Below are 57,671 nucleotides of genomic sequence, written 5' to 3' on the forward strand. Positions count from 1 at the left end.
TAATAACACCAGAGCAAGCGGCTTTTCTAACAATAAATTCAGGTTATTAAACGAAAGATAAGGAATACCTTGAGTTTTTAGTGCGTTGGAAGTCGCCCAACTAAAAGCCCCACCCACCAATAATAATAAGACATTTAAAGTAAAAAATAACCATAAGTACTGCAAGATGTCTTTAAAAAATTGCCTTGTTCCATTTTTAAATGTTTGCCAAGCAGACATACAAACTCCTCCATTCTAAAAGTATCTGATTAAAGTTCTTCCATACGAATCCTAAATTAAAACAACGGCAATCCAAATTGAAATAAATGATGGCAAAATAACAATAATGATTGCGACTGGCTCATCAATAGTTCCTTGTAACGTATTTTTTACTTCTGAAGAAACAATAAACTGATCAAAAATCACTTGATAAATAGTAACATAAATCAATACCCATTGAATATAATATTCAATTATTTTCATTAAAGCGATGGGTAAAACAATTTTTTTCGTCGTTAAATTCAATAAAAAATATAACAAAAGACTCGTACCGATGATAACGACTATCCCTAAAAGAAATAACGACTCTAACCGCTGGCCTATTACGTTTGAAACGCCTATTGTTAATAATAAATACATAGCTACCGAAATTAAGATGCTCACACTTAGCATAACAGAAAACAAAAGTAATGCCTTAAGAAAAAGCCACTTATCAACTCTTTTATTTCCAATCAATAAACCTAAAAGAATCACCGACAAAAGTAAAATCAATTCAATCATTCGTTCCTCCTCTCAAAACAAATGAAAATAAATTCATATGTTCATGTTTATTTTATCAAACCAAAATGAATTTGTTAAACATTTCACATGTTATTTAATAAACGACTATCACTATAAAAAAGACAAGTTTCCTAATAAAGGAAACTTGTCTTGTCTTTTTATTCTTTTTACTTCGTTATTTTTTGATAGTTTGCGAATAATTGATTCGCATCTCCTTCTCCATCAATTTTCTTGAGATGGCCGTTATCTATTTTAAACATAGATGGCACATGTAAAACTTTATTTTCTCGGATAAATGTTGACCATTCCTTCATGGTCTCTTTGTTGGTTAATTCTACATAGTAAACCTGTTTAGGTGCTTGTAATAGTTTCTCGAAATCCTGACAATCTGAACAGTTTTTCTTTTTTAAAACAACATAAAATGTTTCGCCAGAGTGTTTTTTTTCTTGATACTCATTGAAACTTAATTCCTTTTTATGCGGAATAAATGTAAAACCTACCAACAAACTAAGTAACAAAATTAACAGACTGAACGAAATTTTTTTATTCATGTTTTTTCTTCCTTTTTAGTTTGTCTAATTTTTTCTTTTTTTATTTTTTGTTATGCCAAAGCTAATAGCCACTATAAGGACAATTAAACCTGCGATTATGTAAAGTGGATTTACTGTTGTATTAGTCATTGGTAAATGAATTCCTTTACTTGCTGATTTTCCAAAATTGACTGGGTTCGTTGGCGCTTGATGATTTGTAGGCGTCAATGGTTTCTTCGGTTTTAGCGGTTGTTTAGGTTCAGGTTTTTTTGGATCTTCTGGTGTTGGCGCAGGTGGTGTTACGGTTGGCTTGTTGGAATGCAACACGTCACCTTCGTTGCCAAAGTTTAAGTCAGCTTGATTAGGAATGCCACCTTGTTCAATATAAGGTGCTAATTCTTCATCGGTTGCGCCGGCTTTAATTTTAGTGGTAATAGTCATTGTGTATGTATGACCACTCAAATAGGCATAACTATCGTCTTTTTTGTTCATTTCAAAAGTTACTCTGTTATTTTCTTGTGTTACTGTGCCATTGGCTGTAACATCTTTGCCATTTTCATCAGTGACTTTCACATCAATGATGTCTAACACTTTATTAATGTCATCTACCATGCTGGCTTGGGTCCAAGTGCTTGTTTCATTACCGAAAGCTGTTTTGACGTTCCATTTAAATTCTTGGTCGCGGTTGGTTAGATCTAAATGTTCTTGACCTTCGACGTCTTTAGTAATATTTGGATCAACTGGCGGTGGTGTTACGGTTGGTTTGTTGGAGTGTAACACGTCCCCTTCGTTGCCAAAGTTTAAGTCGGCTTGATTAGGAATGCCACCTTGTTCAATATAAGGTGCTAATTCTTCATCGGTTGCGCCGGCTTTAATTTTAGTGGTAATAGTCATTGTGTATGTATGACCACTCAAATAGGCATAACTATCGTCTTTTTTGTTCATTTCAAAAGTTACTCTGTTATTTTCTTGTGTTACTGTGCCATTGGCTGTAACATCTTTGCCATTTTCATCAGTGACTTTCACATCAATGATGTCTAACACTTTATTAATGTCATCTACCATGCTGGCTTGGGTCCAAGTGCTTGTTTCATTACCGAAAGCTGTTTTGACGTTCCATTTAAATTCTTGGTCGCGGTTGGTTAGATCTAAATGTTCTTGACCTTCGACGTCTTTAGTAATATTTGGATCAACTGGCGGTGGTGTTACGGTTGGTTTGTTGGAGTGTAACACGTCCCCTTCGTTGCCAAAGTTTAAGTCGGCTTGATTAGGAATGCCACCTTGTTCAATATAAGGTGCTAATTCTTCATCGGTTGCGCCGGCTTTAATTTTAGTGGTAATAGTCATTGTGTATGTATGACCACTCAAATAGGCATAACTATCGTCTTTTTTGTTCATTTCAAAAGTTACTCTGTTATTTTCTTGCGCTACTTTGCCATTGGCTGTAACATCTTTACCATTTTCATCAGTAACTTTCACGTCTGTAATGTCTAACACTTTATTAATGTCATCCACCATGCTAGCTTGGGTCCAAGTGCTTGTTTCGTTGCCAAAGGCTGTTTTGACATTCCATTTAAATGCTTGGTCACGATTAGTTAAGTCTAAATGTTCTTGGCCTTCGACGTCTTTAGTAATATTTGGATCTACTGGCGGCGGTGTTACGGTTGGTTTGTTGGAGTGTAACACGTCTCCTTCATTGCCAAAGTTCAAGTCGGCTTGGTTGGGAATCCCACCTTGTTGGATATAAGGGGCTAATTCTTCGTCCGTTGCGTCAGCTTTAATTTTGGTTGTAATGGTCATGGTATAGGTATGTCCAGCTAAGTATGAGTAGCTGTCATCTTTTTTGTTCATAGTAAATGTTACTTTGTTATTTTCTTGCGCTACTTTGCCATTGGCTGTAACATCTTTACCATTTTCATCAGTGACTTTCACGTCTGTAATGTCTAACACTTTATTAATTTCATCTACCATGCTGGCTTGGGTCCATGTGCTTGTTTCGTTGCCGAAAGCTGCTTTGACGTTCCATTTGAATGCTTGGTCGCGGTTGGTTAAGTCTAAATGATCTTGACCTTCGACGTCTTTAGTAATATTTGGATCTACTGGCGGTGGTGTTACGGTTGGTTTGTTGGAATGTAACACGTCCCCTTCATTGCCAAAGTTCAAGTCGGCTTGGTTGGGAACCCCACCTTGTTGGATATAAGGGGCTAATTCTTCGTCCGTTGTGCCGGCTTTAATTTTAGTTGTAATGGTCATTGTGTATGTGTGACCAGCTAGGTAGGCATAACTGTCGTCTTGCTTATTTATTTTAAAAACAATGTTGTTGTTATCAGTAGTTAATGTTCCTTCAGCTGTTACATCTGTTCCATTTTCATCGGTGACAACGACTTTTTGAATATCTAACAATGAATTAATGTCATCTGTAATACTTGCTTGGGTCCAATCGTTTGTTTGATTACCAAAATCAGCTTTTACATGCCAATCAAAGGAATCATCCCGATTCGTTAAATCTAAATGTTCTTGATTTTCAATATCCTTAGTAATTTCTGGATCTTCTGGCGTCACATCACAGTCATGGGCATGGTCATTTTTAGGAATGGTTGCTTCAGGAAAGTCTTTAGCTACCTCACCTTGAGTCATTGATCCTGAGCTAACTACTGTATCGGCATCAATTGCTGTATTTTCTTTAACAGTATAATGAATGGTAATATTCCCCACATAGCCTGCTACACTGACAGCTGAAATGGTTTGTCCGTTAATTTGAACAGGCACATCATTTCCGGCATCATCCGTAGCCGTTGCTGATTGAATGTCAAATTGATCAGCAACTGTTAGCGAGGCATTAGCTGGCGCTGATTGTCCCACGCGATCTTGGACAATTTGTTTTAATTGTGCTGTAAAATCATCAATAGATTGGCTAGTAATAAAATCTTCTGGTGTGCTGGCACCTTTTTGTAGCTCTTGTTTTACAAAAGGACCAACTTCTGATTGGTATTTATCATAATAAGAATTAACTGAACTTAAAGAATCGACACTTTCCCAAAAGGCATTAATCATTTCATACCCTTCATTTGTAACTTCTTGATTCAACGCTAAAACTTCTTCTGCTGCACCTTGATAGTCATTACTATATTCCACAGATATATAATTGCTAGCTCCCCAAATACCTAATTGATGATTTGGATCTGGATATTCATTAATTTTATCATTTGTATTGGTTTTGTGTAAGTAACCATCTAAGCGAGTATTAGCAACTCCATCCGTTACTAACAAAAAATAAGTTTTTCGATTCGTTAAGTCACCATGTGTCGCATTATATTCATCTAAGGCTAATTTCATGCCTTGTGCAGTCGGTGTTCCACCATAAGTTCGAACATCTCCAAAATTTGACACAAATTGACTTTTATCAAATGTTAATGGTGTATTTACGCGAACATTTAACTCTTTGTCTCCGTCATTGATTTTTGTCGTTCCATCAGGAAACATAAATTGGCGTCCACCACGATAAGAAGTAAGCATGACACGATCTTTGTCTGTTAAGCCTTGAACCACTTCATCAATCGCTGAGCGAACCATTGGAAAATTGTCTGAAAAGCTTCCGCTAGCATCTTCAACGACGACTAAATCGACTGGTTCCGTTTCCCCTGCAACGACTGGAAATGCAGCTTCCCCTTCTAATATTCGTTTACAATCGGCTAAGCTTTCATCTTGAACTTTCACCGTATTGGTCATTCCTTCTGTATCTCCTGCTTTAACCACTCCTTCAGCTAAAGCCAATGTGGGACTGAAATTTCCCACAACTGTTCCAGCGACAATCACCATTGTCGATAATAATTTCGTTGCTTTCTTAAACATTTTAATCCTCCCTATTTTCTTTCGCTAGTGTTTGGGACACTTGCTTCTCTTTACTTCAACTACAGCTCCTTAAATCTTTCATCAAGTCGATGTGTCTCCTTATTTTTGTGACACATCTCTTACTCAATTTCTGATTCTATCACCTTTATATGCTAAAAATTGGCAGTATTCGGCTCTTGAAAACGTAAAATTTGTCTTTTAAAAATTAATGAAAAGACTATCTACTAACAAAGTTGGCTTTCACTTACTTTTTTACACCTGATTCCTTTTAAAAGTCTTTTTTTACACAAAAAAAGTAAAAGAACCTTTACAATCCTTTTACTTAATTGTTAGATGCTATTCATAATTTTCTTAGTTTTTTTCTATAAGCTGAATAGTTTAGCCCGTTTATTTCAACAATATTTGACGTTAGTCAGCCGTTTCGTTATAGTTAAAGAAAAGGCTTTTTGGTAGGAGTGAATACGATGAATGAGTGGCCCCATCAGTTAATGATGCTTTTAACCCCACTTTTTGAGCTATGTATTTTAGGTCTGAATGTTTTTTCGATTATTGTTTTAGTTTGGGGTGTTTGTTTAGCAGGAAAAGATTTCATTAAAAGTGAACGACAAAATCAAAGCCGCTTTACCTTAACCAAAATGAATACGTTCATCAAAAACTTCCTTGGTAGCTACATTCTGTTAAGTTTAGAAATTTTAATTGCTGCTGATATTATTGAATCTATTGTCAAACCAACTTTTCAAGATATTTTGAAATTGGCAACCTTGGTGATCATCCGTACAGTTATTTCTTATTTCTTACATAAAGAAATTGAAGACACTATGACCGATATGGAACAACAAGAAAAAGAACCAGCTACCCCAAAAAATTAGCGGGTACGCTGGTTCTTTTTTTATTTAATCGCTTTAAAATAATGAAGTGGTTCGTTAGACAAACGCTGCATTTTACGTTTTTTATCTTCAATAATTGCTAAAATCTCGTCTGAAAAATTTTCTAAAATAACACGGCCACCTTTATAGGTGTGTCCACCCATTTCAGCAACTTCGCTGGCCGTCAAAATGACTTTACGATGCGCAATTTTTTTGAAAAATTCTTCAATTAAGTACGTCGGTAAGTAAAAATTATTTTGAGCAGAAAATGATTCCAAATAAATAAAATCATCGATGCTGATGAAACAATCATCCATCGATAAGTATTCAATTGATCTGTCTATATATAATTCACGCTTTTGTAAAATTTCTTTGACTTTTTTATTTAATAAATTCAATGATTCAATTTCTTTAACCAAATGTTCTAGTTCACGATAACGTACTTCTTTTCGCTCTTTGTAAGATGAATGTAAGGCGGCACTTGCTGTGACTATTAGCGCACCGACGATTACACCGACCATTCCGGCGATAAAAACAAACATATTTTTCCCCTCGCTCTTTTCTAATTTTCCATTTTAGTATAACATAATCCAAAAGTTTCGGATAAAAAATGACACAAAATTTTTCAAGCGACTTCGTTGACCTTTATTGACCAAAGAGGTATACTTTTCATAGGCATTCAAAGTGCTTTGTGATAGAATGACTTTAAAAGTTTCTTTATATAGGAGGATTTACTTATGAATTTAATTCCAACAGTTATTGAACAATCATCTCGCGGTGAACGTGCTTATGACATTTACTCTCGTTTATTAAAAGACCGCATCATTATGCTAAGCGGCCCTATCGATGATAACGTGGCAAACTCAGTGATTGCACAGTTATTATTCTTAGATGCTCAAGATTCAGAAAAAGACATTTACTTGTACATTAACTCTCCTGGTGGCAGCGTTTCTGCAGGTTTAGCGATTTTCGATACCATGAATTTCGTTAAAGCGGATGTCCAAACTATCGTATTAGGAATGGCGGCTTCTATGGGTAGCTTCTTATTAACAGCTGGTCAAAAAGGCAAACGTTTCGCTTTACCAAATGCGGAAATCATGATTCACCAACCACTTGGTGGCGCTCAAGGGCAAGCAACAGAAATTGAAATTGCTGCTCGTCACATTTTAGACACTCGTCAACGTTTAAATTCAATTTTAGCTGAACGAACTGGCCAACCTATTGAAGTGATTGAACGTGATACCGATCGTGATAACTATATGACTGCCGAACAAGCAAAAGAATATGGTTTAATCGATGAAGTAATGGAAAATAGTAGCGCCTTAAATTAAAAATAAAAAATGGAAACAGCGACTGTCGCTGTTTCCATTTTTTTATTTTTCAATGTATCCTCGTAATTCTTCTTCAGTAACACTTTCGTCAAAGATATGCTCACCAATGACGATCGTTGGCACAAATTGAATGTGCGCCGCATTGGCTTCAGCAATCACTGCGGAAACAAGCGTTGCATCTGTTTGTTCTTTTAAGCCAAGATTTTTTTCAGCATACGTCGCTACTTCTTCTAAGGTTAAGTTTCCCCATTCATCTTGCGTAGCAAACATTTTATGCAATGCTGACAGTGCTTGTTCAGGCGCTGAATAGTCAATGTAGTGATGCATCACATTGCCGCGTTGTAAACTTTCTTTTTCTTTATCAAACAACTTAATGATACGTTCAACTTTACCACTTTTGACAGATTGTGCTAACAGTTCCTCAGACTCTTCAAACCATTTTCTGCAATAAGGACAGCGAACATTGATAAATTCTATCATTTTGACAGGGGCATTGCGCTCACCAATGTGAAGCCCTGTTTCTGTGTTAACTTTTGTTGCATCAATTACTGAAATATCCATAAAAAACCTCATCCTTTCAAACCTTTATTTCTCTTTTAGTATACCGTTTTTCAATAAAAAAATCATAAGACACGAATTCAAATTTTCTGAATTCGTGCCTCTGTTCACTTTTTTAACGATTAATCGAACGAGCCATTCTAGCAACAGTATGTCTTTTCCCGCGTATCGCATCAGAAAGCTCTTTAATATTTTCAATACCAACTAAGCCCATATTGGCATCGCCAATATGTTGAATATCTACGCCTAAAATTTTATTTCTAATGCCGATTGCTTGGATAACTTCAGGTTGAGCACTTTCTTGTGAAGTTCCAATGGCACTCATAACTAATTTTCCTTTTGAATGTGCAAAATCCACAACTTCTTTGACTTGTTGATCATCGATGCCCCAAACCGTGCCGACTGCTGGGACTAAGACAATATCAGCGCCCGCTTCAATAAATTGTTCAGCTGATTTTAAACTGACCACTGGTTCATCTACGCCTGAACTGTGCATTTTTCCGGCAATAATGATGCCGTCAAAATGTTTTTTGGCTAAGGCCACGTTCTTAGCAATCAAGTCGTTGGTCACGCCAGTTCCTGGATTACCTGTCAATAAGATAAAATCCAAACCCAGTTCATTGGCTTTTTTGAAAGTAGCTGCTGATGCTTTTCTACCTGGTTCAATCGAAACTCTCGTTGAAGCTAAGTCTAAATTTTCATCAACAGGTTCGACATTCATGCCAATCGGTAAACCGACTAGTTCTTTCAAACGATGAATAACCTCATCATTAGGGACACATGTTTCCGCAGTATATTGCCCTTCATAAGCGGCTACTACAATGGGTTGATTAACATCGAAAACATTCAATAAAATCATGTCTGCGCCATATGCTTTTGACATTTCCGCACAAGTGATATCACCTGCTACGGATGGATGAACTACCACATTTTCCGATAAAATTACGCGCCCTTCGCTCGCTTTAATACTCTGAAACAGCTCTTCTTTTGACATCCGTTTGATTTCTGATGCATTTGCACTAATTAATCGTTGAACCATTTTGACCCCTCCAATAGTTTTTAATGTTTTAGTTAAAAACAGCAATAAGTAATCGCTTGCATTTTATTACATGCAACATTCGTGCCAACGTCGTTTCTTTAAACCACAGGTCAACACTACATTTCAGCGCTACACACTTTTTGCACACTTTATTTTTTTTACACGCTTAAAGAAAAAGTGAAGGATAGCACTTCAAACGGAAATGTTATTCTTCACTTCTGGAGCAGAAAAGTTACGCACTTTTTTCTCGTAATTTTTCTGCAAATTCATTAATTTTTCGAATACGATGATTAATACCTGACTTAGAAATAGCTCCTGAAGGAATCATTTCCCCTAGTTCTTTGAGACTAACTTCCGGATACTCTAACCGTAATTCTGCGATTTCCTGAAGTTTCTCTGGTAATGACGTCAGCCCTACTGTACTTTCAATAAATTGAATATTTTCAATTTGTTTTGAAGCCGCATCAATAGTTTTATTTAAATTCGCTGTTTCGCAATTCACTAAACGATTTACTGAATTCCGCATATCACGGACAATCCGGACATCTTCAAATTTCAACATAGAGTTCGTGGCACCAATTAACGTTAAAAAGTCGGCAATTTTTTCAGCACCTTTTAAATAACAAATATACCCATTTCGGCGTCCCAATGTTCGAGCGTTTAAGTCATAGTAATTCAACATCTTACAAATATCATTATTGTGTTCTTCATAAATTGAAAAAATTTCTAAATGATAGCGACTTGTTTCCGGATTATTAACTGAGCCAGAAGCCATGAAGGCCCCACGTAAATAGGAACGCATTTTTTGCGCGTTACCCATGATTTCATTTGACACATTGCCATTAAAAACGACCCCATCCATAATATCCAAATCAGCTAGAATTTTTTGTGTATCTTGTTTTAGACGCACAATGTAAACATTATTTTTCTTTAGTTTCATTTTTTTACGAACTAATAATTCTGCTTGTGCATGGTAATGATCTTTCAGCAATGAATACATTCGACGAGCAATTGCAGCATTTTCCGTTTGTACATTCAAGACAAACTGTTGATTAACTAAGCTAAGTGAGCCATTCATCCGAATTAATGCTGCTAATTCTGCTTTCGCGTGTTCTCGATGGACTTCTAAACCAGTTAACTCTTTTTTGACATCCGAGGCAAAAGACATCTAAGCTCCTCCTCTCTTGATTCTTTTGATTAATTAATATTTCGTTCCAAATACGATACGGAAAAGTTCTTCAACAACTTTTTCCCCATCATGAAAAACTCCGCCATCTCTTAATTCTAAAAAGTCTGTCGAAATGACTCGGCAACCTTCTTCACGTAATCCTTGAAAATCATGCTTTACTTGAACTAAATATTCATCATAAATTTCAGGATCCATGTAATTTTCTGGTACTTTTTCTGTGTTAACCAGCACTGTATCAACAAACTGCGCTTGTAGATGCTCGTTTAAGACACGAACATGATCGGCATCCGTAAAATGTTCCGTTTCCCCTTTTTGGGTCATGATGTTACAAATATAGACTACTTCCGCAGCTGTTTGTTTGATGGCTTCACCAATTTCTGTAATAACTAAATTAGGCAAAATACTTGTAAAAAGGCTCCCTGGTCCTAACACGACCATGTCTGCTTCTTCAATTGCTTTGACGACTTTGCGCGCAGCTCTTGGCTGTTCTTCTCCGTGTGTATTTGTCACAAACACATGGTCAATCGTCTTGCGATCCAGTGCAATTTTTGATTCTCCCACCGCCACTGAGCCATCTTTAAATACGGCATGTAACGTTAATGGCCGTTCTGATGATGGATAAATCCGTCCATCAACATGCATCATTTTTGAAAGCAATTGAATGGCTTCATACGTACTTCCTCTCATTTCTGAGACAGCAGCAATGATTAAATTACCGATTGCATGATTGGCAAAATGACTATCTGATTTATCAAAACGATATTGAAAAATATCTTCATATAATTGTGGCATATCTGACAATGCCACTAAGACATTTCTTAAATCTCCCGGAGGTGTCATGTTATTAATAGAGGAACGAAGCTCACCACTACTACCGCCGTCATCAGCGACCGTTACGACGGCAGTAATATCAACACTTTGATTTCTTAAACTTTTCAAAATTACTGGCAAGCCTGTTCCACCACCAACAACCACGATCTTCGGTTTACGAATTCGATAGGTTTTCATTAAGAGCGATTAACCGTTTCTTTTCTTTTTAAGCGGTCGCGGTGGGTAATATTTACATGGTAATCTTCCTCTTTTAATTCAGCGCCAACACGTTCTGTCAATGCAACAGAGCGATGTTGTCCGCCAGTACAGCCAATTGCAATTGTGACGCTACTTTTACCTTCTTTTTTATATCCAGGTAAGACTGTTCGCAGTAAATCGATAAATTTTGTATAAAATTCATCTGTTTCTGGGAAGCCCATCACATAATCATAAACAGGTTGATCCATTCCAGTTAACGGTCGTAGTTCATCAATATAATGGGGGTTAGGTAAAAAGCGAACATCCATAACGATATCTGCATCAATCGGCAACCCATATTTAAAGCCAAAGGACACCATTTCCACTCGAAATTCGTGTGTCTCTCTCGTTGCTAGTTCTTTATTCAAACGTTCTCGCAATTGACGAGGGGACAAGTCCGTAGTGTCAATAACCAACTGAGCATCCGCCTTGATTTCTTCCAGCATTGCACGTTCTTTACGAATACCTTCTGTCACTAAACCATCCATCGCCATTGGATGCGCACGCCGTGTCTCTTTATAACGAGAAACTAACTCTTCATCGGTGGCATCTAAAAATAAAATCGTTGTATCAATAAAATTAGTATTTTCAAGTTCGACTAACATATCCTGAATTTCTCTAAAGAAGGTCCGTGAACGTAAATCGATCACTAACGCAATCTTGGTAACTTTTCCAGATTCTTTAATTAATTCCCAAAATTTTGGGATTAAGCTTGGTGGTAAATTGTCGATACAGAAATAGCCCATGTCTTCAAAGCTTTGAACAGCGACTGTTTTTCCAGCGCCACTCATTCCTGTAATAATAACCAGTTGTAAATTTTCTGGCATATTCAACACTCCCTTCACTTGCATTACTATATTATAACACCCCGGGCGTATCAAAGAAAGCTTTTCAATCATTCTTATAAAGATTTCTATTCTTTCATAGAAAAACAGCATTGACATTTTTGTCAATGCTGTTTTAATTGCTGAATTATACTATATAACTCTGTGTTATTTTAATACAAACTCAATTTCTGTTTTATCAGTAAAATTAGCTTCAAACTCAAATTGTTTTACTTGTTCATTCACGGCTAACTTTTTCGTAATGTGTTCTTTAATTTGTTCATTTGTAGCTGTTTTGATTGACAATCCATCTAAAAGAGTCATGATTTTGTCTTGTGCTGCCTTACCTTCTAATTCTAAATCAGCAGATTCATCTTCATACGTTGCTTCAATTGTTCCGTTCGATTTTATTTCATAGGTGAACTCAATTTCATTTTCGTCGTATTCGATTTCTACGTCAATCTCTTGAAGACTGGCAACAGTCGGTGTCGGTGTGGTTAGTTCATTGTCTGCTGTTTCATGGTCCCCACCAACTTCAGGAGTTACAGTTTCCCACTTAAAGGTACCAATTTTAGCTGTTGCTAGATAGGGATTATTAATGGTAATGACTTTCAATTGAAGGTCTGAATGGTTGGCGATATCTGTTAAAATCCCCAGAGCCTGATATGTATTTTGTGTAAAACGTGTCGCAATATTTTGCGCATCAATTGTGGAATAGCCTAATGTTTCCCAGGTGATTTGTTGCTTTAATTCCTGATGAACGGCTTGTACTGTCGCCGGCTCCAATTGAATGCCCGTTGCTTCTTTTAAGTCTTTCTTGGTAAAACTCATTACTTTTTCATGGTCTGATTGTGAAATTAAAGTAGCTGCTTCCATTGTGTTACTATGTACAAAAGGTGTGATTCCGATAGCTAAGACCATTCCTGCTGTTAATAAACTTGTTGTTATTTTTTTGTTTTTCATTTAAGACTTCCCTTCGTGTTCATTGTTATTTTGTTAACAAACATAGTATATCTTTTGATTACACATTAAGTCAACATTTATTTTTAATTTTTATTAAAAAATATTTGTTATTTTATAATAAAAGAACCTTGTTTTCCATAAAAACAAGGTTCTTTATCTAATCATTAATGTTTATTTCAGAACACGTTTTAAATAATATCCTGTGTAACTGTCTTTGACTTTAGCAACTTCTTCTGGTGTTCCAGTCGCCACGATCGTCCCACCACCGTCGCCACCTTCTGGCCCTAGATCAATCACATGATCCGCAGATTTGATGACATCCAAGTTATGTTCAATCACTAAAACGGTATTGCCCGCTTCCACTAAACGCTCTAATACTAGAAGCAACCGCGCAATATCATCGGTATGCAAGCCTGTTGTTGGTTCATCCAGAATATAAAAGTTTTTCCCATTAGAATTTTTATGAAGTTCACTCGCTAGCTTCATCCGCTGTGCTTCCCCACCAGATAAAGTAGTTGCCGGCTGCCCCAATGTCACATAGCCTAAGCCTACATCCACAATTGTTTGCAATTTACGATGAATTTTAGGAATATGTTTGAAAAATTCTACGGCATCTTCCACCGTCATATCTAAAATATCAGAAATGTTTTTGCCTTTATAATGAACTTCTAACGTCTCAGAATTATAACGTTTGCCATGACAAACTTCGCAAGGCACATAGACATCAGGTAAAAAGTGCATTTCAATTTTGATGATACCATCCCCGCGACAAGCTTCACAACGGCCACCTTTGACGTTAAAACTAAAGCGACCTTTTTTATAGCCACGAACCTTGGCTTCATTTGTTTGGGCAAACAAATCGCGAATGTCATCAAAAACACTAGTATAAGTCGCTGGATTACTTCTTGGTGTTCGACCAATTGGACTTTGGTCAATGTCAACAATCTTTTCAATGGCTTCATAACCAGTGATACTTTTGTGTTTCCCAGGTTTATTGGAATTACGATTTAATTTTTGGGCCAGCGCTTTTTTCAAAATTTGATTGACTAAAGTACTTTTCCCTGAACCTGAAACACCTGTGACAGCAACAAATTCACCTAGCGGAAATTCAACACTGACATTTTTCAAATTATTTTCACTGGCACCAGTGACTTTGATCGCTTTGCCATTACCTTTGCGACGTTCTTTTGGCACAGGAATCACTTTTTTCCCAGAAAGATATTGTCCAGTCAATGAATGCGGATTTTTAGCAACCTCTTCCGGCGTACCAGCGGCTACAATTTCACCGCCCAGATGTCCAGCGCCAGGTCCCACATCAATCAAGTAATCCGAAGCCATCATTGTATCTTCATCATGTTCCACCACAATTAATGTATTGCCTAAGTCCCGCATTTTTTTCAATGAGTCAATCAAGCGGTCGTTATCTCGTTGATGCAAACCAATTGATGGTTCATCTAAAATGTAAAGGACGCCTGATAAGTTTGATCCAATTTGTGTTGCTAAGCGAATTCTTTGTGCTTCTCCGCCAGAAAGTGTACCAGCAGCTCGACTTAAGGTTAAGTAATCTAACCCGACATTTTTTAAGAAGGTTAACCGATCTTCGACTTCTTTTAAAATTGGCCGAGCAATCGTTGTTTCTTGTTCAGATAAAGACACACCTTCAAAAAATTGGACCGCATTTTTTATTGCTAATTCACTGACTTCACCAATGTGCGTACCATTGATTTTCACAGCTAAAGCTTGCGGATTCAAACGATACCCTTGACAGCTTCGACAAGTCAATTCTGTCATGTATAACCGCATTTGATCTCGTGTAAAATCGCTATTTGTTTCATGATAACGTCGTTTAATATTTTTTAAAATCCCTTCAAATGGCACTTCCACATCACGAACACCACCAAAGTCATTTTCATAATGAAAATGAAAGTTTTTCTCGCCAGAACCATTTAAAATAATTTCTTGTTGGTCTGCAGGTAATTCTTCAAACGGCGTATCCATATCAATCCCAAAACTGGTGGCTGCTTGTTCCAACATTTGTGGATAATATTGGGAACTAATAGGGTTCCACGGAACAATGGCTCCTTCTCTCAAGGTTTTAGTGGGATCTGGAATCACTAAGTCTTTGTCCACTTCTAATTTAACACCTAAACCATCACAATCGGGACAAGCGCCAAATGGTGCATTAAATGAAAACAAGCGCGGTTCCAATTCACCGACTGTGAACCCACAATAAGGACAAGCATAATGTTCACTAAACAACATTTCTTCTTGACCAATCACATCAACAATTGCGTAACCTTCAGCTAAACGCAAAGCCGCTTCAAACGAATCAAACAAGCGAGAGCGAATGCCTTCTTTCACAACGATACGGTCAATCACAATCGCAATATCATGTTTTTTATTTTTTTCAAGTTCTGGTGCCTCACTAACATCATAGGTTTCACCATCCACCCGCATTCTGACATACCCTTCACGTTGGATCATTTCAAACACTTTTTTATGTTGGCCTTTTTTCTTGACCACAACAGGCGCCAAAATTTGAATTTTTGTTCGCTCTGGTAGCTCTAAGACTTTATCAACCATCTGTTCAACAGACTGACTGGTAATTTCAATATGATCGTTAGGACAAATTGGATGACCTACCCGAGCAAATAACAATCGTAAATAATCATTGATTTCTGTGACCGTCCCTACTGTTGAGCGTGGGTTTTTACTTGTCGTCTTTTGATCAATTGAAATAGCTGGACTTAAACCATCGATGCTGTCAACATCTGGTTTATCCATCTGTCCCAAAAATTGTCGCGCATAAGCAGAGAGACTCTCTACATAACGTCGTTGCCCTTCTGCGTAAAGCGTATCAAATGCTAATGAACTTTTACCAGAACCAGATAGTCCAGTTACAACAACCATTTTGTCACGAGGAATCGTGACATCAATATTTTTTAAGTTATGGGCGCGTGCACCATGAATCACAATTTTATCATTTGCCATATATGTTCTCCTTTTACTAAATCTCTTACGTCAAATCATTTCAAGTCATTCTATAGAGAAAAGATTAGTAAAAGATACGATGGTTCATCGTATCTTTTACTTAATCCGTTGGTTGACTTATTTGGCAGCTTTCAATTCAAGAATGGTATCTCGTAATGTGGCTGCAGTTTCGAAGTCTAATGCTTTGGCCGCATCTTTCATTTCTCTTTCAAGTTTCATTAATAAATCAGCTTTTTCTTGTCTTGATAAATCTTCATATGATTTATCCAATTGAACCACTGTTTCATCTTTATCAGCTGTTTTGGAAATAGAAATCAAATCACGAATTTCTTTAATAATTGTTTTTGGTTCAATACCATGTTCTTCATTATATGCTTCTTGGATTGCCCGACGTCGTGCCGTTTCATCCATAGCTCGTTGCATCGAATCGGTGATTTTATCTGCATACATAATGACTTTTCCTTCAGCGTTCCGGGCAGCCCGTCCCATCGTTTGCACTAACGAGCGTTCACTACGTAAGAAGCCTTCTTTATCCGCATCTAGAATCGCAATTAAGGAAACTTCTGGCACATCGATTCCTTCACGTAATAAGTTAATACCTATTAGAATATCAAATTCGCCTAATCGTAAATCGCGAATAATCTCCGTTCTTTCCAGTGTTTTTATATCACTATGCAAATATTTAACTTTTAAGCCTAATTCTTTGAAATAGTCGGTTAAATCTTCGGCCATTTTCTTCGTTAAGGTTGTGACAAACACTCGCTGATCTTTTTCGATCCGTTCATGAATTTCGCCCACCAAGTCATCAATTTGACCCATAATTGGGCGGATTTCTACTTCTGGATCTAGTAAACCTGTTGGTCGAATGATTTGTTGAACAACCGTCTCTGTTTGTTCCATTTCATAAGGGCCTGGTGTTGCCGATACATAAACAATTTGGTTTACATGTTGTTCAAATTCTTCTAAACGAAGCGGTCGGTTATCAAGTGCACTTGGTAAACGGAAACCATAGTCCACTAACATTTGTTTCCGTGCTCGGTCGCCATTATACATCCCTCTAATTTGCGGCATTGTTACATGAGACTCATCGATTACAAGTAAGAAGTCATCTGGGAAAAAGTCCAACAGCGTATATGGCGGCTCTCCTTCTTGGCGACCATCCATATGTCGAGAGTAATTTTCAATCCCTGACGTGTAGCCCATCTCTCTCATCATCTCAATATCATAGTTGGTTCGCTGTTCCAAACGTTGGGCTTCCAATAATTTGTTTTCACTGCGAAGCACTTTCAAACGTGCTTCTAATTCTTCTTGGATCTGCGAAATGGCGTGTTCCATATGTTCTTCGTTCGTCACGAAGTGTGTTGCTGGAAAAATAGCGACATGCTCTGTTTCGCCGACAATTTCACCAGTTAACGCATCTACTTCACGAATTCGATCAATTTCGTCTCCGAAAAATTCAACACGTAGTGCATGCTCATCCCGTGAAGCTGGGAATATCTCAACCACATCACCGCGGACACGAAAACGCCCCCGTTGAAAATCAATATCATTTCGTTCGAATTGAATATCGACTAAGCTTTTTAGTAACTCATTACGATCCATTTCCATTCCCACACGTAATGAAACAACTTGTTGACTGTATTCCCGCGGATCCCCTAAACCAAAAATACAAGAAACTGATGCTACCACGATGACATCGTTTCGTTCCAATAAAGAACTTGTCGCTGAATGGCGTAGTTTATCAATTTCATCATTAATACTGGAATCTTTTTCAATATATGTATCACTTGAGGGTACATATGCTTCTGGTTGATAATAATCATAGTAACTGACAAAATACTCGACCGCATTATCTGGGAAAAATTCTTTAAATTCCCCGTATAATTGTCCAGCTAGTGTTTTATTATGTGCAATCACTAATGTTGGTTTGTTCACTTCTTGAATCACATTAGAGATTGTAAATGTTTTACCTGTTCCGGTCGCTCCAAGTAAAATTTGAGCTTTTTCTCCACCTTTGACACCGTCAACTAGTTCAGCAATAGCGGCTGGCTGATCTCCGGCAGGCTCATATTTAGAAGCCAAATGAAAGGTATTGGAAGTTTCTCTTTCGATCATTTATAACTCCCCCTCAAAGTGTCTAATTTCTCTTAAATTATCGGCCCATTCTGGCAGAATGTCCACTTATTAGTTTAACATACCGAACATATTTTCGCCACTTTTGCTGTTTCGGACTTCAACTGATCTTAATCTTTTGTTCTTGATTTCTATGTCATATTTTATAACATGAAATGTAAGGAAATTAGAGTTTTTTTCTCTTTTTAGCGTTCAAATACTTGTCAGCTTCCTATTTCTTACTATATAATTGTTCAATATGCAAAACTAGGAGGTATTTTATGAAAAGGAAACACTTTTTACTTTCTTTCTTTGTGATGATGGTAACTCTGCTAACATTCATTAGTGGCACTTCAGCGCATGCAGAAGGAAAGAAATATACAATTGGAACGGATTTAACATTCGCCCCTTTTGAATTCCAAGACTCAAAAGGAAAATACATTGGTATTGACGTTGATTTATTAGATGCGATTGCCAAAGATCAAGATTTTGAAGTGGATTTAAAACCATTAGGCTTCGATAGTGCAGTCCAAGCGATTCAGTCTAAACAAATTGATGGCATGATTGCTGGAATGAGTATTACGGATGAGCGAAAAAAATCCTTTGATTTTTCAGATCCATACTTCGATAGCGGTTTACAATTAGCGGTTAAAAAAGGAAACGACAAAATTAAATCATATGATGATTTAAAAGGCAAAACGGTTGCGGCTAAAGTTGGAACTGAAAGTGCCAATTTCCTTGAAAAAAATAAAGAGAAATATGACTATACCATCAAAAATTTTGACGACGCAACTGGCCTTTATAAAGCCTTAGAAAACGGTGAAGCGGATGCAATCGTTGATGATTATCCTGTATTGGGCTACGCAGTTAAAAATGGCCAAAAATTACAATTAGTTGGCGATAAAGAAACAGGCAGTTCTTATGGTTTCGCAGTGAAAAAAGGCCAAAATCCTGAATTAATCAAAAAGTTCAACGCTGGTTTGAAAAATCTTAAAGACAATGGTACTTATGATAAAATTTTAAACAACTACTTAGCGACAGGCGATGAAACAAATACACAAGACGCTGGCGAACAGATGAAAAAAATCACTCCTAAAAAAGAAAAATATGTGATTGCTAGTGATTCTACGTTTGCTCCGTTTGAGTTTCAAAATGCCCAAGGCGATTATGTCGGAATTGATGTAGATTTAGTCAAACGTGCAGCTGAATTGCAAGGTTTTACTGTTGAATTTAAATTTATTGGTTTTAGTTCTGCTGTCCAAGCTGTTGAATCTGGTCAAGCAGACGGGATGGTTGCAGGCATGACGATTACGGATGATCGTAAAAAAGCCTTCGACTTCTCTGTTCCTTACTTTGATAGCGGTATTCAAATTGCGGTCAAAAAAGGCAATGACAAAATTAAATCGTATGATGATTTAAAAGGCAAAAAAGTCGGCGTAAAAATTGGTACTGAAAGTGCTGATTTCTTAGAAAAAAATAAAAAGAAATATGATTACTCAATTAAGTATTTAGACACAACTGATGCATTATACAGTGCATTAGAAATTGGCGAAGTTGATGCCATGATGGATGATTATCCTGTCATTGGCTATGGGGTTGCGCAAAATCAACCACTAGCGACACCAATTCCTCGTGAAAAAGGTGGTTCTTACGGTTTTGCTGTCAAAAAAGGGCAAAATCCTGAACTACTTGAAATGTTTAACGAAGGCTTAAAAGAAATGAAACGTACAGGTGAATACGATAAAATTATCGGCACTTACGTGAAAGATGGCAACGAAGCCAAAGAAGAAACAGCTGACGAATCTACATTTGTTGGCTTTATGCAAAACAACTGGAAACAATTGTTACACGGTTTATGGATGACGATTCTATTAACGTTGATTTCCTTCGTACTTGCTTTAATTGTCGGCGTTATTTTTGGGCTATTCAGCGTTTCACCAATCAAAGCATTACGTGTACTTTCAACCATTTATGTTGATTTAATTCGTGGAATTCCTTTGATGGTCTTAGCGTTCTTCATCTATTTCGGATTACCTGGTGTGCTTGGCTTTAATATCCCGGTCTTCATTGCTGGGATTATCACATTAACTTTAAATGCCAGTGCCTATATTTCTGAAATTGTGCGCGGCGGAATCAAAGCTGTTCCAGTTGGCCAAATGGAAGCTTCAAGAAGTTTAGGTCTTTCCTATAATCGGACAATGCAAAAAATTATTTTACCACAAGCGATTCGCATTATGATTCCTTCATTCATTAACCAATTTGTTATTTCATTGAAAGATACAACTATCCTTTCAGCAATTGGCTTAATCGAACTACTACAAACAGGAAAAATTATTGTTGCTCGGACATTACAAAGTACAATGGTTTACTTCGTTATTGCGTTAATCTACTTAATTTTAATTACTAGTTTAACTAAATTAGCGAAAAACCTTGAAAAGAAGGTGAACTAATATGACTGAAAAAATCTTAGTTGAACATTTAGTAAAAAAATATGGTGACAACACGGTCTTAAACGACATTAATGTTTCTATTAACGAAGGCGACGTAGTCTGCGTCATCGGTCCTTCTGGTTCTGGTAAAAGTACTTTTTTACGTTGCTTGAATCAATTAGAAGAAGCTTCTAGCGGAGACATTATTATTGATGGTGCGAACTTGACAGATAAAAATACGGACATCAACCAAGTCCGTCAACATATCGGCATGGTTTTCCAACATTTCAATTTGTTTCCACATTTATCTATTTTAGAAAATATTGTTTTAGCACCAACCGATTTAGGTCGCTTATCAAAAGACGAAGCGGAGAAAAAAGCGTTAGAACTTTTAGAACGTGTTGGGTTGGCAGATAAAAAAGATGCCTATCCAGATTCTTTATCTGGTGGTCAAAAACAACGTGTCGCAATTGCACGTGCGTTAGCGATGAATCCTGATATTATGCTTTTCGATGAGCCAACATCAGCTCTTGATCCAGAAATGGTTGGCGATGTTCTTGGTGTAATGAAAGATTTAGCAAAACAAGGAATGACAATGGTCATCGTTACTCACGAAATGGGCTTTGCAAAAGAAGTGGCTAACCGAGTAATGTTCATTGATGGCGGTAACTTCCTAGAAGATGGTTCGCCAGAGCAAGTCTTTGAAAATCCTCAAAACCCTCGAACAAAAGATTTCTTAGATAAAGTATTAAATATTTAAACAAAAGCACTTGGCGCGCGCTAGCGCCCAAGTGCTTTATTTTATGGTTAAATTGTTTCTGTGACAGAGACAGATTGAACGTGCCCTTTTTCTTTTAAGAGATGGTGCAAGTTGGAATGCCAGAAATCTTCTTTGCCTACATAAGAAATCTTTGCTGTTACTGCCTCTTGTTCGGATTCCAAAGTCAATTCTACTAAGCGCTCCCCTTTTTCTAAAGAAGCTTGAAGTTGTTCATGCAGTCGGCTTTCTTTAATCATGGGTTCCTTAATTTTTACAATAAGCTGCAATCGTTTTAGAGGAGTTTTTCGTTTAAAATGGGCCAGAGCTAATACTAGCAAAGTCGCCACGAGATTGATAAACGCAATGGTTAAAAAACCCATCCCAATGACTAAACCAATAATAGTAACATTCCACATCATTACTGCTGTCGTTAACCCAGAGACTTTCCTTTCTCTAAAAACGATAATCCCCGCACCGAGAAAGCCTACACCACTAATCACTTGGGCGCCATATCGTGTAATATCCATAGAAATAATGGACGCCAAGGCGCTATTTTGTTTCACCACATCGACTAAAATATCCACCGATTGAATCTGTAAAATGGAAATCGTACAGGAGGCCAAACATAAAATGGCATTACTACTGATACCGAAGCCTTTTCTTTTAATACTTCTTTCTAACCCAATCAAAGCTCCAAAAACCACGGCTAGAGCCATCCGAATGACAACGTCGGTGAGAGAAAGTTCAATCATTTTTAAAGAATTCATCGCTTTCTCTCCTTTCTTGCAAGTGACTATTTGACTTATTTTGTATTAACTAATAAACGCAAGCCATTAAAAATGACCACTAAGGTACTTCCTTCATGAATAAGTACGCTAAATGCGATATTCGCAATACCTAAAAAGTTCAAGATAATTAACGTTGCTACCACTAACATTGAAAAAATAATATTTTGCTGCACAATTTTATTCAAGCGTTTTGAGACACGGTGAGCATAGCCTAATTTAGAAAGATCATTTTTCATCACTACCACGTCTGCAACATCGATAGCAATGTCTGTACCATCCCCCATCGCCACTCCGATGTCAGCATTCACTAAAGCGGGCGCATCGTTAATGCCATCACCAACCATCCCTGTCATTCCTACTTCGCGTTTTAATTGATCAACAATCGCTGATTTTTCCTCAGGTAAAACATTAGCAAAAACTTGGTCCACGCCTACTAAGCGACCAACTGCTTCACCCGTAAGTTTTGCATCTCCTGTAATCATTGTTGTTTCAATATTTTGTGACTTGAAATAGTGAATGGCGTTCATTGCTTCTTCATTAGGAACATCCATCAATGCCACTAAACCAATCACTTGTTCATTTTCGGCAAAGTACACTACCGTTTTGCCTTCACTCGCTAATTTCGTTGTTTGTTTCTCAATGATTGTTGGCACTTGTTCGAAACTAGATGGTTTACCAATTCTAAAAGTTGTGTCTGCAATGGTCGTTACTAAACCCACCCCGACAATATTTTCTACTTCTAAATTTAAAGCCGTTGTTTCTGCTTCAAAGCGATTAACAATCGCCGTCGCCAATGGATGATTGGATTTTTTCTCCATATTTGTTAAAACAGCCACTAATTCGTCTTGACGATCTTCTAAGCCATCAACAAAAAGATAATCTGTGACCTCTGGTTTGCCTTTTGTTAGTGTGCCTGTTTTATCAAAAGCGAGTGCTTTCACTTCAGCTAAATTTGATAAGAATGAGCCACCTTTAAACAAAACGCCTTGTTTCGCTAAATTGGAAATTCCTGATAAAGTTGCCGGAACGGCACTCGCTGCTAAAGCACAAGGTGAGGCAGCAATTAAGAAGACCAAGCCTCTGTAAAAACTTTCAGCCCAAGTCAATTGGAAAAGTAATGCGCCACCTAAAACAATTAGTGGAAAAACTGCTAAAACTAGTGTGACATATTTTGGTTCAAATCGTTTAATTTTGCTTGCAATTTCCGATTGATTTTCTTGTGATTGGTTCACGAGCTGTACGATTTTTGCAAAAACTGTTTCTGAACTATCTTTCGTTACTTCAACAACAATTGTGCCTGAACCGTTCATGGTACTACCAAAAACTGGGTCCCCACTATTTTTTTCTTTGGGAATACTTTCCCCATTAATAGATGATTCATCCACAGCGGTACTTCCTTCAATCACGACGCCATCTGTCGGAATTTGCGCACCATTGAGGACTTGCACGCGGTCACCAATCTTCAATTGTTCAACTGACACAGTTTGAATTGAGCCGTCATCTGTTATCAGGCGAGCTTCTGTTGGATTTAAATTTAATAGTTTTGTAATTTCACGTTGGCTTTTGCCTTGAGCATAATCTTCAAGGAAATGCGCCGCCGCAAAAATCAAAATCAACAATGCTGATTCTTCAAAACTTCCCATTAATGCTGAACCAACTGCAGCTAAGGTCATTAACAAATGAATATTAGGCGAAAACTTTCGATTGTTTTTCGTATCCCGATACGTATCTCCAAAACCTTCCCCAATAATATGATAACCAGCTAAAATAGCAGCTAACGAGAAAAGAATATTTTTCACTAAGAGCATGTTCCCTAAAAATAAACCGATAAAGAAAAGAGCCAATCCTGTAAAAAAGAGAATAACTGGAACGTTTTTACCTTTTTCTTCATGTGTGTGTGCACCTGTTTGTTTTGACATTGTTATACGCCTCCTTATTAATGTTTTTCTATTCATATGAATGTATATTCATATTTTAAAACACTTGGGTGGTTTTGTAAAGACTTAAACACAAAGACAAGCGATGATTCTATTCGATAGGATCACCGCTTGTCTTTGTTGATTCTTTTTGTTGTTGATATTTTTCTTCTTGAATAGTCAATAATGATTGCGTTAAATTGACCCAATCAATCGAACGAGGTGGATCCAGCCAAACCATAACTTTACTCTGTTCTTCTTGATACAAGTTATTTAAATTGGTAATCACCACATCTGGTAAGGTATCTGATAACGGGTCAATAATTTCTACATTTAAATTCACATAGACGGATAAATTTTTTTTGATGAATTGGTTATACTCTTTTCCATAAGAAAAATCAATTAGGACCTTGGCTGGCTCTGCAATTAAATGAACCGGAACATGATTAATTAGCAACAATAGATAGTTAAAAAACAAACAGTGATTGGCTTTCGCAATTTTTTTATGTTTTGCTGTTAACCAACGAATATATTCAATTAAATAAAAATAAAATTCCGGATATGTTTGCTTAAAAAACTGTAAATCCATTTCAAAATCGTCAAACATATTAAGCGGAAAGTAAATAACATTGAAATGAATAATTGCTAACCCTTCTTCTAGAGTATTCCTTGTTGACTCCTCTAAACAATTAAATGCTTTTTCAAAACTTCCAATGAAAACACGAGTTAGGCTTTCAATCGTAGGATCTTCGTGAATGACATATTTTTTCTCTAGTTTGCCATGCAAATACAAGAAAAAAACAATCGTATACGTTAATGATTTTGAGGCCAATGCCCATTCCACTTGCGATTTTTTTATTAGTTCCTCTGAAAATGTATTCAGTGCACGCGTATCGATCCCTTCCACCGCACGTCCTTCGTTGTTAATCATAATAGCTAAATAATGGAAAAAATTGCGTCGCTCATAGGTGGTGAAAGTATAGTTTAACTCAACAGACTGTAATACACGCTTCGCTTCATTATAAACTTTTACCGAATATAGTTCGGAAATTGGTTGATTGGAAAGCGTGAACAATTTATACAAAAAAAATGAAATTGCTTTTTGATTGCCGACAATTTCCCGCTTACTAAAATAGATCTGATACTCCTTTAAGGCTTTTTTTAGCCGCTGTAAGGTACTATACGCCACAGAGGTGCTGACATGATTACATTCAGCAAACTTTGTCAAACTATAATTTCCTCTAAAGTAAGACAACACTAATTTAAAAGAGAGCGATTCTGTTAAGTATTTCGTGAGCAAAAGTTTACTTGAATAGTTTCCATCAATTTCAAGTGTAACATCTACATCAGAAACGACTAAAGTTAAGCTGTCGCTTAACTTTAGATTGTCAATATCTGCTTTTAATTTTTCTAATGTTTTTTTGACTAAAAAATTCGACATTGATAGTTCTTCGCGAAGTGCAATAAAAGTACCTGATAGCGTGGGACTTTCTTCTAAATGCCTTAGCAAGGAATAACTTCGTTGATCTTCTTTATTTAAAAAAATTTCATAATTCATCATTTATCAATTCTTTCTCCCATAAATAGCCGTTCCTACTAATTCCCGTATGAAATTCAAGTAAAAAGTGTTTTGCCCCTCCGTTCCAGCACCGCCTGTGCTATTTGGTACAATGGTGATATGGCTAGCATCAAATAATTCATCCGTGAAAAATACTTGATGCTGACTTTTCTTGGAAGAAGGCCTTTCTTCATTTGTTTTTGGATTATTGGTTTTCACTTCTTTTTTACTAACGTCTTCGCTACTTTCTTCCGTTTGCGTTTCGCTAGTCATAGTACTTTCATTTGTTTCTTCCATTTTTTCTGGTGTGCCAGTATTCTCAATCGGATAAATTTCTTCTGTTGGATTGGTCGGATTATAAATTGGATTCCGTTCTTCTGCTGCTTGCACAGTGGTTACTTGAAAAAACGAGAGTAACAATGTACTCCATAATAGTAAATGTTTGTATTTATCCATTTTTCTCACATATATTGCCAAATACTTTAGCTACATAACAAAATAAAAAATATAACTAGTAAAGTGGTATCAGACGATATTTAACAATACTCCTTCTTATTATTTCTTTTTTTGAGTTAGGTTTGTTGAATAAACTGCATGTTTGATAAGTAAAAACAAACAAAAACGTTGCCGATGATCAAATCAAAAATTAACTACTCTTTATATTTCTCTTTCGTTTTTTTCCTGTTTCTTTTTTCGCCAAATCAACCAGGCAATGATTAAAATCACTATCAATAATAGTAGTAAGCCAATCATCAAATATAAATTCGAATGATTTTCTTTTAAGGTCACATCTTTTTCATTTAATTCTTTGGCAACTTCACCATTAATTGTAAAGTCTTTTTCAAATTGCCATTGATTTCTAAAAGATATCGATTCATTGTTTATTGATTTTTTAAATGAGCCTGCAGCATCTTTATTCCCAACAACGGTCATAGACAAATGATAATCTCCTGGCTTAAGCGGTTGCCCTTTTAGCGCAATGGGAACAGAAAAATTGGTATTTGGTGCAATTTGCATGTTTGCTTTTTCCTCTTTATATAAAACTTCTTCATGCCCCTTTTTGGTAATCTCTGCCGAAAATGCAACTTGGTTAATATATGTTTTTTGATCATTTTGTAGATTGACTAAAATCACATTTCTAGCATTAATCTGTCCTGGTGAGACTTTTTTCAAAAGTAAATTCGGCTCAACCTTTTTTTTGTTTTGTTGCATCAATAATGCAACGACATACGAATATTCATTTTTAATGGATAACCCCTGACTCTTATCGTCTTGACGTTTGCCTTCATCTGACGTTTCTTCTTTAAAAGTGATACCACTAGCTAACACTCCATCAAAGGGGGTATTAGGCATTTTGACGTTAATAGAAACCGTTTGTTCACTTTTCGGTTTTAAACGAACTGAGCTAGGGTATTGAACGTAGTCTTTTATATCAAACGCTAAACTTTGATCTTTTTCCCCCTTATTTTCACCATACTCCACGATTACATTTGAATTGGTAATGGCACTATTGATGGAAATACCTACCTTTACTTCTTTATCTGTATCATTGCGCAAGTTCACTTTCAACTCAGTTTCTTCATTTGGTGCTAGTAATAAATCAAAGTAAGTTTTTTCTTTATCTACTTGTTTTTCTGATGGAATAGGCGTAACCGCAAAATTAAATTCACTGGCAAAACCATTGCTAGGTACTAACGCTAAAAGAATTAGTAGTATCGGAAAAAAAAGAAATCGTTGTTTTTTTCTGTTCAAATTATTTACTCCTTTTCTATATGTAGTGAATAGCAGGTAACCATGTTCCCCGCTATTCTTCTTTTTAAAACTCGTTTAATTTCCTGGAGCGTCTGTCAACGTCCATGTTAATTTTGTGGCGTATTTTTCAGCGTATTTGGTTGTAGAACCTGGAACAGTTAACTCAATACTTTTAGCGGCTGTAGTTGCATCAGTTCCCCAATCAAATAAATAAGTTCCTGCACCGTTTCCTTTCGCTGCACTCATTACATCTGATTGACTACCATCTGAATTTAGCGTGATTGTGGCTGGGCCTGTTGGTTTGCCTGAATCTGAAGCAGTCACTACATTTCCGTTTTTAAACGTGATAGCTGCCCCAGTCAATTCTTTACCAGAAGTTGATTTAAATTGTCCTTCTTGTTTCACTTTTAATGACCAGCCAGCTTCGGTTCCACGGTTATCTGTTACTTGGACATAGTTAGGCCCTTCTTTGACTTCATCGGTTGCGCCTACCGTCTTGTATTTTTGGGTAGCAGCAAAATAAGTCTGATCCTTCGATGTGATTTTTTGAACACCGAATTCTAGACTTGACGCATAATCAATTGACAACGGACCGTTTGTTCCTGGATTAGGACCTTCAGGATCTGTTGGGTCAATAGGATCAACTGGATTAGTTGGATCCGTTGGGTCAACCGGATTAGTTGGATCTTCACTTGGTGTAAATTCTACGATACCATTAGATGTATAACTACCGCCATCTTCTGCAAAGGCTTGAGAAGTCATGCCTAAGCTCCCTAAAATAAATGTGGATAAACATACTGTTGTTACTTTTTTCATTTTCTTTTCTCCATTCTTTTCTTTAATTTCCTGGTACGTCTTCTAACGCCCAAGATAAACGAGCTTTAAATGTTCCAACTCTTTGATAAGCTACAGGAACATTAATTTGAATTCCTTGTTGTTTTGATTCATCAAGTAATGCTGTTAAATCTGTTTCACCTTTCTGATTACTTTCTAAAAGCGTAATTGCCTCATTTGTAATCTGAGAGCTTCCAGCAGTTGAAACGAAAGAAAAAACATCTGGCATTACAATTGAATCATTTGTTAACGGTTGCGTTTGCTTTAGTTGCAGGCGCCAATTATTTGCGTTACGTTCATCCACGACTTTGAGTCCTTCGGTGGGATGCCCAAGTTTAATTAGTGGTTGATTACGTATCTTTTCCGTACCAAAAGTAATCTGTTTTGGTGCCTCTTTAAAATATAGTTCCCCTAAACGATAGTAAAAATAAATATCTTTTGTTTCCTCTGTCATTGTTCCTTCCGCATTGCCCGAGTCTTTTGTAAAAACATAGCCAGAAATATCTAGGGGTTTTTCTTGATAGGGTGCACCAATTTTCCCTGTTACACTTTTAGGTGGAGCAATATCTTTACCTTCCGCGTCTTTATAAAAAACGGTTACTGTTTTTTCTGTTGGTTTAGGAATAGTAATCGTTACATTATTTGACTTTTGCAGTAAGGTTCCTTCTTCATAATAGTCAAAGTTCATAGTTAAAACTTTTTCGGGCGTATTATCTTGAAGGGTTGTTTTTAATTCAATCATCATGTCCTTCTTTAAAACTAGGTAGTCATTTAAAGCAATTGTTAAGTGATTCCCTGTTTGTGTCAGATCTTTGGCTGCTACCTTTTTACCATCAATCGTTAATGAATTTTCTTCATATGCTAATTCATCAGGTAAGTCAATGCTTACTTGCGGTTGACGATCTTCGATAAAGTCATTGTCAATATTCAATGTATTCCGTAGTATCACCTGATCATTTTTCACTGCTTCAACAGCTGAGCTAAACTCCTGACCATTCACGCTAAGGGCTGCTTGTGACGTAACGTTGGTAGGAATTTGTGTCATTGCTAAAGCATTCTCTTGGTATTTGCCACCTGTAGAGGATGTAAAGCCCCAATAAACCGTTGTTGCGCCAAATTGTGCATTTAAATCTGAAACTACATACGTATTCGTGCCCACACCTTCTAAATCATATGTTAATGCTTTGGCTGCGGCATTCCAATGAACAGTCAACATGCGCCAGGTTCCATTAGATAGATAGGTTGGCGCAACGGTGACACCTGAATGCTCCCCTGTATAGCTGTTGTTATTAGCTTTCGGAGTGACAAAAGCTAAATGTCCATTTCCCTTATCTTGTGAAATTTCTCGGTCCATTCGGTTGGAACTACCAGTATTTTTATAGGTATCAAACTCAATCGATAAGGCATTTCTAACATAAGGTTGACCAGCTTTCGTGGAGTATGCACCGATTCCCATCCCAGGTGAACCAATGACTTCTTGAGGCGTTGCGGACATTCTAGGATCATTCGTTAAGGTAAAGGTCATACCATCACCAGCATTTGCATACTCGTTTCCTAAATACAAATAACTTTTAAAGGTAAAATCCGACAATAAACTGATTGGTTTTTTTGACCAAATAGCTCCTTTTTGTGATTTAACAGCTGGGTTTAGTTGTAATAACTTCCCACCTTCTAAAATACTTGTTGCATTTCCAATTGGTTCTTGAAATACCTTGTCGATTGGAATGATATTAGGATCATCCGGCAATGAAGTAGCGTATGGCGCAGCCAACATGCGCGGCTGTGGTTCAACTATCGCCGATTCCGTTGCACTGTTATCGTCATCCTTTTGTTGTTCGCTAGGTTCTAAAGTAGCCGTTGATTGGTCTGTTTCTGCGGTAGGATTATCGGTTGTTGTTGTCGTTTCTAGGGAAGGTTCTTGCTCTAATGTTTCCGAGTGAGAAGGAGCGCTAGTTGCCTGATCATTGGCCGATTCCTCCACTATTTCCCGATTGACTTCGTTGATATTTGTCGAAGGATTACTAATCGCTTCGCTAGTAATAGGCGCAAGGAGTAGTAAGAATAAACTACTTGCCAAAAAGACTAGGCTTTGTTTGTTTCGCATCTCTCTTCACCTCTACTTTTTAAATTCCTGGTACATCCGTCAACGTCCACAATAATTTTGTTTGATATTTCACGGCATCTTTAGGGGTTGACCCTGGTACTGATAGCGCAACATCTTTTGTAACATTAACATTGTGTACCGTATTGGTTTCATCGCGTTCTGCAACCACTTCTACTTTGCCCCAATAAGTAGCCCAAGTTCCTGCACCGGTTCCTTGCTTCGCAGCTGCCACTAGCGATGCGGTCCCTGGAACAAGGGCAATCTTATTTGTTGCCTCTGGTTTCACAACATTTTGCGCATTACTATTAACGGTCGGGTTAGCTAAAGAAATTTGCGCACCTGTCAACTGACTATTTAAAGTCGCCTTTGTTGCTTTAAATTGCTCCTTTTGCGTAACCGTTAAAGACCAACCGCTATTGGTTCCTCTATTATCAGAAATTTGCACAAAATTTGGTGTTTCTTTTTGATTTTCTTGATATTGCTGTGCTCTTGCAAAATATACTTGGTCTTTATTCGAAATACGATTTTTCCCAAAGTCAAAACTTGAAGCATAATCAATAGACAGCGGTCCTTGGGTACCAGGATTGGGACCTTCTGGGTCTGTCGGATCAATTGGTTTGACTGGCTTTTCTGGATCGGGATTTTCTGGATCAACCGGGTCTGTCGGATCTACGTTCGGAATAAATTCTACTAAACCATTCGAACGATACTCTTTTGGCTCTTCTGCCTTCGCTTGTAAGGACCAACCAGCAACTGCAAATGTACTGCATAGAACGATTCCTGTGAATTGTTTTTTCATTGCTTTTCTCCTTTATTTAATTATTAGCGGGAGTATCTTCTAATGCCCAAACTAACTTCGTTGAATATTGTTGTGCAAGCTTTACAGATTTTCCGGGAACGAATAGTTGGACAGCTTCTTTATTTGTTGCTTCATTTGAACCAAAGCGATAAACCCAAGTCCCAACACCTGTTTCTTTTTTAGCGTTCATCGCTAGATTATTATTTACACCAGGTGTTAAGGAAATAGTACTACTGACTTCAGTAGGTTTATATTTTTCATCCACCATTGAAGCAGCTTCTGCCTTTGTAAACGTTAATTGAGCGCCGACTAGTTCCTCTCCAGTAGCTGTTTTAAATTGTTCAGGTTGGGAAAGCGTTAGTTTCCATCCTGCTAACGTTCCTCTTTTATCAGTTACTTGTACATAGGTTGGTTTTTTTGAACCATCTTTCATTTCATCTGGCGCAGCATAATACGTTTGATCTGCCGTAGAAATCTTTTGTGTGCCAAATTTAAATTTTGACCCATAATCAATTGATAATGCACCACCCGTTCCTGGCCCTGGAGGATCAATTGGGTCTACTGGATCAGTAGGATCGGGATTTTCTGGATCAACAGGCGGTGTGATTTCGTTATCGCCTGCTTCAAAAGTAATTGTGCCTTCCGTATTGTATTCTTTCGGAAAAGTTTCTGCTGCTGATGCGTTTATTGCTTGAAACCCTACGCCTAAAAGTATGGTTGCCGATGTAAGTAAAACAGTTTTTTTCATTAAATAAACTCCTTCTCTCGTTTCATTTTATTAATTAAATAAATGACTACTCCCAACAAACTAACTCCTATCAAGGAATACAGCGGATTTTCAGACTCGCCTGTTTTAGGTAAAACTGCTTGTCCAGAAGCAGCTAAATTGTTTCTTCCCTGTTCTTCTGATTGTTGGGTATCCGCTACGTCATTTGACTCTTTTTCATTCTCATAAACGTAGGTACCATAGAAGCTCGCTTGACCATTTGATTCATAATTATTTTCTTCAGCCATAACGCTTTTTGTTTGCAACCCAATGATCAATAGCCCTAAACATACCAAACTAAACCTTTTTATGATTTTCATCTGAATTCCTCCTTCCCCATTTTCAACATTGACTGGCCCAGCCAATAAACATTATATAAAAGAAATATTTATTAGATTTTTTTATTTTTTTCAGACGCTTTTAAAAAATAAAATGGTTTAAGCTAAGAAAGCTTTAAAATCAACACTTTTAAAGACAAAAAAATAAACAAAAAAACTTCGAAAAATAATTTTCGAAGTTTTTTTGTTTATTTTTTTATTATTTTTATACTTCAACCGCTTCTAACAAAGCCAAACGTTCAGCAACTTCTGCTTCTGTTAAATTATGTTTTTTTACATAACGGTTGGCAGGATGCTGGCTACATTCTAATGAGCAGCCACCTAAATGTTTATGTTCATTTTCTTCTGAAGTTAAGATTTGACGATTACATTCTGGGTTTGCACAGTTAATGTAGCGTTCGCAAGGTGTTCCATCAAACCAGTCTTTCCCAATAACTTTTTTATCAACGTGATTAATTTCGACACTGATTCGGTCATCAAAGACATACATTTTGCCGTCCCAAAGTTCGCCACGTGTTTCTGGATTTTTCCCATAATTGGCGATACCACCATGCAATTGAGCAACATCTTCAAATCCTTCTTTTAATAACCAGCCAGAAAATTTTTCACAGCGAATCCCGCCAGTACAATAGGTAACAATTTTTTTATCCATAAATTGTTCTTTGTTCTCGCGAATCCATTGTGGTAACTCACGGAAGCTACGGATATCTGGGCGCACGGCACCACGGAAATGACCTAAATCATATTCATAATCGTTACGAGCATCGATTACAACAGTGTCTTCGTCTAATAAGGCTTCTTTAAATTCTGCAGGTTCCAAATATTTCCCCGTCGTTTCCAATGGATCAACGTCTTCTTCTAAGTTCAACGCCACTAATTCAGAACGTGGGCGAACAAACATTTTGCGGAACGCCATTTCTTCTGCTGGATCAATTTTAAAGAATGTATCCTTAAAGCGCTCATCTGCTTGCATTGCTTCCATGTACTTTTCTGTTTCTTCGACAGTCCCAGATAACGTTCCGTTAATCCCTTCTGTCGCTACTAAAATACGGCCTTTTAAATTTAATGATTTGCAAAAAGCTAGATGCTCTTTCGCAAAAACTTCTGGATCTTCAATTGTTGTATATTTGTAATAAAGTAATACTTGGTATTTCATCTTGTTTTCCCCTTTTGTATAAAGTCATTCTATCCCATTATACGGTGAATGAAAAAGGGAAAGCGATTATTTTGCTTGTGTATTTACACACAATAAAAAATTAGCTTGTTGTTGCGTAATAATTATTACGCAACAACGAGCTACTTCTATATACTACTCCTTTTCAGAAGTCGCGGCGAGTTGTTCTTGCAATTCACCTAAAAGTTCAATTTGAATATTTTGGATTTTTACCAAATTTTCTAGTTGATTATTGATAATATAATCCATTTTCTCATGTAATAAATTAATTTCTACTTCTGCTTTTAAGTTAATTTTATAATCATTATTCGCTTGTTCTCTGTCACGGGCTTCTTGTCTGTTTTGACTCATCATAATAATCGGTGCTTGGATAGCTGCTAAACAAGATAAGGCAAGATTCAACAAAATATAAGGATATTTGTCAAATGGCTGTCCCAATAAAGTGGTAGAGTTAATCACAATCCAAGCAATCAACACGAAGCAAAAGAAGCCAATAAACACCCAGCTACCGCCAAATTTAGCAATGGTATCCGCTGCTCGTTGGCCAAAGGTTAATTTCTTTTCCATCTTTTCATTCATATTATTGGAAATCAGCTTATCTTCTTTGATATGTTGAACCACTAATTCATTCAGTTGTTGGATTTTTTCAGAATCATTTGCGACCAATTGTTTCATGTAATCCAAACGATAATTAAGTAACTCCGCCAATGTAATCATCGATTCAGCTGTCAATTGTGGATTGTTTTGGAGAATAAAAGCTTGCGTTTCCTGTTCTATATCTTGAAGATAAATGTTTTTTTTCGTTGGTTCACCAATAACAACTTGTTTATTTTTTGATTGTTTCATCTTCGTCACTCCCTTTGATCGTTCTTCCCTTTATTTTAATATAAAGTCTCTCAGAAGAAACCTAAAAAGGCTTTGGGAGTGATCGTTGTTGCTTCTGCTTTAAAATTTAACAGTTAAATTGGTTACATCATGGAACAACGAACCAATTAATTCTTTGTATTTCGCTGGATTCACACAATTAGTTAGCAATATGATCCCAGTTTTCATATCTTTTGAAAATAAAGCTAGGGCTTGTTGACCCGCTTCAACGCCGTGTAAACGTAAATAATTATCATGAACATAGATGCCGCCATGATAAGAGCTTTGCTGAGAAGACGTCCATAATTTTTGCAAAAGTGCGGTGGAAACTAAATGTCCACTCGTTAATTGATGTAAGTACCAATACAAATCACCTGTCGTCATATCCACATTACCAGTCCCAAATTCATGGGCAAAACTAGCTGCAGGAATTGAGAGCACTTGGTTATATGAATTATCTTCTGTCCATTTATAACTTGTTGAATTATTGGGCTGTTCCAATAAGGTTTCATAGAAGCCAAAATTCTTTAAACCAGCCGTTTTGTGATAAAAATTATTAAATAATTCTTGATAGGTACGTTGATACATTTTCTCTAACATTCCTGCTAAAAGGACAAAATTTACTGGGGAATAATTGTATTTTCCTTTATTGACTTGAATGGTATTTTGTTTAACAAATTGAATAATTTCTTCATCGGTAACGATATTATTAGGCATTGCTGATAACTTTAAACCGCTTGTCATATTCAACATATCGCTAATCGTAATGTCCTCAGCACCTTGTACTTGCGGATAAAACGTAGCGAGTTTTGTATCTAATGTAAGTTTAACTTCTTCAATCGCTTTTAAGATCAAGGTTGTGGTAAAAGATTTTTGAATTGAACCAATCTGAAACCTTGTGTTTGGCGTGTTGGCTTGTTGCTTTTCAAAATTGGCAAAGCCATATCCTTTATTTACCAAAACCTGATCATCTTTAATGATCAAAGCCGAACCAATATAATTTGTTTCTTGAATTTTTTGATCAAGTTCGCCACTATCTGGTGCAACTATTTCTTTCGTTAAATTCGCATAATTATCACTTCGGCGATCTTCTTCCAAGACCACTTTCGATTCTTGACTAACTTGTGAATCTCTAGTGAAAAAGAACGTTTTTATTAAATAACCACTACCACCAATCACCACCAACAAACATACTATAAAAAGCCAATTCACTCCTCCATGTCTTTTCTTTGCATGTCGTTTACGCATACCGCTTACCTCCGCCTATTCTATTAACAGCATTATCATACGCTATATTTTCATGAAAATTACAGATTTTAGTAAAATTTATAAAACTTTCAACTTTTATAAAAAACAGCTTGGCACCAGAATCAATCTAGATTCCAGTGCCAAGCTGTTTTTTATTTACTTTCTTGCCCCATCACAGCAAAGTAATTATCATCATTATCTGCAAAATTAAAAACTAAGCCTGTTGGCAATTGAACCATTTCACCGACAGTAACGCCAGCCTCTTGCATTTTTTTATAGAGACCAATGATATCATCGCTAGCAAACATTAGAGAAGGGGTATTCCCCGCCACTTCTGGTGAATGTTTTTGAATAAAGGCCAAATCATATAAAACAATAATCGTCTCTGCTGATTCACTTGGCGCAATTTCTACCACCAATGTGCCGTCAACTTCCTCTCTTTCCTTTTCAACAAAGCCAAACGTTTGCCAAAATTGACTAGATTCCTCAACATTATTCACATATAACATAATCTTTACTTGGTTTGAAAACATTCCTTCACGTCCTTTTGAATTTAGTTAACAACTTATTATATACGTTCTTTTAAATAATTACTGCACTTTCGCTTAAAATCCAAAAAAAGTGTTTGAGCAAGACATTGCTCAAACACTTTTCGTTTTATTGATTTAGATATTTGCATCTAAGACAACGTCGCGATCATTTAAGACATCACGATCTAACTCATGAATACGAGCACTTGTTAACACACCTGCAACCATACTATCGTTAACGTTAACAGCTGTCCGCGCCATGTCAATAAGTGGTTCAACCGAAATTACCAAACCAACAATTGCAACTGGCAAGTTCATTGCGCCTAAAACGATTAGAGAAGCAAAAGTTGCTCCGCCGCCGACACCGGCTACGCCAAATGAACTGATTGTGACAACTGCTACTAACATTAAAATAAATTGTAAACTAAAGACATCAATTCCAACAGTTGGTGCAACGATGGTTGCTAACATAGCTGGATAAACGCCGGCACAACCATTTTGTCCAATAGATAAACCGAAACTACCAGCAAAGTTTGCTGTGGCATCATCGACACCTAATGCTTTGGTTTGTGTTTCAATATTTAATGGTAAAGCTCCTGCACTTGAACGAGAAGTAAAAGCAAAGCTCAAGACTGGAAAAACTTTTTTTAGATACGTAACTGGATTGACTTTTAAAGTAATTAAAATCAACATGTGAATGGCAAAAACAATGATTAAGGCCACATACGATGCCAACACAAATTTACCTAAGTTAATAATCGCAGCAAAATCACTTGTTGCTACAACATTAATCATTAACGCTAACACGCCATAAGGGGTCAAGCGTAAAACTAAGGTAACAATTCGCATGGTAATTTTATATAAACTATCAATTAAATTTGCAAAAAATTCAGCTTCTTTTGGCGCTTTACGACGAACACCTAAATAAGCGACACCAACAAACGCAGCAAAGATTACCACCCCAATGGTACTCATTGGTCGTGTTCCCGCAAAGTCAGCAAAGACATTTTTAGGAATGAATGAAACGATTTGTTGGGGAATCGTCAAATCTTGAATCGCATCTTGACGCGTCGCTAACTCGGCAATTCTTGACGTTTCTGCAGCACCTTGCGTGAATTTTGCCCCTTGAAGACCAAACGCTAAGGTTGTTCCAATCCCCACCAAGGCAGCTACTGCTGTTGTTCCTAGTAAGGTGGCTAACACATTAAAGCTAATTTTTCCTAATTTATTGGATTCTTTCATTTTTGTAAATGCACCTACGATAGATACAAATACTAACGGAATTACGAGCATTTGTAGAAACGCTACATAACCATTACCTACAATCCCGATCCATTCCATTGATTGCGTAGTAATTTTACTGTCTGTACCAAAAGCAAATTGAATAATTGCACCTAAAACAATCCCCACGCCCAATGCTGAAAAGACACGTGTTGAGAATTTTAAATGTTTCTTTTGCATTTGGTAGAAACCGAATAACACAGCAATAAATGCAAGGATCACTAATACAGTGATGAATGTTGTCATTTTAGTTCCTCCCTATGTTTTTAATGACAAGTACATCAAAGGAAGTAAAGGTTCCCGGTACTCACTCTCCAGTAAATACCCTGAAAACAGCAAACTGTTTCCAGTGATAGTTCTATTGTACCTTATTTTATAGCAAATAGTGGGATAATTTGCTTACTTTTTGATAGAAAATAACCGTTGTGATAGTTTAAAACTATCACCAAGCGTTGTTTTACTAGTCACTGTAAAAATAATTTGTTTTTTGTCCTCTTTCTTTTAAGCTGACGTGGTATACTTAGTTCTAGGAGGTGTAAGCGTATGCAAAAAATTTGTTGGATCCTTTCTGTCAACCGTGATGGAGCGACGTTATTTGTAGGAAGCCCTGCAAATGCGGGTCCTTGGCTCTTTTCAAATAAAGAGCAGCAAAACATCAAAGCCTTTTTTCAACCAACCTATGAAATTGACTTTATCAGTTATGATGTTCTTTCAGAGGAAGTACCAGAAGCTGCGTTCATTTTGTACAATGAAATGCTCGCTCCCTATCTTCCCGAAAAAATCACCAAAGTTGGTCAGCCGATTGCTTATGTGGATATCGCTACAAAAAATTATGAACAGTTTAAAAAAGCTTTGGTTGCTAAATCTTCACAAGAATAAAAACAGCGTTTATAACGGAATCCGTTATAAACGCTGTTTTTAAAGTTTAAGCTTCTTCTGATTGTTGAAAATTCAATTGAACACCTGGACGATCCAGAGCAATTTCAGTTACTTCATAAGATAAACGTTCGACGATGCTAAATAAAGGACGCACAAGTTCATCGACTTCTTCTTGCGAAATATCTTCTTGTTTTTCAATTTTACGATCAATAATGTGATTAATTTGGCTAATCGCCCCTGATAAAACAAATTCGTCAAAGACAATTCGAAATTCTAAGCGAGCAACAAGTGCTGAGCTGTTTTCTGGATAATTTTCTTCTTCTACTTCAATTGGTGAAAAGCTGACACGTAAATCTGTCTCTACTTCTGAATCAGGTACTCGCATATCATAGTGATACGCTTCAACAATTTCTTGTTGGCGTTTAATTTCCATTGTTTTTTCTCTCCTTTTTTAACAAGATATTCCCCTTTTAGAATATCCAATGGTTTCTTTTCTCAAGTATACCACAAGTCCGAAAGTTGCCTAGACCAAAAAACACAGAAGATCAGACTTTTTTGATAAATTGATTTTGGCATTTTGAACAAGTGACTTTGATTGTTCCTCGTCCTTTCGGCGCACGTAATGACTGCTGACATTTTGGACATTTAAAATAACGATATCCTTTCTGAGTCATGTGTCGCTTGCGAAAAGCATGAACCTTTTGCATTAGGCGTTGTTTTCGAAGAATAAACCGTTGATTTTCATTCAATCGCGGGTGAATATATTTTGAAAAAAAGCGATAATACACATAGGCAACTGTGATTAAAATCAATAATCGAACCCAAAGATAGCCAGTAAAAATATTGATGAGCGCCAGCACGACACTTGTTAGCAACAGCGTTCGATTCAATTCATCGAACCGTGCATAACGTCCTTGTAAAAATCGTTGCGCTTTTTTGCGCCAACGTAGAATGCGTTCAAACCAAATTTGGCCCATTTATCTTCCTTCTTTCGAGCATTATTTTTTGAATAAATGATGGATTTACAGAAACTTTCAATCAAAATTTACACTTAGTAAGTCCAAATTTTGAACAACTGTTGGTTATTTTCGATGGTATACTTCTAGAGAAGTCAGGTCAACCGATGAATGACTTCGTTGATAATAGCTACCGCTATTTTATACAAACTTAAACTGTCGATGGATAGATTATCCGATTTTAACTTAGGGGAAGGTTAAAATCCGATTCTATAATTTAGCACTACACTCCTTTATTTAGTAGCAACTTTAGCCTATCTATCCACATTTTAAGTCAAAAAGAAGCAAGTCCGGACTTGCTTCTTTTTATTTATCTTTCTAATTCTTCAATTTTCTTCTCAATTAACGCCAAGACATATTGACACGCTTCAGGATCTTCGACAAAATCATATTTATCGCCATCAATTTGAATTTTAGGACTTTCATCATAGTCTTCGTACCATTGATCATAACGCTCGTTCAACATTTGATAGTAATCATACAACGTTGGATCTGTCTCAATTTGTTCATAAGGACGGCCACGTTTTTTGATGCGTTCCAACATTTTGGGAAATGAAATACGAATGTGAACTAACAAATCAGGTCTTTTTTTATGCGCAGCATAAGGCAATTCTTGGAGCATGTTTTGTAATAAGTCATCGTACACTTTGACCTCTGTTTCGTTTGCACGACCTAAATCTGCATTTAAATGAAAAAGTAATGAATCTTCATAAATCGAGCGATCCAATACATTATTTTCATGCGTTAATGCTTGTTTAATACTATCAAAACGTTTATTTAAAAAATAAATTTGTAATAAAAATGCGTACTTTTCCGGTTCCGCATAAAATAAAGGTAATACCTCATTATCATCAACTGATTCGTAAAAGGCTTCTGAACCTAAACGGTTTGCAATTAAAGCTGTTAAACTAGATTTACCAGCGCCAATCGTACCTGCTAAAACAATCACTGCCATCGAACTCCCTACCTATTTTTTTCCATTTTATTTTTTATCTTCAACCAATTAAACATACCAAAAATTGAGTTAAAAGTATACATACAATACATAACAAATATCGCATAATCACCACCAGCGTGCGTCCCTGCTCGGAACCATAACAAAATTGAAAAAATATTTCCTAGTAGCCAAAACACGAATTGCGATTGATAACGTTTAATCATCAATAACATCCCTGTCGCTGAAACACTGAACGTGATTGCATCTAATGTTTGTTGCGCATCATTTACAAAACCTAACAAAATATATGCAGCTACGCCAATGAGCAGCCACGTGAAAAAGGCATACAACCACTGAATACCTTTTAAAACTTTTACTTCGGTTACTTGACCCGAGCCATCCTCGCTAGCCCGAAGCCAAGCATAAAGCCCTGTAATGTCCATAATAATATAGAAGCTTTGTAAAAGAACTTCGGCATATACCCGTGTCACTAACCCAAAATAGCCAATAATCACTGCACTGATTAACCCAAAAATGTAATTGCTGACTCTTCCTTGGGCAATTAAATTCACACAAATGATGCCGGCTAAACCACCTACTAACGTAATCCAATTCGATGGATTGATAGCAAATGCAATCAACTGTACCCCCACCATCAAAGCTAAAAACAAATAACTTCTCGTTTCCCAACCTTTAAAATCATTCACCAAAAAATTCTTATTCACGACAAATTTCCGACCTTCCTAAAACCAAACTTTTATCTGTTGACGTCTCAATAAGAGTACTCCGTTTTAAAAAACAAGTCAATCAGATTTCGGAATAAAAAGAAGATTTTAATACTATATATTGATTAAAAAAATAAAAAGACACTACATATAGTTATTTTGTAAGCTTTCTGATATCCTTAATTGCCACAATATTTTCTTCATCTTGTTTTAATCTTCTATGTAGTCATGGATTTGTTTCCATCTAATAATTCCTGAAGCAGAACCCTTTACGACGGTAGCGCTCCAAATTAATGTTGCGAAAGCGGAAGCAACCGCACATATTTATGCTTCAAACACAGCCATCGTTCACTCTTTTTATTGAAATGCTTAAAAATTGATGGCCTTATTTCTCGAATCTGGCCACTTATTAACTTATTACATGAAAACATTCGCCTAAAAAAGCAAAAAAAAAACGACTCACCTAAATAATCGACCTACAAACGGTTCCCTTTCGTTTGTAGGTCGATTATTTTTATTAGGTTTGATATGGATGTTTCGCCATCCCTAGTTTCCTTTACTGCTCATCTCTACTTATTTTTTTACTGTTTGTCAACAGCTCGTGGTCTGAAAGTACTATCCGTCCTTTGGTACTTTGTTCAAAGCTGTAAGCTTGCTCAAATAACGTTTGCTCTTTATTGGCAGTTTGTGTAAAAGTCAGCCCATAAGGTTGTCCTTCACTGTTTTTAGCCAAAGGAACCGTCAATTCAGGATATCCTGCCACGGCACTTAAACCCGTACCTTCAGAATCAATAAAGGCATATCCGTCTAATTGTTGTTTTTTCAGCAACGCATCAAACGTTTGCTGTGCTTTTTTAATGGTTGCTTGAATGACTTCTTTATCTGGTTGTTTCTTTTTAACATCTGCTTCTAATAAATCTTGCCCATACTTGGCACGAACCTTTTTATCTTGTTGATTATACGCAATTAATTCCTCCAGTGTTTTAAATGGTAAATCATAACGTTTCGCAAATTTTTCCAATGCAAACTTAAATTCATTGGAAATAACTGCCCCGCCATCAATCCCTTCCATATCTGGTGTTACCGGAATAACTTCTGCTCCTGCTTTTTGGAGGGCCTTTTTAGCAGTCGCAAATTCTTCTTCAGCACTTGGCATTTCTAGCAACCCAATGCGTTGGCCTTGTAAGTTATTTTTAGTAAATTTCGTTGAATCAATGCTCGGAACCGTGTCTTTCTTAAATGCATTATAGCCTTGTGCAGCATCAACGACACTTCGGGCAATCGGGCCAACTGTATCTAATGACGGTGCCAATGGCAAAACACCTTCGCCACTTACTGAACTGTGGGTCGGTTTAAAACCAACCACTGATTGATGAGAAGCGGGGGAAACAATCGATCCCATCGTCTCAGTGCCTAAAGAGAAGGCGCCGATATTCATCGTCACACTAGCCGCACTCCCAGAACTTGAACCTGAAGGTGTTATTTTGAGCGGCCCATAAGGATTAAGTGTTTGTCCATGTTTGGAACTATAGCCACTTGGTGCTTTCATTGACATATAATTCGCTAGTTCAGATAAGTTTACTTTTCCTAAAATCAAAGTTTGCGCCTCTGTTAACTTCTTAACTACTTCCGCATCTTCCTTAGGCTTGAACGTGCGTAAAGCATAAGCTCCTGCACTCGAAATCATGTTGGTCGTATTTATATTTTCTTTCAAAGTCACAGGAATACCATACAAAGGCTTCTTCGGTGTTTGAGAGGCTTGCTGATCAAATGCCTTTGCTTCCTTAATTGCTTGCGGATTGATTTCAGAGATGCTGTTCATGCCATTATCTATTTGATCGAACTGTAAAATACGGTCCAAATAAAACGCCGTAAGTTCTTCATAGGTCAATGTTCCGTCGGCAATCGCTTGCTGTAATTCAGTGATATTTTTTTCAATAATCAACGGTGCTTTGGTCCGAGCTTTTTGTACATCTGTTTCTTTTAATTGGTCTTCAATCGTTTTAACGATTCTCTCTTGATTGTACATTGCTGGGGTTTCTGCCTCAGGAGTGAACTTTTTGAGTATAAACCAATACGCTGCAGCGCCTATTATGACTAACAAAACAGCAATTATTCCGATTACTTTTAAAAATTTAGACATTTTTATCCTCCTATACCATTTAAAGATTATCTTACTATGTTTATTTTTGCATGACAACTAACAGTTTTGTTCGTTAAAAAGACAAAATAAAGAGTAGGACATCCGTCAAAACGACCGATGTCCTACTCTCTAACGATTAAGATAGTCCGCTAAATGCGTTTGTTTTAGTCTTTTGTGAAAGTTAAATATTGAGAATTTATTGTGTAATTCGTGTACCACTTTCTCCTTTGATTGCTTCCGAAGCTAATTCTAAAAGCCCGATAATCGCCTGGCGGTTTGGTTTACTTTCTGCAAAACTGATGGCCGCTTCCACCTTGGGTAACATACTACCTGGCGCGAATTGATTTTCTTCTATATATTGTTGCATTGCCGTAACCGTAACATCGGTCAAAGCTTGTTGATTTGCTTGACCAAAGTTAACAAAAACATGTTCTACTGCAGTTAATACCACAAAAACATCTGCTTCAATGAGTTCAGCCATTTTTGCTGCCGCAAAGTCTTTATCAATGACTGCATCTACACCATGATAGACTGGACCATCATAGGCAATAGGAACCCCGCCACCACCACAAGCAATTACGATCTGTCCTGCATCAACAAGTGTTCGCAAGCTAACTTTTTCGTAAATATCAACTGGTTTTGGCGAAGGAACTACCCGTCGCCAGCCTCGACCCGCATCTTCTTGATAGACGTTCCCAGTTTCCGCCATCAACTGTTTGGCTGTTTCTTCGTCATAATAACCACCAATTGGTTTTGTTGGTTTTGTAAACGCTGGATCTTTTGGATTCACCACGACTTGTGTAATTAACGTAACAACTGGTTGTTCCCCTAAATTTCTGGCTACTAGTTCCTCATCGATTGCTTGTTGTAAATGATAGCCAATATAGCCTTGGCTCATTGCTGTGCATTCAGGAAATGGCACGACATCTTCTGGAGATTGACTCGTTTCCTCAAAAGCTAAGCGAATTTTGCCAACTTGTGGCCCGTTGCCATGAGCAATCACCACTTGATGGCCTTGTTCAATTAAATCAACAATGGATTTTGCAGCGGTTTGTGCTTTTGCCAATTGTTCTTTCGAAGAATTTCCTAACGCATTTCCACCTAATGCAATCACTATTTTTGACATCTGTTTCCCTCCTAGCGCTTTGGTTCTTGTTGTGTGATACAGTGAATATTGCCGCCCCCATAAACAACTTCTACCGTATTAACGCCGACAATTTTTTTATCTGGGAACATCGTTTGAACTTGCTCTAAAGCCAAACGATCATTTTCATCACCATACTGTGGCACAATCACGCCATCATTTGTAATTAAAAAGTTCATATAGGATGCGATACAAATATCGCCATCTTCTCGTGGCATGGTTCCTTCCACGAAATCAATTTTGAAGGAGCCTTTAATGGTTACATTTTTGACAGGACAGCATAATTTGTGGACTTTTAATTGGCGTCCTTTAGCATCAGTCATTTTAAGCAAACGTTGATACGCATCTTGTGCCGCTTCATAAAATGGGCTATTTTGATCTTCGGTGTAAATACAAGCCACTTCACCAGGTGCAATAAAACAAGCTACATCATCTACGTGACCATTGGTTTCTTCTGGGTCAATTCCATCACCTAGCCAAAGAACTTTTTCAACATTTAAATAGTCGCATAATTTTTGTTCGATTGCTTCTTTTGAAAGTTGTGGATTTCGACCTTCACTTAATAAGCACATTTCTGTAGTCAAGACTGTTCCTTGACCATCTACGTGGAAAGAACCACCTTCTAAAACAAAATCATCTGTACGATAAGAATCTATATGCTCAATTTCACAAATTTTTTGTGCAACCAAATCGTCTTGGTCCCAAGGGAAATATAAACCATCTACTAATCCCCCCCAAGCATTGAATGTCCAATCCACACCACGGATTTCTCCATGGTCGTTAATGACAAATGATGGTCCACAATCACGGACCCACGCATCATTGTTTGACATTTCGTAAACCGTAATTTCTGGCGGCAATTGGCGACGGCAATTTTGAAATTGTTGTTGAGAAACCACCACATTCATCGGTGTAAATTGACTAATTGCTTTGGCCACATTAGTAAAAGCTTCTTGGACAGGTTTACCACCATCGCGCCAATTATCCGGTCTTTCTGGCCAAATCATCCAAACTTTCTCTTGTGGTTCAAATTCTCCTGGCATTCTAAAGCCATCTTGTTTAGGGGTACTTCCTACAATTCGTTTAGCCATTTTCTTTCGTTCCCTTCTTAATTTTTTTCACGTAAATAATTACTTCACCAAACAGAATAAAAATGATTGCCCCAATTGTGATTGGTAATTTTTCATTTAATGCTGCGGGACTAAAATCTAAAGGTACTGCTGTGAAAATCAGTGAAATAATAATCATAATCATTGGCAAAACCACTAAAACTTTTAAAAATCCTGGTTTTCCGTTAACTTTAAACGGACGTGGTGTATCGGGATCAATTTTTCTAAGCTTATAAAAAGCTGGGAAAACTGGGATATACGATAACAAGAATAGGACGACATTCAAGGAGAAAAAGGCCCAGAATAAATCTTGATTAGGTAAAATTGGTGCTAATACAATGACCACCGATGCCACAATGCCATTCATCAAAGCAGCCCCAATTGGCATGTCATTTTTCTTACTACGTTTTTCAAAAAATTTAGGCATGTCACCATTTTCAGCAGCATAACAAGCTGTATTATTGACTCCTAATGACCAAGAAATCATGTTGCCGAACAACGTAAGAAGGAATAGGAAAGCCATCAACATAATGAACCAACCTTCTGTCGAGCCTGTCAATAGTTTAAAGCTATCCATCATACCACTGCCGGTACTAATTTGATCGGTGGGAATCGCTACCCCAATTCCAAAGGCTGAAAAAATATAAATGGCCGCAATGACTAACCCCGCTGCTACAATAGCTTGTGGAATTTGCTTCTTAGGATTTTCCATATCATCTGCAAACGTACAGATGACTTCAAACCCTAACAAATTAAAAATGATTACAGAAATAAAAGATAAACTCCTTAAGTCAAACGTTGGTAGCATTGATTTCAAGGTAAATTCGTTGGCAACACCTTTCGTCAAGGCTACATACAATCCTAGTCCACCAATTAAGACAGCTAAAACCATCTTGATTACGGCAGCTCCATTTAGAATCCAGATACTGTCGCTGACTGGATAAAAACTAATCCAAACCACAATCCAAGTAAAAATTAATTCAACAATAATCATCATCGGTGTTGAAAACTTAATACCTGTAATTGTCGTTAATAGTTCTGGCGTCATAACGGCTAATGAAGCTAGCCACAATGGATAATTAATCCAATAATACCAAGAAACTCTGGCACCCCAACGATGACCATATGCTTTGGTCACCCAATCATAGATGCCCCCTTCACCAATATAAGTTGTTCCTAATTCTGATGAAATTAACCCATATGGCAATAGGAATGCAATTAATAAGAAAATCCACCAAAAAAACTGAGAATTACCAATTGCAGCAACAGGCGCCGCTGCTTCAGCAACGAAAACCACACAGATGACTGATAAAATGGCACTCGTTAAACTAAATTTCTTTTTCCCCTCCATGAAGACTCTTCCTCTCTTTATAAACTGTCCACTGATTCATTTTTTCAATCAGTGGACAGTTGGCCGTTAAATGCTTTGAGTGTCTAAGAAAACTTCTAGTTCTTTTTTCGCTTCTGCTTGCTTGATTAAATCATAAGGATTTTTTGCTTCATAATCATTCATAAGATATACTAATAAGCCACGAATAGATGTTAAACGGTTTTCTGCTTCATCGAAACAAATAGAATTTTTACCGTCAATCACTTCATCAGTTACTTCTTCCCCACGTGTTGCTGGTAAACAGTGCATGAATTTACAATTGGCTCCTGCCCGATCCATCATTTCTTGATTCACTTGATATTTTGGATAGAAAACCTTCATACGTTCTTCTTCAGATAATTCCGCTTCGTACAAGCCATACCAAACATCCGTGTACAAGAAATCAGCGCCTTCAACAGAACTTGCATCATCTGTGACCAAAAAGCTACCGCCTGAAACTTCACAATTTTTTGCTAATTTCGCTTGATGCTCTTCATTTAATTGGAAACCTTCTGGACCGAAGTGAACAAAATTCATGCCCATTTTTGTTGTGATTAATCCTAAAGAAAAACAAACTTGTGTTGCATCTCCGACAAAGACAACTTTACAATCTTCTAATTTTTTGCCTTCTGGTAAATGCTCAACCATGGTACACAAATCACCTAATTCTTGGGTTGGATGATTGTAATCAGACATACCGTTAATGACTGGGATGGTAGCACAATTCGCTAAATCAACAATACTATGGTGACGTTCCACACGAGCCATCAAAATATCTACTAAACGTGACAATACACGGCTGGTATCTTCAATCGTTTCATGTCCCCCTAATTGAATTTGACCAGGTGCTAAATATTCGCCATGTCCACCTAATTGTTCCATTGCAGTTTCAAAAGATACTCGTGTTCGAGTTGAAGATTGTTGGAAAATCATTCCTAAAGATTTGTTTTTTAACAGTTGCGGATAATACCCATTTTTAATCGCTTCTTTAATTTTTAATGATAAATCGACTAAGTAGTGCATTTCCTCTTTCGTATATGTTTCTGTTGTAACGTAATCTCTTTTCATGATGTGTTCCTCCTAAAAGTTGTTTTTGTTTACACATCGACTTTACCAAGTTTAGCGAAGAGTTTACTATCCGCCAAAAGTTAGAAAACGCTTTCTTTTTTGGCGTGATTTTTCATTAAAAAAAGTTTATTTATGGTTATAAACCATTGGTACACCAGGGGTTTATAAAAGTTTAGGCGGATTTCTCTCTAATTTCTGACCAATCATAGATTTGAAAATGGTATAATTATTTTGAAAAATCATTCACTTAAAATAAAAGATGAAAGGGGTTTCCAATCGTGACATTTGTTTTTATTTATAACATCTTGTTGATTATTTTATATTCGTTTACTTCAACCTTTACCTTAAATCTTTACTTGAAAAATAAACAACCTATTTTTTTATTGCTTCTCTTTTTAATGGTTATTTTTATTTGTGACAATGTGATTGTTTATATGACTGAGTTCATTAATTCGTTTGCAACCGAATATAATCAGACTTTTATGACCGCACCTTTTTTAAAGACCATCATTTTTATTTGTTGTAATTTTGCCTATCTGGCTATTATCAATACTATTAGTGGTCGTCCTTTTAAAAATTATCAATTTGTCTGGTTATTTTTAATTGGTTTATGGATGCTAGCTATTCCATTTTCACAAAATTCCGCCTTAAAAGTTTGGTTGTACTATTTACCCAATCAGCTATTTTTAATTTACCTTGGTTTCTATGCGCTCTATCAATTACGAATAGATCCTTTATCAGCCCTTGCGAAAAAATATCTTCGTTTTATTGGTTGGCTAAGCATTGGTTTCGGTGTGGCGATTCTTTTGGAAGATACCTTCGTTATTTTTAACATTGACCAATATTCTGATATTGTCTTTAAAATTAACAACCGAAACGTTTCTGAAGATATTTATACAATCATTCTCTCCATCGCCATTATCTACTTCTGTAATCGTGATTTTCCTCTGTCGGTTCTTGAAAAAGACGCTGCTAAATTGGAAGAAAATCAATCAGATGAACCCGTACTTTTGGCGCCTTTTTGTGATGCCTATCAATTAACGCAGCGAGAAAGAGAAGTGCTTTCGTTACTTTTAGAGTGCAAAACAAATCAAGATATAGCCAACGAACTATTCCTATCAATCGGGACAGTAAAAACACATATCCACAATATTTTCGTTAAATTAGAAGTAAACAAAAGAGCAGAAGTTTTTGTCAGTTATCAACTTTTTTCTCAACAACAAACTGAACATTTAGCGAGATAATCAAAAAGGAAGCCTCTCCGTGATCGGTGGCTTCCTTTTTGATTAACTATTTTCTTGTACTTGTCGAACTCGCTTTTCAATTTCTTGAAAGTTAATAATTTTAGCTTGGCGATGAATTTCTTTTCCTTCATAGTATAAGATAATGGTCGGTGCAGAAAAAGCATTTAATTGTCCAATTATTTCTGGACTTTTATCAGCTTCTGCAATGTATGTAGGAAATTCATATTTTGTTGCAATTTTTTCGACAATCGGTTTATCAACTGTACAAACACTACAATTTTTTGCTGTCAAAAAGACGGCTTGTAGACGATTGTCTGTAATTTTTTCTTCTAATTCTTCTAATGTTGTTACATATTCCACTGAATAGCCCTCCTTGTCTTTTGTCTAAAATAACAGATTTACTAGCAAAATAACAACTTATTTGTTTGGCTAGGAATGCTTTAACAAAAAAGTTGCCCCCCATTTCATTAATGGGAGACAACTTTTTACTGATAACCGCTTATTTATTAAAAATTTTAGGCCCTTTGCGCATGTTTTTACGATCATTTTTGGGAGTTTCCATTTTTTTAGAACGGCCACCACCTTGTTTCTTTTTAATTAATTCTAACATTTTTTCTTTTTCATTCATTTAATCCACCGCCTTTGTTAATAACGTGACAGATTCAATGTGGGTCGTTTGTGGGAAATTATCCACTGGTTGAATTTCTTTTGCTTCATAGCCACCTTCTGTTAATAATGCAATGTCGCGAGCGAGTGTGGCTGGATTACAGCTGACATAAACAATTCGTTCAGGTTGCGTTTCAATTAATGTGTTTACTAATTGACCGTCTAACCCTTTCCGTGGTGGATCCACCACCACAACATCTGGTTGCAAGCCATTTTCAACTAATTTTGGCAATAATTCTTCCGCTAAACCAGCCGTGAAAGTGGCATTCTCAATGTTGTTTAATTTAGCATTATTTTCTGCATCTTTGACCGCTTCTTCAATTACTTCAATACCGTAAACTTGCTTTGCATCTTGGGCTAAAGTTAAGCCAATCGTCCCAATCCCACAATAGGCATCCACCACAATTTCATTGCCTGTTAAAGCCGCATACTCTTTGACTTTTTGATACATCACTTCTGTTTGTTGTGGATTTACTTGATAAAATGAACGCGCGGAAATTTCAAATTTCAAATCAAAAATAGTATCTGTAATTTTTTCAGACCCATGTAATAAGATGGTTTCGTCGCCAAAAATGACATTGGTTCGTTTTGGATTTACATTTTGTACAATGCTGACTACTTCCGGAATAGCTTCCAAAATATCTGGCACAATTTTACTAATTGGGAATAATTTCGGTGTTCTCGTAATTAGAACAACCATCATCTCCCCAGTATGGTAGCCACGACGAACGACAATATGGCGTAAGTTCCCTGTATTATCAGATTCGTTATAAGGTTTTACGCTATATTTACGCATAATGTCACGGATTTTAACAATTGCTGTATCAATTTCTGGGTCTTGAATATAGAAATGTTCCATCGGAATTAAATCATGGCTATTTTTCCGGAAAAAACCTGTTTGTAGTTGGTTGTCAATTTTACGCACGGGAATTTGTGCTTTGTTCCGGTAATGCCACGGATCGTTCATCCCAATTGTTGGTAAAACAGGGACTTCTGGTAATTTAGCAACACGTTGCATAACATTTTCGACTTGTTGCGTTTTAAATGATAGTTGGGCGCCGTACGCTAAATGTTGCAACGGACTAATCCCTACTTTTGTAAAGTTTTCATCTTTCACGGGAACACGCTGTTCACTGCTTTTTAGGACAGTCAATACTTTCCCATAACCAAAACTTTTGCCTGTTTTTAAGACTTTGATTTCAAGTTTTTCACCTGGTAAGGCATTTTCAATAAACAATGGATAATGGTCCACTTTTGCCACGCCTAAACCTTCATGCGTCAAGTCAATGATTTCTACTTCAATGACGTCATTTTTCTTTACTGGATAATTTTTCATAAGTCGCTCCTTCTTTTTATACACTTCACTCATTCTAATGAAAATACCTAAGAAAAGCAACAACGAATTTTCATGGCGATTTAGCAATTTCGTTTGAGCTTTTTAGGTAAATAAAAGAATGAGATCCTTTCCTTTAGTCAAAAAATAGCCAATGAAAGATCTTATCAACTAAATCTTTCATTAGCTATTCACGGACTACCTAGTGCTTTTCTTTTTCGGCAATCTTTCCATCGCCATCAATATCTTCGTCTGTTAGTCGTTCAACTTCTTTGACAAATTCTTTGCTGGCTTCGTTATATGCTTCTTCCTCTTCGTCTTCTGATTCTACGACAATCTCATCGCTACCAGTTAAGACAGAACCCATAATTGCATTGGACGGCAGTGCATCACCATTTGCAAAAATTTCAATGTGTTGATGCATATTTTTAAAGGTCATTGGAGCATCGCCTCCATATTCACCATCTAAATTAATCATCATTTTATTGTTCTTTTCTAACGTTTCTGCATGTAAATAGCTGGTCTTTGTATAGATTAGTCGATGATCTTCAACATGCTTTCCACCATTTAACATTAACGCAACTAAATGAAGAATCTCAAAAATATTGGCTGTTTTTACAATGATTAATGAAAACTTACCATCATCTAATTTAGCGTCTGGTACGATTTGCTCGAAACCACCCACCGAGTTAGTCAGCCCTAGGAAAAACATTGATGCATTGCCTTCGTACACACCTTCATCATACGTCATGCGCATTTTAATCGGCTTCACTCGCGGCAACATTTCGGCTCCTTTGGCTAAGTACGCTAAATAACCAAAAATACTTTTCAACTCTGATGGAACTTCATAAGTCAGTTCCGTTAAATGACCACCAGCCGCAATATTGATAAAGTAATTTTTGCCAGCTTGGCCAATATCCATTTTGACAGTCTGATTTTTTTTAATCACTTCTGCTGCCTTAACGATATTATCACGAGGAATCTTCAATGCCCGTGCATAGTCATTCGTCGTTCCAGCAGGAATAATGGCCATTTTAGGGCGCCGCTTCAACGGAGCAATCCCATTCACGACTTCATTAATGGTCCCATCTCCACCTGCTGCTACTAGTAAATCAAATCCTGCACGCGCAGCACGATGTGCTTCATTGCGTGCTGAATTTTCTTCTGGTGTGGTCGCAAATGCACTGGCTTCATAACCACATTCTTCTAAAATAGATAAAATATCGGCTAAGTTCTTTTTGATTAACTCTTTTCCTGACGTTGGATTATAAATCACTCTAGCTTTTTTCATGGTTTGCCTGCTACTTTCTTATCGTTTTGAAAGCTCTTCTTGCAATAACTTGTTAACCACACCTGGGTTTGCTTGTCCACGAGTTGCTTTCATAATTTGTCCAACAAGGAAACCAACTGCACGGTCTTTTCCGTTTTTAAAGTCATCAATTGATTGTTGGTTGTTGTCTAAAACTTCGTTAATCATTGGTAATAATTGCGCTGGATCAGATAATTGAACAAGGCCTTTTGCTTCGACAACTTCTTTAGCATCTCCACCGTTTTCAATTAACTCTTTGAACACTTTCTTCGCAATTTTCGAGCTGATTGTGCCATCGTTAATCAAAGTAATCATACCCGCTAGATTTTCTGGTGTTAGTTTAGTATCGGCTAATTCAACTTTTTCACTGTTTAAGTAAGCAGAAACTTCGCCCATTAACCAGTTTGATGCTTGTTTCGCATCTGCACCGTTTGCTAAAGTTGCTTCAAAGAAATCTGACATTTCTTTCGTTAAAGTCAAGACCATTGCGTCGTATTCAGGTAACCCTAATTCACTGATATAACGGGCACGACGTGAGGCTGGCATTTCTGGCAAACTAGCGCGAACTTTTTCAATCCATTCATCATCAATTGAAAAACGAGGAACATCTGGCTCTGGGAAGTAACGGTAGTCACTTGAGCCTTCTTTAACACGCATAAGCAACGTTGTACTAGTTGCTTCATCAAAGCGGCGTGTTTCTTGTTGAATTTCGCCACCAGATAATAGGACTTTGGCTTGGCGTTTTTCTTCATAAGCTAAACCTTTTTTTACAAAGTTCATGGAGTTCAAGTTCTTTAATTCCGCTTTAGTACCAAATTCTTCTTGACCATACGGACGTAAAGAAATATTGGCATCACAACGCATAGAACCTTCTTCCATTTTCACATCAGAAACTTCTGTAAATTGGATAATTGAACGCAACGCTTCTAAATACGCATAGGCTTCTTCTGGTGAACGCATGTCTGCTTCAGAAACAATCTCAATTAAAGGCGTGCCTTGACGATTCAAGTCTACATAAGAATAGCCATCTGTGCCGTGAATATTTTTCCCAGCATCTTCTTCTAAATGCACTCGTTCAATGCGAATTTTTTTCTTTTTGCCTTCGACTTCAATTTCAATCCAACCATCATGTCCGATTGGTTGATCAAATTGAGAAATTTGATACGCTTTAGGATTATCTGGGTAGAAATAGTTTTTACGATCAAAATGAGTTTCTTTTGAAATTTCACAGTTCAAAGCAAGAGCTGCTTTCATCCCAAATTCTAAAGCACCTTTATTCATCACAGGTAAAACACCTGGGTAACTCCAGTCAACTACATTTGTGTTGCTATTTGGTTCTGCTCCGAAATGCGCTGGCGCAGAGGAGAAAATTTTAGAGTTGGTTTTTAATTCTACGTGGACTTCTAATCCAATGACAGTTTCAAAGTTCATTAATCGTTCCCCCCTAAAATGACTGGTTTTTTCGTATGGAAATCTGTCGCTTGTTCAAAGGCGTACGCTGCTTTGTACATTGTATGTTCGTCAAAATGTTTCCCGATAATTTGTAAACCAACTGGCAAGCCTTCTGAGAATCCTGCTGGAATTGACATGCCTGGTAGTCCTGCTAAGTTGACAGGAATGGTTAAAATATCATTCATATACATTGTGATTGGATCATTGATGTTTTCCCCTAGACCAAAGGCAACTGTTGGTGTGGATGGGCCAATGATTAAGTCATAATCCGCAAAGACATTCTCAAAATCTTGTTTGATTAGTGTACGGACTTGACCAGCCTTTTTAAAGTGCGCATCATAATAACCAGCACTTAAAGAGAATGTTCCTAACATAATCCGACGTTTAACTTCTGTTCCGAAACCTTCAGAACGTGAATTAACATAGACATCTTCTAGATTTTGGACATTTTCGGAACGGTACCCGTAACGAATGCCATCAAAGCGTTGTAAGTTTGAACTTGCTTCTGAAGAGGCAATAATATAATAAACCGCTACGCCGTATTTAGAATGTGGCAAACTAACTTCTTCCACCGTTGCGCCTAAAGATTTAAATGTTTCTGCTGCTTTTAATACCGCTTCACGAACATCCGATTGTACCCCTTCACCTAAGTATTCTTTTGGTAAAGCAATTTTCATGCCTTTGATGTCGCCAGTTAAATCTGCCGTAAAATCAGGAACAGAAACGCCCGCAGAAGTGCCGTCTTTTTCGTCATAACCACTAATTGCATTTAAAGCTAAGGCATTGTCTTTAACATTTCGTGTCAATGGACCAATTTGGTCTAAACTTGAAGCAAAAGCAATCAAACCAAAACGAGACACACGTCCATATGTTGGTTTCAAGCCCACAATACCGTTGAATGCGGCTGGTTGGCGGATACTGCCACCTGTATCGCTCCCTAAAGAAACTGGGACTTGTCCGGCTGCGACAGCAGAAGCTGAACCACCAGAAGAACCACCAGGGACTTTCGTTTGATCCCAAGCATTTTTTGTTTTCTTAAAGTAAGACGTTTCCGTACTTCCGCCCATGGCAAATTCATCCATGTTCAATTTTCCGACTGGAATCATATCTGCTTGATAGACTTTATCCATCACGGTCGCATCATAAATTGGGTCAAAATTGTGTAACATTTTTGAGCCAGCTGTTGTTAAAATATCTTTTGTGACAATGTTGTCTTTAATCCCAATAGGAATCCCAGCTAATGGATTACTTTCAGTGATGCCTTTTAAGTCAATCGCTTTGGCTAATGCCATTGCTTTTTCTTCACTAACTGTAATAAAAGAACCTAGTTGTTCTTCTGTATCTTGAATACGATTTAATGTTTCTTCGGTTAAATCAACTGCAGTGATTTCTTTTGAAACCAATAAATCATGTAACTCTGTTAACGATTTGTCGTATAATTTTTCCATTAGGCTCCTGCCTCCCCGTTATCCATAATTGCAGGCACTTTAATGTAACCATTCTCTGATTCCGGAACATTCCGCATTAATTCTTTACGGTCCATTCCTGGTGTCGCTACGTCTTCACGCATAACATTGATTGATTCATTCACATTTGAAGTAAAAGGAACCCCGGTTGTATCTACTTCTTCTAGTAATTCCACCATATCAATAATTTTATCTAGTTGATTGGTAAAGTCCGCTAATTCTTCTTCGGAGAAAGATAATTTTGATAATTTAGCGACATGTTTGACTTGTTCTTCTGTAATTGCCATAGATACCCTTCTTTCTATCATTTACTGAAATTTTCATTTTCAGATTAATCAATTGGATTGTATTTCTTTAAACAGCTTAGCACAGCTGTTCACTCTGTTCCCATTCTACCATAAAATGGTCGGATATTTTAGATGAAACCTTGAATTTCATTGATAATTTGTCGCTCGCAAAAATGACGGAAATATGTTATTATGAAAATGAAAAGAGAGATATGCAGGAACATACCTCTCTAATAGCCACTACCAGTTATAAGAACTGGTGGCTTACTGAGTTATTGGTTTTATTTCAAACGCTTAACCGTTCAGCTCCTCAAAGCTTATGAACGGTTATTTTTGTTGTCTAAGACAAGCGCTAAGATACCGAAGATAATGGTCACAACAAGTGTTGCAAAACCAATCATCAGTCCCAACGCTGCTTCAACGGACAAAAATATTGCTCCTTTCATTAAGATAAGAAGAATTGCGCATAAGCATCAACCTCCTTTCTCAACTCAGAAAGTCCTCGTTCATATAACTTTTATGACTAAAATAAGTATACCATCAAATTACTACATAAAATCTGACAACGTTAATTTGTCTTCTTAAAAATGACTTGCATCTAACGCATCGACCATTTCTTGTTCATTCCAAACGGTCACGCCTAAGCTTTCAGCTTTGGTTAATTTACTGCCAGCATCTTCGCCAGCAACCACAATGTCAGTTTTTTTCGAAACACTCCCTGTAACTTTTCCACCAAGATTTTCAATTTTTTCTTTGGCTTCTTCGCGAGTGTACTGCGTTAATTTTCCTGTTAAAACAACTGTTTTGTCTTTGAAAGGTGACTCCACTTCTGCTAATTGCTCTGTCCGGAGACCTTTATATGTCAAGTTCACTTGGGCTTTTTCCAGTTCAGCCATTAATTCATGAACTTCCTCATTTTCAAAATACGTCACAACGCTGTCGGCGATTGTTTCACCAATTGAATCCAAAGCCACAATTTCTTCCGCAGTTGCTCGACTTAAGGTTGATAAATCACCAAAATGCTCCGCTAAAATTTTCGCCGCTTTCGCCCCCACATGGCGAATCCCTAAGCCAAAAATCAAACGTTCGACAGAGTTTTCTTTACTCCCTTGAATGGCAGTATAAATGTTGTTTGCTGATTTTTCTTTGATTTTATCCAAAGTCATTAATTGTTCTTCTGTTAAGAAATACAGATCCGCTACGTCTTTCACTAATCCTTTGTCATACATTTGTGCTAACACTCGTGGCCCCAAGCCATCAATGTTCATTGCGTTTCGTGAGACAAAGTGATTCAGCCCTTCTTTAATTTGCGCAGGGCATTTTGGATTAATACAACGTAACGCCACTTCCTCATCTAAATGCACCAACTCACTATGACAAATCGGACAATGTGTCGGCATTTCATAAGGCTGACTATCGGCTGCACGTTTTTCAACTAGGACTTGCGCTACCTCTGGGATAATATCGCCGGCTTTGTAAATAATAACATGATCATTTAAACGGATATCTTTCATTTGAATAAAATCTGCATTATGCAAACTTGCCCGACTAACCGTGGTTCCCGCTACTCGTACAGGAGCCATGACCGCAGTAGGAGTGACTACCCCCGTGCGCCCAATTGTCCATTCAATATCTTCCACTACTGTCTCTGCTTCTTCTGGTGGAAATTTGTAGGCAATCGCCCAGCGAGGTGCTTTGACAGTGAAACCTAATTCATCTTGTAACGCAAATTCGTTCACTTTAATCACAATTCCATCGATTTCGTATGGCAAAGTGCTCCGCTTTTCATGGTATTCTTCAATGTAGGCCCAAACTTCATCGATTGACTGACATAATTGCCGTTCGGGATTGGTTCTAAAACCAATTGCAGAAAGCTCTTCTAATGCCTCAAACTGCGTCTTCGCTTTCATTGGCCCAAAATCAGCAACTGTGTATAAAAACGTATTTAAGTTCCGTTTCGCCACAATTTTTGTATCTAGTTGGCGCAAGCTTCCCGCCGCTGCATTCCGAGGATTGGCAAAAATATCTTGGCCATTTTCTTCACGTTCTTCATTCAATGCGACAAAGGATTGTTTAGGCATGTAGCACTCGCCACGAACTTCCACTGAAATGGGCTCCGTTAAACGCATCGGTACAGAGCGAACCGTTCGTAAGTTCTCTGTAATGTTTTCACCAACCGTTCCATCGCCTCGTGTTGCTCCGCGTACAAACACCCCGTTTTCATAACGTAATGAAATTGCTAACCCATCAATTTTCAACTCGCAACAGTAAGCAACGGGTTTACCAATCGCCTTACGAACA

At 37.1% G+C, this 57,671-nt stretch carries 53 protein-coding genes (2 of these 53 cut by a window edge); 7 read left to right on the forward strand and 46 right to left on the reverse strand.

The genetic code is table 11. The annotated features are described in order from the left end of the window. The 4 genes from AB3I34_RS05995 to AB3I34_RS06010 form a co-directional block, all read right to left on the reverse strand. Nucleotides 1-219 carry the 5' portion of a glycerophosphoryl diester phosphodiesterase membrane domain-containing protein gene (locus AB3I34_RS05995; RefSeq protein WP_010712032.1) on the reverse strand. Its footprint begins 1,569 nt before the window's first position, so only the first 219 of its 1,788 coding nucleotides appear in the window; the start codon lies at nt 217-219; the stop codon falls past the left edge of the window. A gap of 51 nt (nt 220-270) precedes the next feature. Next, entirely contained in the window at nt 271-759 is a 489-nt protein-coding gene (locus tag AB3I34_RS06000; protein ID WP_010712031.1) for a hypothetical protein, read from the reverse strand. Nucleotides 760-926: 167 nt separating this feature from the next. Further along, entirely contained in the window at nt 927-1,310 is a 384-nt protein-coding gene (locus AB3I34_RS06005) for a bacteriocin (RefSeq protein ID WP_002358745.1), read from the reverse strand. Nucleotides 1,311-1,334: 24 nt separating this feature from the next. Continuing rightward, the gene (locus AB3I34_RS06010; protein ID WP_113817349.1) at nt 1,335-5,141 is read right to left on the reverse strand and encodes an isopeptide-forming domain-containing fimbrial protein; all 3,807 of its coding nucleotides are present in this window, start codon (nt 5,139-5,141) and stop codon (nt 1,335-1,337) included. Between the two features lie 464 nt (nt 5,142-5,605). On the opposite strand from AB3I34_RS06010, the gene AB3I34_RS06015 reads away from it, so the two are divergent. Beyond that, the gene (locus AB3I34_RS06015; RefSeq protein WP_010712028.1) at nt 5,606-6,010 is read left to right on the forward strand and encodes a DUF1622 domain-containing protein; all 405 of its coding nucleotides are present in this window, start codon (nt 5,606-5,608) and stop codon (nt 6,008-6,010) included. 20 nt (nt 6,011-6,030) lie between these two features. Here AB3I34_RS06015 and AB3I34_RS06020 read toward each other — a convergent pair whose 3' ends face one another. Further along, entirely contained in the window at nt 6,031-6,549 is a 519-nt protein-coding gene (locus AB3I34_RS06020; RefSeq protein ID WP_002355635.1) for a hypothetical protein, read from the reverse strand. Between the two features lie 195 nt (nt 6,550-6,744). Between AB3I34_RS06020 and clpP the strand changes: the two genes are divergently transcribed. Beyond that, nucleotides 6,745-7,338, forward strand: coding sequence for an ATP-dependent Clp endopeptidase proteolytic subunit ClpP (clpP, locus tag AB3I34_RS06025; protein WP_002355633.1), 594 nt, complete (start codon nt 6,745-6,747; stop codon nt 7,336-7,338). Nucleotides 7,339-7,380: 42 nt separating this feature from the next. On the opposite strand, the gene AB3I34_RS06030 is transcribed toward clpP, so the two are convergent. From AB3I34_RS06030 to uvrB, 8 genes are all read right to left on the reverse strand, one after another. Beyond that, nucleotides 7,381-7,899 (reverse strand): DsbA family protein, encoded by a 519-nt coding sequence (locus tag AB3I34_RS06030; RefSeq protein ID WP_010712027.1) that lies wholly within the window; start codon nt 7,897-7,899, stop codon nt 7,381-7,383. A 112-nt stretch (nt 7,900-8,011) separates the two neighbouring features. After that, the gene (locus AB3I34_RS06035) at nt 8,012-8,935 is read right to left on the reverse strand and encodes a hypothetical protein (protein ID WP_010712026.1); all 924 of its coding nucleotides are present in this window, start codon (nt 8,933-8,935) and stop codon (nt 8,012-8,014) included. A 232-nt stretch (nt 8,936-9,167) separates the two neighbouring features. After that, entirely contained in the window at nt 9,168-10,103 is a 936-nt protein-coding gene (gene whiA, locus AB3I34_RS06040) for a DNA-binding protein WhiA (protein ID WP_002358736.1), read from the reverse strand. A gap of 33 nt (nt 10,104-10,136) precedes the next feature. Then, entirely contained in the window at nt 10,137-11,132 is a 996-nt protein-coding gene (gene yvcK / locus AB3I34_RS06045) for a YvcK family protein (RefSeq protein WP_002355627.1), read from the reverse strand. After that, on the reverse strand, nt 11,132-12,019 hold the full coding sequence (rapZ, locus tag AB3I34_RS06050) for an RNase adapter RapZ (protein WP_002355625.1): 888 nt from the start codon (nt 12,017-12,019) through the stop codon (nt 11,132-11,134). Before rapZ ends, yvcK begins: the two co-directional genes overlap by 1 nt. Before the next feature lie 165 nt (nt 12,020-12,184). Beyond that, a complete protein-coding gene (locus AB3I34_RS06055) occupies nt 12,185-12,979 on the reverse strand; it encodes a YusW family protein (protein WP_002366200.1) in 795 nt (264 codons plus the stop codon). 171 nt (nt 12,980-13,150) lie between these two features. Continuing rightward, nucleotides 13,151-15,970 (reverse strand): excinuclease ABC subunit UvrA, encoded by a 2,820-nt coding sequence (uvrA, locus tag AB3I34_RS06060; RefSeq protein WP_002361280.1) that lies wholly within the window; start codon nt 15,968-15,970, stop codon nt 13,151-13,153. A 117-nt stretch (nt 15,971-16,087) separates the two neighbouring features. After that, complete coding sequence (gene uvrB, locus AB3I34_RS06065) at nt 16,088-18,085, reverse strand: excinuclease ABC subunit UvrB (protein ID WP_002355618.1); 1,998 nt, start codon at nt 18,083-18,085, stop codon at nt 16,088-16,090. A gap of 278 nt (nt 18,086-18,363) precedes the next feature. Here uvrB and AB3I34_RS06070 point away from each other — a divergent pair, with 278 nt between their 5' ends. Together AB3I34_RS06070 and AB3I34_RS06075 are read left to right on the forward strand one after the other, a co-directional pair. Then, the gene (locus tag AB3I34_RS06070) at nt 18,364-20,532 is read left to right on the forward strand and encodes an amino acid ABC transporter substrate-binding protein/permease (RefSeq protein ID WP_002361277.1); all 2,169 of its coding nucleotides are present in this window, start codon (nt 18,364-18,366) and stop codon (nt 20,530-20,532) included. Between the two features lies 1 nt (nt 20,533). Then, complete coding sequence (locus AB3I34_RS06075; protein WP_002355616.1) at nt 20,534-21,271, forward strand: amino acid ABC transporter ATP-binding protein; 738 nt, start codon at nt 20,534-20,536, stop codon at nt 21,269-21,271. A 47-nt stretch (nt 21,272-21,318) separates the two neighbouring features. Here AB3I34_RS06075 and AB3I34_RS06080 read toward each other — a convergent pair whose 3' ends face one another. The 15 genes from AB3I34_RS06080 to AB3I34_RS06150 form a co-directional block, all read right to left on the reverse strand. Then, complete coding sequence (locus tag AB3I34_RS06080; protein ID WP_010712025.1) at nt 21,319-22,038, reverse strand: MgtC/SapB family protein; 720 nt, start codon at nt 22,036-22,038, stop codon at nt 21,319-21,321. A 35-nt stretch (nt 22,039-22,073) separates the two neighbouring features. Further along, nucleotides 22,074-23,978: a heavy metal translocating P-type ATPase gene (locus AB3I34_RS06085; RefSeq protein WP_002386153.1), complete on the reverse strand. Its 1,905-nt coding sequence runs from the start codon at nt 23,976-23,978 to the stop codon at nt 22,074-22,076. A gap of 109 nt (nt 23,979-24,087) precedes the next feature. Then, nucleotides 24,088-25,536 (reverse strand): helix-turn-helix domain-containing protein, encoded by a 1,449-nt coding sequence (locus AB3I34_RS06090; protein ID WP_002375978.1) that lies wholly within the window; start codon nt 25,534-25,536, stop codon nt 24,088-24,090. Between the two features lie 3 nt (nt 25,537-25,539). Further along, nucleotides 25,540-25,989 carry a hypothetical protein gene (locus AB3I34_RS06095; protein ID WP_010712024.1) on the reverse strand — a complete coding sequence of 150 codons (450 nt, stop codon included), beginning with the start codon at nt 25,987-25,989 and terminating at the stop codon, nt 25,540-25,542. Nucleotides 25,990-26,190: 201 nt separating this feature from the next. After that, the gene (locus AB3I34_RS06100; protein ID WP_010712023.1) at nt 26,191-27,285 is read right to left on the reverse strand and encodes a DUF916 and DUF3324 domain-containing protein; all 1,095 of its coding nucleotides are present in this window, start codon (nt 27,283-27,285) and stop codon (nt 26,191-26,193) included. A gap of 75 nt (nt 27,286-27,360) precedes the next feature. After that, nucleotides 27,361-28,101: a WxL domain-containing protein gene (locus tag AB3I34_RS06105; RefSeq protein ID WP_010712022.1), complete on the reverse strand. Its 741-nt coding sequence runs from the start codon at nt 28,099-28,101 to the stop codon at nt 27,361-27,363. A 22-nt stretch (nt 28,102-28,123) separates the two neighbouring features. After that, complete coding sequence (locus tag AB3I34_RS06110) at nt 28,124-30,223, reverse strand: MucBP domain-containing protein (RefSeq protein ID WP_010712021.1); 2,100 nt, start codon at nt 30,221-30,223, stop codon at nt 28,124-28,126. Between the two features lie 19 nt (nt 30,224-30,242). Beyond that, on the reverse strand, nt 30,243-31,022 hold the full coding sequence (locus AB3I34_RS06115; RefSeq protein WP_010712020.1) for a WxL domain-containing protein: 780 nt from the start codon (nt 31,020-31,022) through the stop codon (nt 30,243-30,245). Between the two features lie 16 nt (nt 31,023-31,038). Continuing rightward, nucleotides 31,039-31,770 (reverse strand): WxL domain-containing protein, encoded by a 732-nt coding sequence (locus tag AB3I34_RS06120; RefSeq protein ID WP_002361269.1) that lies wholly within the window; start codon nt 31,768-31,770, stop codon nt 31,039-31,041. After that, nucleotides 31,770-32,153, reverse strand: coding sequence for an LPXTG cell wall anchor domain-containing protein (locus AB3I34_RS06125; RefSeq protein ID WP_025189309.1), 384 nt, complete (start codon nt 32,151-32,153; stop codon nt 31,770-31,772). Before AB3I34_RS06125 ends, AB3I34_RS06120 begins: the two co-directional genes overlap by 1 nt. A 178-nt stretch (nt 32,154-32,331) precedes the next feature. After that, a complete protein-coding gene (locus AB3I34_RS06130; protein WP_002366190.1) occupies nt 32,332-33,282 on the reverse strand; it encodes a rhodanese-related sulfurtransferase in 951 nt (316 codons plus the stop codon). Nucleotides 33,283-33,435: 153 nt separating this feature from the next. After that, nucleotides 33,436-34,146, reverse strand: a complete 711-nt coding sequence (locus AB3I34_RS06135; RefSeq protein ID WP_002386953.1) for a DUF1003 domain-containing protein — start codon at nt 34,144-34,146, stop codon at nt 33,436-33,438. 99 nt (nt 34,147-34,245) lie between these two features. After that, nucleotides 34,246-35,412: a serine hydrolase gene (locus AB3I34_RS06140; protein WP_010712018.1), complete on the reverse strand. Its 1,167-nt coding sequence runs from the start codon at nt 35,410-35,412 to the stop codon at nt 34,246-34,248. A 152-nt stretch (nt 35,413-35,564) separates the two neighbouring features. After that, entirely contained in the window at nt 35,565-35,945 is a 381-nt protein-coding gene (locus tag AB3I34_RS06145) for a VOC family protein (protein ID WP_002363195.1), read from the reverse strand. 132 nt (nt 35,946-36,077) lie between these two features. Continuing rightward, entirely contained in the window at nt 36,078-37,469 is a 1,392-nt protein-coding gene (locus AB3I34_RS06150; RefSeq protein WP_010712017.1) for an L-cystine transporter, read from the reverse strand. Between the two features lie 297 nt (nt 37,470-37,766). Between AB3I34_RS06150 and AB3I34_RS06155 the strand changes: the two genes are divergently transcribed. Then, the gene (locus AB3I34_RS06155; RefSeq protein ID WP_002366186.1) at nt 37,767-38,102 is read left to right on the forward strand and encodes a hypothetical protein; all 336 of its coding nucleotides are present in this window, start codon (nt 37,767-37,769) and stop codon (nt 38,100-38,102) included. A gap of 46 nt (nt 38,103-38,148) precedes the next feature. On the opposite strand, the gene AB3I34_RS06160 is transcribed toward AB3I34_RS06155, so the two are convergent. The 9 genes from AB3I34_RS06160 to ptcA form a co-directional block, all read right to left on the reverse strand. After that, nucleotides 38,149-38,535: a DUF1149 family protein gene (locus tag AB3I34_RS06160; RefSeq protein ID WP_002358717.1), complete on the reverse strand. Its 387-nt coding sequence runs from the start codon at nt 38,533-38,535 to the stop codon at nt 38,149-38,151. A gap of 112 nt (nt 38,536-38,647) precedes the next feature. Further along, a complete protein-coding gene (locus AB3I34_RS06165; protein WP_010712016.1) occupies nt 38,648-39,079 on the reverse strand; it encodes a hypothetical protein in 432 nt (143 codons plus the stop codon). Between the two features lie 349 nt (nt 39,080-39,428). Beyond that, nucleotides 39,429-40,073 (reverse strand): deoxynucleoside kinase, encoded by a 645-nt coding sequence (locus AB3I34_RS06170; RefSeq protein WP_002355594.1) that lies wholly within the window; start codon nt 40,071-40,073, stop codon nt 39,429-39,431. An 8-nt stretch (nt 40,074-40,081) separates the two neighbouring features. Further along, nucleotides 40,082-40,780 (reverse strand): nicotinamide riboside transporter PnuC, encoded by a 699-nt coding sequence (pnuC, locus tag AB3I34_RS06175; RefSeq protein ID WP_010712015.1) that lies wholly within the window; start codon nt 40,778-40,780, stop codon nt 40,082-40,084. Between the two features lie 556 nt (nt 40,781-41,336). Continuing rightward, entirely contained in the window at nt 41,337-42,923 is a 1,587-nt protein-coding gene (locus tag AB3I34_RS06180) for an amidase family protein (RefSeq protein WP_010712014.1), read from the reverse strand. Nucleotides 42,924-43,119: 196 nt separating this feature from the next. Next, nucleotides 43,120-44,049: a carbamate kinase gene (arcC, locus tag AB3I34_RS06185; protein WP_002375959.1), complete on the reverse strand. Its 930-nt coding sequence runs from the start codon at nt 44,047-44,049 to the stop codon at nt 43,120-43,122. Nucleotides 44,050-44,060: 11 nt separating this feature from the next. Next, nucleotides 44,061-45,158 carry an agmatine deiminase gene (gene aguA, locus AB3I34_RS06190; RefSeq protein WP_010712013.1) on the reverse strand — a complete coding sequence of 366 codons (1,098 nt, stop codon included), beginning with the start codon at nt 45,156-45,158 and terminating at the stop codon, nt 44,061-44,063. Beyond that, nucleotides 45,151-46,527, reverse strand: coding sequence for an APC family permease (locus AB3I34_RS06195; RefSeq protein WP_002355588.1), 1,377 nt, complete (start codon nt 46,525-46,527; stop codon nt 45,151-45,153). The genes aguA and AB3I34_RS06195 overlap by 8 nt, the downstream gene beginning before the upstream one ends. A 66-nt stretch (nt 46,528-46,593) precedes the next feature. Beyond that, nucleotides 46,594-47,613, reverse strand: a complete 1,020-nt coding sequence (gene ptcA / locus AB3I34_RS06200; protein ID WP_002355587.1) for a putrescine carbamoyltransferase — start codon at nt 47,611-47,613, stop codon at nt 46,594-46,596. A gap of 398 nt (nt 47,614-48,011) precedes the next feature. Here ptcA and AB3I34_RS06205 point away from each other — a divergent pair, with 398 nt between their 5' ends. Beyond that, nucleotides 48,012-48,857, forward strand: coding sequence for a helix-turn-helix transcriptional regulator (locus AB3I34_RS06205; protein ID WP_002419993.1), 846 nt, complete (start codon nt 48,012-48,014; stop codon nt 48,855-48,857). 42 nt (nt 48,858-48,899) lie between these two features. Here the strand turns inward: AB3I34_RS06205 and AB3I34_RS06210 are convergent, their stop codons facing one another. The 8 genes from AB3I34_RS06210 to AB3I34_RS06245 all read right to left on the reverse strand — a co-directional run bounded on the left by AB3I34_RS06210 (nt 48,900) and on the right by AB3I34_RS06245 (nt 55,780). Beyond that, nucleotides 48,900-49,217, reverse strand: a complete 318-nt coding sequence (locus AB3I34_RS06210) for a thioredoxin family protein (RefSeq protein WP_002355583.1) — start codon at nt 49,215-49,217, stop codon at nt 48,900-48,902. Between the two features lie 139 nt (nt 49,218-49,356). Further along, nucleotides 49,357-49,485, reverse strand: coding sequence for a hypothetical protein (locus AB3I34_RS06215; RefSeq protein WP_002355577.1), 129 nt, complete (start codon nt 49,483-49,485; stop codon nt 49,357-49,359). Continuing rightward, entirely contained in the window at nt 49,486-50,859 is a 1,374-nt protein-coding gene (rlmD, locus tag AB3I34_RS06220) for a 23S rRNA (uracil(1939)-C(5))-methyltransferase RlmD (protein ID WP_010712012.1), read from the reverse strand. Between the two features lie 199 nt (nt 50,860-51,058). Next, nucleotides 51,059-52,147: a diacylglycerol kinase gene (locus AB3I34_RS06225; protein WP_002355572.1), complete on the reverse strand. Its 1,089-nt coding sequence runs from the start codon at nt 52,145-52,147 to the stop codon at nt 51,059-51,061. A gap of 18 nt (nt 52,148-52,165) precedes the next feature. Next, nucleotides 52,166-53,596, reverse strand: a complete 1,431-nt coding sequence (gatB, locus tag AB3I34_RS06230; protein ID WP_002358703.1) for an Asp-tRNA(Asn)/Glu-tRNA(Gln) amidotransferase subunit GatB — start codon at nt 53,594-53,596, stop codon at nt 52,166-52,168. Then, a complete protein-coding gene (gatA, locus tag AB3I34_RS06235; protein WP_002419989.1) occupies nt 53,596-55,065 on the reverse strand; it encodes an Asp-tRNA(Asn)/Glu-tRNA(Gln) amidotransferase subunit GatA in 1,470 nt (489 codons plus the stop codon). The genes gatB and gatA overlap by 1 nt, the downstream gene beginning before the upstream one ends. After that, nucleotides 55,065-55,370 (reverse strand): Asp-tRNA(Asn)/Glu-tRNA(Gln) amidotransferase subunit GatC, encoded by a 306-nt coding sequence (gatC, locus tag AB3I34_RS06240; protein WP_002355569.1) that lies wholly within the window; start codon nt 55,368-55,370, stop codon nt 55,065-55,067. Before gatC ends, gatA begins: the two co-directional genes overlap by 1 nt. A 317-nt stretch (nt 55,371-55,687) precedes the next feature. Continuing rightward, the gene (locus AB3I34_RS06245) at nt 55,688-55,780 is read right to left on the reverse strand and encodes a putative holin-like toxin (RefSeq protein ID WP_306291989.1); all 93 of its coding nucleotides are present in this window, start codon (nt 55,778-55,780) and stop codon (nt 55,688-55,690) included. Here AB3I34_RS06245 and AB3I34_RS06250 point away from each other — a divergent pair. After that, a complete protein-coding gene (locus AB3I34_RS06250; protein ID WP_306291988.1) occupies nt 55,740-55,955 on the forward strand; it encodes a hypothetical protein in 216 nt (71 codons plus the stop codon). The two genes, AB3I34_RS06245 and AB3I34_RS06250, sit on opposite strands and share 41 nt — an antisense overlap. Here the strand turns inward: AB3I34_RS06250 and ligA are convergent. Continuing rightward, nucleotides 55,952-57,671, reverse strand: the 3' portion of a protein-coding gene (gene ligA, locus AB3I34_RS06255; RefSeq protein ID WP_002375948.1) for an NAD-dependent DNA ligase LigA. Its footprint extends 311 nt past the window's final position; the window shows 1,720 of its 2,031 coding nt (coding positions 312-2,031); its start codon lies beyond the right edge, outside the window — the gene reads right to left on this strand; the stop codon is at nt 55,952-55,954. The two genes, AB3I34_RS06250 and ligA, sit on opposite strands and share 4 nt — an antisense overlap.

This window comes from Enterococcus sp. C102(2024) (assembly GCF_040888205.1).
Taxonomy (GTDB): Bacteria; Bacillota; Bacilli; order Lactobacillales; family Enterococcaceae; genus Enterococcus; species Enterococcus faecalis.

Excerpts from the sequence above, each read along its gene's own strand:
- AB3I34_RS06000 (WP_010712031.1), bottom strand. The coding sequence starts at position 759 with ATGATTGAATTGATTTTACTTTTGTCGGTGATTCTTTTAGGTTTATTG.
- AB3I34_RS06005 (WP_002358745.1), bottom strand. The coding sequence starts at position 1,310 with ATGAATAAAAAAATTTCGTTCAGTCTGTTAATTTTGTTACTTAGTTTG.
- AB3I34_RS06010 (WP_113817349.1), bottom strand. The coding sequence starts at position 5,141 with ATGTTTAAGAAAGCAACGAAATTATTATCGACAATGGTGATTGTCGCT.
- AB3I34_RS06015 (WP_010712028.1), top strand. The coding sequence starts at position 5,606 with ATGAATGAGTGGCCCCATCAGTTAATGATGCTTTTAACCCCACTTTTT.
- AB3I34_RS06020 (WP_002355635.1), bottom strand. The coding sequence starts at position 6,549 with ATGTTTGTTTTTATCGCCGGAATGGTCGGTGTAATCGTCGGTGCGCTA.
- clpP (WP_002355633.1), top strand. The coding sequence starts at position 6,745 with ATGAATTTAATTCCAACAGTTATTGAACAATCATCTCGCGGTGAACGT.
- AB3I34_RS06030 (WP_010712027.1), bottom strand. The coding sequence starts at position 7,899 with ATGGATATTTCAGTAATTGATGCAACAAAAGTTAACACAGAAACAGGG.
- AB3I34_RS06035 (WP_010712026.1), bottom strand. The coding sequence starts at position 8,935 with ATGGTTCAACGATTAATTAGTGCAAATGCATCAGAAATCAAACGGATG.
- whiA (WP_002358736.1), bottom strand. The coding sequence starts at position 10,103 with ATGTCTTTTGCCTCGGATGTCAAAAAAGAGTTAACTGGTTTAGAAGTC.
- yvcK (WP_002355627.1), bottom strand. The coding sequence starts at position 11,132 with ATGAAAACCTATCGAATTCGTAAACCGAAGATCGTGGTTGTTGGTGGT.
- rapZ (WP_002355625.1), bottom strand. The coding sequence starts at position 12,019 with ATGCCAGAAAATTTACAACTGGTTATTATTACAGGAATGAGTGGCGCT.
- AB3I34_RS06055 (WP_002366200.1), bottom strand. The coding sequence starts at position 12,979 with ATGAAAAACAAAAAAATAACAACAAGTTTATTAACAGCAGGAATGGTC.
- uvrA (WP_002361280.1), bottom strand. The coding sequence starts at position 15,970 with ATGGCAAATGATAAAATTGTGATTCATGGTGCACGCGCCCATAACTTA.
- uvrB (WP_002355618.1), bottom strand. The coding sequence starts at position 18,085 with ATGATCGAAAGAGAAACTTCCAATACCTTTCATTTGGCTTCTAAATAT.
- AB3I34_RS06070 (WP_002361277.1), top strand. The coding sequence starts at position 18,364 with ATGAAAAGGAAACACTTTTTACTTTCTTTCTTTGTGATGATGGTAACT.
- AB3I34_RS06075 (WP_002355616.1), top strand. The coding sequence starts at position 20,534 with ATGACTGAAAAAATCTTAGTTGAACATTTAGTAAAAAAATATGGTGAC.
- AB3I34_RS06080 (WP_010712025.1), bottom strand. The coding sequence starts at position 22,038 with ATGAATTCTTTAAAAATGATTGAACTTTCTCTCACCGACGTTGTCATT.
- AB3I34_RS06085 (WP_002386153.1), bottom strand. The coding sequence starts at position 23,978 with ATGTCAAAACAAACAGGTGCACACACACATGAAGAAAAAGGTAAAAAC.
- AB3I34_RS06090 (WP_002375978.1), bottom strand. The coding sequence starts at position 25,536 with ATGATGAATTATGAAATTTTTTTAAATAAAGAAGATCAACGAAGTTAT.
- AB3I34_RS06095 (WP_010712024.1), bottom strand. The coding sequence starts at position 25,989 with ATGGATAAATACAAACATTTACTATTATGGAGTACATTGTTACTCTCG.
- AB3I34_RS06105 (WP_010712022.1), bottom strand. The coding sequence starts at position 28,101 with ATGAAAAAAGTAACAACAGTATGTTTATCCACATTTATTTTAGGGAGC.
- AB3I34_RS06110 (WP_010712021.1), bottom strand. The coding sequence starts at position 30,223 with ATGCGAAACAAACAAAGCCTAGTCTTTTTGGCAAGTAGTTTATTCTTA.
- AB3I34_RS06115 (WP_010712020.1), bottom strand. The coding sequence starts at position 31,022 with ATGAAAAAACAATTCACAGGAATCGTTCTATGCAGTACATTTGCAGTT.
- AB3I34_RS06120 (WP_002361269.1), bottom strand. The coding sequence starts at position 31,770 with ATGAAAAAAACTGTTTTACTTACATCGGCAACCATACTTTTAGGCGTA.
- AB3I34_RS06130 (WP_002366190.1), bottom strand. The coding sequence starts at position 33,282 with ATGAAATACCAAGTATTACTTTATTACAAATATACAACAATTGAAGAT.
- AB3I34_RS06135 (WP_002386953.1), bottom strand. The coding sequence starts at position 34,146 with ATGAAACAATCAAAAAATAAACAAGTTGTTATTGGTGAACCAACGAAA.
- AB3I34_RS06140 (WP_010712018.1), bottom strand. The coding sequence starts at position 35,412 with ATGCGTAAACGACATGCAAAGAAAAGACATGGAGGAGTGAATTGGCTT.
- AB3I34_RS06145 (WP_002363195.1), bottom strand. The coding sequence starts at position 35,945 with ATGTTTTCAAACCAAGTAAAGATTATGTTATATGTGAATAATGTTGAG.
- AB3I34_RS06150 (WP_010712017.1), bottom strand. The coding sequence starts at position 37,469 with ATGACAACATTCATCACTGTATTAGTGATCCTTGCATTTATTGCTGTG.
- AB3I34_RS06155 (WP_002366186.1), top strand. The coding sequence starts at position 37,767 with ATGCAAAAAATTTGTTGGATCCTTTCTGTCAACCGTGATGGAGCGACG.
- AB3I34_RS06160 (WP_002358717.1), bottom strand. The coding sequence starts at position 38,535 with ATGGAAATTAAACGCCAACAAGAAATTGTTGAAGCGTATCACTATGAT.
- AB3I34_RS06165 (WP_010712016.1), bottom strand. The coding sequence starts at position 39,079 with ATGGGCCAAATTTGGTTTGAACGCATTCTACGTTGGCGCAAAAAAGCG.
- AB3I34_RS06170 (WP_002355594.1), bottom strand. The coding sequence starts at position 40,073 with ATGGCAGTGATTGTTTTAGCAGGTACGATTGGCGCTGGTAAATCTAGT.
- AB3I34_RS06180 (WP_010712014.1), bottom strand. The coding sequence starts at position 42,923 with ATGTCTAAATTTTTAAAAGTAATCGGAATAATTGCTGTTTTGTTAGTC.
- arcC (WP_002375959.1), bottom strand. The coding sequence starts at position 44,049 with ATGTCAAAAATAGTGATTGCATTAGGTGGAAATGCGTTAGGAAATTCT.
- aguA (WP_010712013.1), bottom strand. The coding sequence starts at position 45,158 with ATGGCTAAACGAATTGTAGGAAGTACCCCTAAACAAGATGGCTTTAGA.
- AB3I34_RS06195 (WP_002355588.1), bottom strand. The coding sequence starts at position 46,527 with ATGGAGGGGAAAAAGAAATTTAGTTTAACGAGTGCCATTTTATCAGTC.
- ptcA (WP_002355587.1), bottom strand. The coding sequence starts at position 47,613 with ATGAAAAGAGATTACGTTACAACAGAAACATATACGAAAGAGGAAATG.
- AB3I34_RS06205 (WP_002419993.1), top strand. The coding sequence starts at position 48,012 with ATGGTTATTTTTATTTGTGACAATGTGATTGTTTATATGACTGAGTTC.
- AB3I34_RS06215 (WP_002355577.1), bottom strand. The coding sequence starts at position 49,485 with ATGAATGAAAAAGAAAAAATGTTAGAATTAATTAAAAAGAAACAAGGT.
- rlmD (WP_010712012.1), bottom strand. The coding sequence starts at position 50,859 with ATGAAAAATTATCCAGTAAAGAAAAATGACGTCATTGAAGTAGAAATC.
- AB3I34_RS06225 (WP_002355572.1), bottom strand. The coding sequence starts at position 52,147 with ATGAAAAAAGCTAGAGTGATTTATAATCCAACGTCAGGAAAAGAGTTA.
- gatB (WP_002358703.1), bottom strand. The coding sequence starts at position 53,596 with ATGAACTTTGAAACTGTCATTGGATTAGAAGTCCACGTAGAATTAAAA.
- gatA (WP_002419989.1), bottom strand. The coding sequence starts at position 55,065 with ATGGAAAAATTATACGACAAATCGTTAACAGAGTTACATGATTTATTG.
- gatC (WP_002355569.1), bottom strand. The coding sequence starts at position 55,370 with ATGGCAATTACAGAAGAACAAGTCAAACATGTCGCTAAATTATCAAAA.
- AB3I34_RS06250 (WP_306291988.1), top strand. The coding sequence starts at position 55,740 with ATGGTCACAACAAGTGTTGCAAAACCAATCATCAGTCCCAACGCTGCT.